Origin of the sequence: Burkholderia sp. Ac-20353, assembly GCF_017104785.1 — a bacterium.
Classification (GTDB): domain Bacteria; phylum Pseudomonadota; class Gammaproteobacteria; order Burkholderiales; family Burkholderiaceae; genus Burkholderia.
In genome coordinates this window covers 1-51,126 of the sequence record NZ_JAAGPL010000049.1, presented here as the reverse complement: position 1 = coordinate 51,126, position 51,126 = coordinate 1, and the positions used below count along the sequence as shown (strand labels likewise).

The window sequence follows — 51,126 nt, the reverse complement described above, 5'->3', positions numbered from 1 at the left end:
GCTTGTCGAACCAGCGTTCGCCGGCACGGTATTCGCCGTCGATGAAGTTGCGGACGAGCCGCACGTCCGGCTGCCCGCCGGCGGGGCCGCGGGCCGCGGCACTCGTTTCTGTGTCGTACATGATGGTGTCTGCCGATTGTGGATATTCAGTGATCCGGTTCTGTCGTGAAGCGGGCGCGCGTCGTCGCAGCACCCCGTCAATCAGGGGCCCGCGAGGCCGGCAAGGCCGACGGCGGCGAGGCCCGCGCGCGCGCAGCTTTCGTCCTGCGCTTCGCTGCCGCCCGACACGCCGATCCCGCCGATCAGCCGGCCGTCGTCGACGATCGGCAAGCCGCCGCCGAACGCGACGAAGCGCGCACGCAGCACGAGCCCCTGCCGCACGGCGGCCGAGTGTTCGGCGAGCGCGTCGTGCCAGCGGCCGGTCGGCAGGCCGAAGCTCGCCGCCGTGTATGCCTTGTCGATCGCGATGTCGATCGAATGCAGCGGCGCGCCGGGCATCCGCACGAATGCGGCGAGCAGGCCGGCCGCATCGACGACCGCGACGTTGACGTGGATGCCGACGCGTTCGGCGGCCTCGGCCGCCGCCTGCGCGGCGCGCGATGCCGCGGGCCAGTCGATCACGCGCGTGTCGACGCCCGGCGTGGTTGGGTTGCAGGCCATGACGCTGCGCTCCTGTGCGTTTCAGGTGTAGACGGTCGTGAACGCTTCGTTCAGCTCGCCGGAGTGGAAGAAGATCCCGCGGCCGAGCTCGTCCTCGGTCCACGTCGTGACCGGACGATCGGGCTGCGCGAGATAGCCGAGCCCCGCGAACGTCTCGTTGCGGTTGCCGCTCGGATCGAAGAAGTAGATGGTCGTGCCGCGCGTGATCCCGTGCCGGGTGGGCGCGACGTCGATCTTCACCTTGTTCTTCGCCATCACGTCGGCCGACTTCAGCACGTCGGCCCAGTCGTCGAGGAAGAACGCGATGTGATGCAGCCCGTTGCGCGGGCCGCCGACGAACGCGATGTCGTGCGGCGTCGTGCTGCGGAACATCCACGTCGCGGCCTGGATCGTGTTGCCGGGGCCGACCATCACCTGCTCGGCCAGATGGAAGTCGAGACACGCGGCCATGAAGCGCGTGTTGTCCTCGACGCGGTTCACGCCGGTCTCGGGATTCAGCTCGCACATCAGCAGGCAATGGTCGAGCCAGTGCACGGCCGAGCCCGGGATGTCGTCGGGCCACGGATCGGGATTCAGCGAGCCGACCGCGGTGCCGACCAGCTCCTTCTGCGCGTACAGCCGCAGCTCATGCCCGCTCGGCAGCAGGAAGCGCAGCTGGCGGCCGACCGCCGGCAGCGCGCCTTCCGGCAGCATCTCGGTCGCAATGCCGTACGCGTCGATGCGCTGCTGCAGCGCGTCGAGGTCCGCGTCGTGCTCGACCTTGTACGCGGCGTGCTTGAGCCCCGCCTGGTCGGACGGGCTGAGGATCAGCGAATACTTGTCCCATTCGTCCCAGCACTTCAGGTAGACGTTGCCGGCCGCATCGCGCATCGTCTCCTGCATCCCGAGCACGCGCACGTAATGCCGCAGCGCGGCGTCCATGTCCATCACCTTCAGATTGACATGCCCAATACGCATCACACCCATGGTGAGTCTCCTCCAGATCACTTGTTGAAAACCGGCGTTGCCGGATGGGCCGCGCCGCACAGGAACGGCTTCTTCAGGCGGCCGGCCACTTCGAGTTCGACATCGCTATCCGGCGCGATGCGGCACGCGAGCGCATAGCCGTCGTCCTCCTCTTCCACGCTCACGTGCGCGCGGCTGATCGGCCCGAGCTTGCGCACCGCGCCGCGCAGCACGCGCACCTTGCAGACGCCGCAGCCGCCGTTCAGGCAGCCGACCGGTATGCCACGCCGGCCGAGCTTCGACATCCCGGCGAGCAGCGATTCGCCGGCCGCGCACGGATAACGCTCGTCGGTCTGCACGATCGTCACGGTCGCCGTCACGCGTCGCGCGTCCATCTCACACCCGCCGAAACAGCGGGCTGCGCGCCTGCTGCGCATCCGCGGCCGAGATGAACTTCTCGTGGTAGATGTCGCGCTCGAACAGGCGCCCCTGCATCAGCGCGGTGATGCACGCGTCGATCATCGCGGGCGGCCCGCACAGGTACGCCTGGTGGCCCGAGAAATCGCCGTCGAAATGCGCTTTCGCGACGTCGTGAACGAACCCTTGCGCGACGCCGTCGCCCGCCTGCGCCGCGCCGTCGGACAGCGCCGGCACGTACGTGAAGTTCGGATGGCGTTCGGCAAGCGCGCGGAATTCGTCGTGGTAATAGAGCTCGCTCGCGTTGCGCTGGCCGTAGACGAGCGTGATCGGCTCGGTGACGCCGCTGTCGAGCAGGTCGACGATCATCGAGCGCGGGCTCGACAGGCCCGAGCCGCCGGCCATGAAGATCATCGGCAGCCGGGCCGAGCGGCGCACGAAGAAGCGGCCGTACGGGCCCGACAGGCGCACGCGGTCGCCCGTCGTGAGCTGCTCGTGCAGGTAGCCGGTGCCGAGCCCGCCCGGCACCTGGCGCACGTTGAGCTCGATCTCGCCGGTGGCCGCGACGTCGTCCGGCGCGTTCGCGATCGAGAATGCGCGGCTCTGCCCGAGCCCGGGGATCTCGAGCTGCACGTACTGGCCCGCCTGGAAGCGGATCGGCTGCGACAGCTTCAGCCGGATCGCCTTGATGGTCGGCGTCAGCGTTTCGATATGCGTAACATCGGCCGCGAAATCCCTGACCGGGATGATCTCCGCGTCCGGATCCTCATCGACGTCCGCCTCGATCACGGTGTCGGCCTGCAGCGTCGCACAGCACGCGAGCGCCTTGCCCTCCTCGCGCTCGAAGTCCATCAGCGCGAACGGGTTCGCGTCGCCGACGTCGGTCTCGCCGTCGAGCACCGCGACCTTGCAGGTGCCGCACAGGCCGTGGCAGCACGCGTGCGGGATGTAGATGCCCTGGCGCAGCGCCGCGTCGAGCATCGTCTGTCCTTCCTCGACCTCGATCGTGACGCCCAGCGGCTCAATGGTAAGTTGGTGGCTCATGATGATGTGCTCGTCGTTCCGGAATGCCGGCCGCCGAAAAGCGGCCGGCGTTCGTGCAGCAGACGGTCAGAAGCTCGCGCCGCCGAGACCGTCGAGGCCCGGCGTGCGGAAACTGATCAGGTCCTTGTGCCCGAGGCCGTTGCCGGCCAGGCTCTTCGACGCATCCGGCGTCCACGGCTCGCCGGACCGGAACCACTCGACGCGGTCCCAGTCGATCTTCGCGAAGTCCGGGTGGTAGCCGTATATGGGCGGCAGCACGTCCTTCGCGAGCGCGCCGAACGGCAGGTCCGGCGGCAGCGGCAGGCAGAACGGCGCCGGAAACATCAGGTGGTCTTCCCAGCACACGTAGAGCAGCGGCGCCGGAAACTTGTCGACCGCGTCCTTCACCGGGAAGTCGTAGGGTTTGAGTGCAATGACGGCCATGGTTGTCTCCTGTCTCCTGTCTCCTGTCGACCCGCGCTTCGCGCACGGGTCCCATGCATGGTTACGTATCAGTTGCTCGTGGCCTGGCCGCGCCATGCCGCGAAGTTCCTCTGGTCTTCCGAGCCTTCGAAATCGAGGTTGTCGCGGCCCATGCCGACTTCGTAGTAGTCGAGCACCGCGGCGAGCGGATCGAAGCCTTCGGCGCCCGGGTCCGCGTCCGGCCGGAAGCAGTTGCCCTGGTAGATCTGGTGCACGGGCAGCCACGCCTGCACGTACTTCTGCGGCTCGTGATCGAAGATCTCCTTGCAGTGGTCGCTGCAGAAGTGGAACTTGTTGCCGAGATAGGTCGATTCGCGCGCGCCGATCTTCGTCGGGTTGCCGGGCTCGGTGAACAGCATCGGGATCTGGCAGGTCTGGCACAGCATCGGCAGCGTCTTCATGTAGAAGCGGTTGCCGGCCTTTGCCTGCTCTCCCCAGTGCTCGAAGCGCGGCCGGTAGTAGCGGTCGAACGAATCCGGATACTTCGCGGCCAGCCACGCCATCTCGTCCGCGGTCGGCACCCAGGTGTGGAATGCCGACGCCGCGTTGAAGCCGTAGAACGTCGACCACGCCTGGTGGCTGATGTGGTCCTTGCCCTCGCACGCGTCCTGCCAGCCCTTCGGCTCGCGGATCCCGTAGCGCGCGAGATCCCGGAACAGCGCGCCGCCGTTCTGCTCCGCGTACATCTCCCACGACTCGCGCCAGCTCATCACGCGCTTCGGCTGCATGTAGTCCATCATCATCGCGACGAGCGTCAGCAGCCGGTAGCCGCGCCAGAACCACTTGTCGATCCAGCGCTGCACGATCGGCACGTTGCCGGGGTCCTGCTCGAGCAGGAACTTGATGCACTCGATGCCGAGCGTCATGTGGCGCGACTCGTCCGACTGCGCGGAGAAGCCGAACGTGACGGTCGACATGTCGCCGTTGTACGCGGCGCCCGACATGAACGGCACGAACAGCAGGTTCGTCAGCACGTATTCGAACGAGAAGCTCACCGCGGTCAGGAACTCGAACGGCCCCGACGAGTACGCATCCTCGAAGAACGACTTCGGCACCGACAGGTACCAGACGCGATCGAACCAGTGGTTCGAGTGATGGAAGCCGTTGAAGAACTTGTTGTACGTCGACATCGCGTGCGTTTCGGTCTGGTAGTGCCGCAGCTCGTCGATCGACTGCATCTGGCACGCAACGCGCGCGCCCTCGCCGGTGAAATGCCGGCCGACATGCGCGAAGCCGCGGTGCGCGAGATATTCGAGCGGCGTCACGCCCTGGACGAACAGCTTCAGTGCGTTGATGTAGCGCGCGTCGGTCACGCCGAGGAACGCGTTGTTCTGCGTGAACGCGTCGATCACCGCGTACAGCTTCTTTTCCTTCTCGCCCTGGTATTTCCAGTACGCGTCCATCGTCAGGCGGAACGGGTCGACCCACTTGTCCCAGTCGTGGATCCTGATCCCCTCGTAGCGGTCGTACGGGAAGACCTTGTCCATCGGCTGATAGGTCGTCTCCCAGCCGAGGCCGCGCGTCATTGCCGCGTAGCGGTCCTTCAGACCGAGCTTTTTCTTGAGCGTTGGCGTGTCCATTCGTGTCTCCGGTGTTCTCGGGTGCGCGATGCGCGGCGTTCAGTGCGACCAGCTCAGCGTGAACTGGTCGTCGTCCTCGTCGAGGTGGCCCGACAGCGTGATCAGGTTCACCTGCAGCTGCTGCAGGTCGAAGCGCGCGCCAGTCAGTTCCTCGATCGTTTCACGGCGGATCGTCAGCCGGTCCGGCGCGTCGATCTTCACCATCCCGGGCGACTCGACGACCACCGCGCGCGGGTTGTCCGCGACGATCGCGTCGACGATCGGTCTGGACTCCTCATTGGCCTGGAAGGCGATGAATACGTTAGACATGCGTGTTTCCTTCGGTGAGGGAGGTTCGTCCGGTGTCAGGTCAGCGCGCGATGCCGAGCTTCGCGACGCGTGCATCGAACTGCTCGCGCACTTCATCGAGCGCCGCGCGCCCGGCGTCCTGCAGCGCGCGTTCGGCCACCGGCGCGAGCGCGTCGTTCGCCCGCCCGGACCAGTCGCGGGTCCAGCGTGCGAGCAGCGCGCGGTTGTCGTCGGATTCGGCGGCCATCGTCTTCACGACCGCGTCGATCCAGCGGCTCGATTCCGCGTGCCACTCGGGCATGAACGCGGTCAGCATCGCGACCGCGGAGCCGCCCGCGAGCGCGATCCGTTCGTCGACGAAGCGGTCATACACGAGCGGATACAGCAGGCCGTCGAGCGCGAGGTTCTGCGCGACGAACAGCTCGACCGGATCGTCGACGACAAGCGTGTCCTCGACATAGCGGCGCAGCGGCTGCCACGCGTCGTCGGCAAGCCACGCGGCCTTGGCCGTGTCGAGCACGTCGGGCTCGGCCATCGCGAGCGCCAGACGCGTCAGGTATTGCGCGACCCCGAGGTTGTCCATCGCATGGAACATCGCGGGCGCGGTGAACGCGGTGCCGTAGCCGAGCGCGCAGATCTGCGCGTTGTTCATGTTCCCGCCCCACGCGGCATGGCGCAGCGGCACCAGCACGTCGAGCGCATGCCGGGCGACGTCGTCGGGCATCAGGCCGATCATCCGGCGCGACTCGACGAACTCGAAATTCGCTTCCATCGTGTCCTGCTGGCGCGCGCGGGTGGTCGCCCACGACGCGTAGTAGAACTGGCGCGGATCCTTCAGCGCATACCAGCTCGCCATCCGGATCGCGGTGCGCGACGCGTCGAAGATCTCGTGATCGGGGTCCCAGGTCGGCCGGTAATGGAAATTCGCCTGGGGCTGCGCGCCCATCATCCCTTCCTGGTACCGGGACGCCGTCCTGTCGCCGCCGATGTGCTGCGCGACATGCGCGTAGGTGTGCCGGAGCGGCTTGATGTCGACTGTCTTCAGCTCGATGGTCACTTCTTGCTCCTCAAGGTCATGGGTTCGGTTCGTCGTCCAGCCGCGTCACGCGCTGTTCGGCGCAGAACGCATCGAAGGCGGCACGGGGCAACGTCAGCTCGACGAACAGGTCCGGCGCGCCGCCGACCGACAACTCGAATTCGACGAATCCGCGGACGTGGGTGCCGGTAACCCGGACGCACTTGCGGCCCGGGTCGAGCGGGGGGTGATCGGTTGTGATGTGATCCATGATCGGTGTCGCCTCCATGCCCGGACTTCAATGCAGCAACCGTGCCACGCCCGCGGCGTTCCGCGAAAAATCTCGATAATTCAGGGAAAGCCCTGACACAAAATTCAAATTCGCCACGCACAATACCGGTTAACCAGAATCCGGACCGCCCTCGAACGCACGCGCCAAACCCTTGATCCGACGCGCGTTTTCATCATTTGATCAAGCTGATCGAGCGGATTTGATGAAATGATGAAACCCCCGGATGCGTTCGATCCGCGGTCATATAAATTTGGAAATCACGAGAAATCTCGACGGAGGAGACATGACGCGGCCCAGCCTGCCCCCGCTACCGACGGACGCCGACCTGCGGCGGCTGATTCATTTTTCGGCCAGCGACGGCCGCATCTGGCTCGCCGGACAGCGGATGGTGCTGCTTCACGCGGGCGCGCTCGCGACGCTGCGCCAGGAGCTGATGGAAAGCGTCGGGCCCGCGCAGACGCGCCGCTTCTTCACGCGCGTCGGCTTCGCGGCCGGCGAGCGCGACGCGGCGCTCGCGCGCGAGATCCGCGCGAAGGCGTCGTTCTTCGACATGTTCCATGTCGGCCCGCAACTGCACATGCTCGAAGGCGCGGTGCAGGTCACGCCGCTGCGCTTCGACGCCGATCCGGCGACCGGCGCGTTCTACTGCGAATACCGCTGGGAGCACTCGTGGGAGGCCGACGTGCACCGGCGCACGTTCGGCCCGCAGCCGGAACCCGTGTGCTGGATGCTGATCGGCTATGCGACCGGCTACACGAGCGCGTTCATGGGCCGCACCGTGCTGTTCAAGGAAACGACCTGCGTCGGCATGAACGATGCGCATTGCACGATCGTCGGCAAGCCGGCCGACGAATGGCCGGACGCGGAGGAAATCTCGTCGTGGTTCAAGGCCGACTCGCTGATCAACACGATCCGCGACCTGCAGACCGAAGTCGAATCGCTGCGCCTCGAGATCGCGCCGGACGCGGACCGCACGCAGCTCGTCGGCCGCTCCGACGCGTTCACGGCCGCCTATTCGCTGCTGGAGATGGCCGCGCCGACCAAGGTCGCCGTGCTGCTGACCGGCGAAACGGGCGTCGGCAAGGAGCGCTTCGCCCGCGCGCTGCACAACCTGAGCCCGCGCGCCGCGAAGCCGTTCGTCGCGATCAACTGCGCGGCGATTCCACACGCGCTGATCGAATCCGAGCTGTTCGGCGCGGAGAAAGGCGCATATTCGGGTTCGCAGGCCGCGCGTGCGGGACGTTTCGAGCGCGCGGACGGCGGCACGCTGTTTCTCGACGAGATCGGCGAGCTGCCGCTCGACGTGCAGGCGAAGCTGCTGCGCGTGCTGCAGGAAGGCGAAGTCGAGCGGCTCGGCGCGACCGGGAGCCGCAAGGTCGACGTGCGCGTCGTCGCCGCGACCAACCGCGATCTCGAACAGGCCGTGCGCGACGGCAGCTTTCGCGCCGATCTCTATTACCGGATCAACGTGTATCCGGTGCTGATCCCGCCGCTGCGCGAGCGGCAGGACGACATCGCGCTGCTCGCGGACACGATGCTCGAACGCTTCGCGTCGCTGCACGGCAAGCCGGTGCCGACGCTGACCGACTATGCGTACGACGCGCTGCGCGGCTATCGCTGGCCCGGCAACGTGCGCGAGCTCGAAAACCTGATCGAACGCGCGGTGATCCTCGCGCGGCCGAACCGCGCGGTCGACGCGAAGGACCTGTTTCCCGGCCTCGGCCTGCCCGGCGGCGCGACCGTCGATCGCGCCGGGCAGATCCGCGCGGCATCGGCGATGCAGATCGACTGCCGTTCGATCCTCGATCAGTTGCAAGGCTGCGGCGGCGGCCTCGACGGGCTCGAACGCGCGCTGCTGCAGGAGGCGGTCGACCGCTCGAACGGCAACCTGTCGGCCGCCGCACGGCTGCTCGGCCTGACGCGCGCGCAGCTCAGCTACCGCCTCACCCGCAAACAGGACCAGGAGGACGCGTGACATGAACACCATCCTGCCCGCCCCGCCGGGCGATATGAAGTCGAACGACATGCAGCCGGACGACACGCTGCCCCCATCCGCCGATACGCCTGCCGACGACACGGCCGAACCGCACGCGCGCACGCTCGGCGAGCATGCGTACCACCAGCTGCGGCAGCACATCATCGAAGGGCACTACCCGCCGGGCGCGAAACTGCGCGTCGAGCACCTGAAGGATGTGTACGGCGTCGGCGCGGGCACGCTGCGCGAGGCGCTCACGCGGCTCGTCAGCGATGCGCTGGTCGTCGCCGAAGGCCAGCGCGGCTTCCGCGTCACGCCGATGTCGGTTGCCGACCTCGAAGCGATCACGCGGCTGCGGCTGCATATCGAAGTCGACGCGCTGCGCGAATCGGTGCGTCACGGTGATGCCGCGTGGGAACAGCGCGTGCGGCAGAGCTTCGAGATGCTGTCCGCGTGGGAGCAGCCGGTGTCGATCGAGCACCGCGCCGCATGGGAGGCGTGCAATCGCCGGTTCCACGAGGCGCTGATTTCGGCGGCCGCGTCGCCGTGGACCTATCTGGTGCTGCGCATGCTGTCGCAGCAGAGCGAGCGCTACCGGCGCGTGTGCATCGGCCTCGGCGATTCGAAGCGCGACGTGCACGCGGAACACACATGCATCTTCGAAGCGGCGATGCGCCGCGCCGATGCGCGCGCGGCGCTCGCGCTCGAGGATCACATCAGCGCGACGCTCGCGGTGGTGCGGAGTGCGCCGCCGGGGACGTTGCCGTTTGCGTGACGTGGAAGGCGAGCGCCGTGACCCGCGCTCACCGCTTGTGAATCACCGAATCGAGCACGAAGCTGGTCGTCATGTTCTGCACGCCGTCCATCGCACTGATGGTTGCCCAGATCTCGCTGACGCGCTCGTGCGATGCGGCCTCGATCTGCACGAGCAGGTCGACCTCGCCGCTCAGCACCGCGCAGTCGCGCACCTCGGCGATCCGCTCGAGCGCCGCGAGCACGTCCGCGCCGCGCATCCGGTCCTTGCGGTAGACAAGCATCACCGCGCGCACGGGCACGGTATCGTCAGGTAGCGCGAGCCGCACCGTGTAGCCGGCAATGATCTTCAGCGCTTCGAGCCGGTCGATCCGGTGGCGGACCGCCTGCCGCGACAGGCCGATCCGGTCTGCCAGCACCGCGAGCGGGATTCGCGCATCGGCGCACAGCGCGTCGATGATTTTCTTGTCGAGGCCGTCGACCTTCATCGCGCGTCAGATCCGCTCGAGCGCCTGCGCGATATCCGCCTTCAGGTCGTCGACGTGCTCGATGCCGACCGAATAGCGGATGAAATTGAGCGGGATATCCGCCGCGCGCATTTGCTCCGCGGACATCGTGCCGGCCCACATCGACGCGGTATGGATCGCGAGCGAATCGACGCCGCCGAGGTTGCCCGCATTCAGCGGTACGCACAGCGCCTCGACGAAGCGCTGCGCGTCGTCGTAGCCGCCGCGCACACCGAACGCAACCACGCCGCCGAAGCCGCGCATCTGCCGGCACGCGAGCGCATGCTGCGGATGGCTGCGCAGGCCCGGATAGAACACGCGTTCGATCTTCGGGTGCGCTTCGAGGAATTCGGCGAGCGCAAGCGCGTTCGCATTGATCCGCTCGACGCGCAGCGGCAGCGTGCGCAGCCCGCGCAGCAGCAGCCACGCATCCATCGGCGACAGCACCGAGCCAAGCGTGATGTGCGTGTGCCAGATCTGCTCGGCGAGCGCGCGGCTCGTGCAGATCACGCCACCCGTGAGGTCGTGATGGCCGCCGAGGTACTTGGTCGCACTGTGCACGACGATGTCGACACCGAGCCGGTGCGGCTGCTGGTTGACCGGCGATGCGAACGTGTTGTCCGCGAGCGTCAGGATGCCGCGCGAGCGCGCGATCTCGGCGACGGCCGCGATGTCGGTCACGAGCAGCAGCGGATTCACCGGCGACTCGAGCACGATCAGCCGCGTATTCGGACGGATCGCGCGGCCGAACGCGGCCGCGTCGGTCTGGTCGACGAACGTCACGTCCACGCCGAACTTGCGCAACATGTCGTCAAGCATCTTCGTCGTGCTCATGTAATGGCGCGTCTGGCCGATCACGTGATCGCCGGCCTTCACGACGCTGAGGATCGCGGTCGCGATCGCGCCCATCCCGGAGGCCGTGACGAGCGCCGTCTGAGTGCCTTCGAGCTCGGCCATCAGCGCCTTCACGCGCTCGTGAACCGGATTGCCGTAGCGCGTGTAGTTGCGCGGATGCTGCGGCACGCTCGACATCTCCGCGAATTCCTCGCTGCCGGCGGCCTTGAACACGGCCGAATAGTGGATCGCGGGTGCGACCGTCTTCTCGTCGGTCACGTCGCGGTCGGCGGCGAGCGCCAGCGTTTCAAGCTTGTATCCCATGTCGTCCTCGGATCGTTCGATGTGTCGGGTCCATGTGTCTGGTCCATGTAGCGCCGTCACGCGCGCACGCTGTCCAGATGGCGGTTCAGCAGGCCTTCGACGCGTTTCAACGCGGTCGACAGCACTGCCGTGATGCCGACGTACACGATGCCGGCCAGCATCAGTGCGTCGGTCGTATAGGTTTCGATCGAGATGCGCCGCGCGACGCCGGTCAGGTCGAGCACGGTGATCGTGCTCGCGAGTGCGGTCGACTTGAGCTGCAGCACGATCTCGTTGCCGAGCGTCGGCGCGACGATGCCGATCGCGCGCGGCACGATCACGCACCAGGTCAGCATGAAACGGCTCATCCCGAATGCGATCGCCGCTTCCTTTTCGCCGGCGGGCACGCCGGCGATCCCGCCTCGGATGTCTTCCGCCATGTAGGCCGCGAGGTTGAGCGTCAGCGCACACAATGCGCACGAGAACGAGCCGCCGACCAGCAGCCAAAGCGGCGATGCGCGCACGACCGAGAACTGCGCGAGCCCGTAATACAGCACGAAGATCTGCACGAGCAGCGGTGTGCCGCGAAACACCGACATGAAGAAACGGCTCGGCGCAGACAGCCAGCGGCACTCCGACGTGCGCGCGACAGCGAGCGGCACCGCCAGCACGAACGCAAGCACGCACGACAGCACCAGTAGCTGCAGCGTGATCCATACGCCACGCGCGAGGTCCGGGCCGGACTGGGCAACCAGGGAAAGCAGGTCATTCATCGCAGGGCTCCTTCAGGTGCGTTGCGCGTAGCCGCGGCCCGCGATACGTTCGAGCCACGCAAACGCGGGATTGGAGACGGCAAGAAAGCCGAAATAGACGACGCCGACCGCCACGTAGAACACGAATGGCTGCTTGGTGAACTGCGCCGCGATGTTGGCCTTGCGCAGCATGTCCTCGAGTCCGACGATGGAAACGAGCGACGTATCCTTCAGCAGGTTCTGCCACATGTTGTTCAGGCTCGGCAGGCAGATCCGCCAGGCCTGCGGCAGGCGTACGAACCACAGCGTCTGCAGGCGCGTCATCCCGTACGCACGCGCGGCCTCGACCTGCCCGGCCGGCACCGCGACGAACGCGCCGCGGAACATCTCCGACGCATACGCGCCGAACACCACCGCGAGCGCGATCACGCCGGCCGAAAACGGGCTGACCGTGATCGCACCGTCGAATTGCGTGTTGAGCAGATGCGACAGCCCGAAGTAGCAGATCAGCAGGATCAGGAATTCCGGAATGCCGCGCAGGAAATCGGTCACCGCGTAGGCCGCGCCGCTCAGCCAGCGCACGCTCGACAGCTTCGCCGTTGCGCCGGCGATGCCGAGCAGCATGCCGGCGCACAGCGCGGCGAGCGCGAGTTCCAGCGTGACGAGCGCGCCCGCCGCGAGCTGCGCGCCGTAGTTCACCAACATGTCCATCGTGGTATCGCTCCTAATGAGGCGCGGACCGGCGCGCGCCGCCGTCCGGCGGCCGCGCGGTCGGGATGCGCGGATGCGCGTTTATTGCGGCGCGATGCTGAACGGGAAATAGCGCTTGTTGGCGGCCGAGAACGTGCCGTCGGCCTGCACCTGCGCGATGCCCTTGTCGAACTGCGCCTTGAGCGGCGCATCGCCCTTGCGCACGGCGATCGCCGTGCCATCGCCGAAGATCTCCGTGTCGGCGATCGGCTTGCCGACGAAGTCGAAGCCTTCCTTCCTGCCAGCCTTTGTCAGCCAGTCATAGGCCACCGTGTTGTCCGCGAACACCGCGTCGATACGGCCGGCCTCGAGATCGAGCCACGCCTCGTCAAGCGTCTGGTAGACCTTCACGTCGACGCCAGACTTGCTCGTCGGCAAGCGGCGGCGCAGATAGGATTCGTGCGTCGATGCGGTCTGCACGCCGATCGTCTTGCCGCGCAACGTGGCCGGGCTGTCCGTGATGCCCGAACCCTGCTTCGCGACGAGCTGAACCGGCGCCGTCGTGAAAATGCGCGTGAAGTCGACCGATTGCTCGCGCTCCGGCGTCTTCGACATCTGCGCGAGCACCGCATCGATCTGCTTCGCCTTCAGCGCAGGAATCAGCGCGTCGAAGTCCATCGTCACCCACTGGCACCTGACCTTCATCGCGTCGCACATCTTCTTGCCGATGTCGATCTCCATGCCCTGCAGCTTGCCGGACGCGTCCTTGTATTCGAACGGCGCGTAGTCGGCGAGCGTGCCGACCCGCACGACCTGCTCGGCGTGCGCGACAGATCCAAGCAATGCCGCGCCCACGCACAGCGACTGAAGCAGCTTCTTCATGATTTCCCCTCCGGTTGGCATTGGATCCGCATCAGATGATGCTGGACAGAAACTTCTGGAAACGCGGCGATTTCTGGCTTGCAAACACTTCGTCGGGACGGCCGTCTTCCTCGATCCGTCCCTGGTGGACGAACACGACGCGGTTCGCAACCTCGCGCGCAAAACCCATCTCGTGCGTGACGACGAGCATCGTGCGGCCCTCGTCCGCAAGCGAGCGCATCACCTTCAGTACTTCGCCGACGAGTTCAGGGTCGAGCGCCGACGTGGGTTCGTCGAACAGCATCACATCGGGATCGGTGGCGAGCGCACGCGCGATCGCGACCCGCTGCTGCTGGCCGCCCGACAGCTGGTTCGGGTAGTGCTCGCACTTGCCCGCGAGCCCGACGCGCTCGAGCATCGCGATCGCCTTGTCGCGCGCGTCGCGTTTCGGCACGCCGAGCACGCGTACCGGCACGAACATCACGTTCTGCAGTACCGTCATGTGCGCCCACAGGTTGAACTGCTGGAACACCATCGCGAGCTTGCGGCGCACGCGCATCACCTGCTGCGGATCGGCGGCGACAAGCGCGCCGTCTCGGCCTGCCGGCTTGAGCGCGAGCGTGTCGCCGTTCACGCAGATCCGCCCGCGGTCGGGCGTTTCCAGCAGATTGATGCACCTGAGGAACGTGCTCTTGCCCGACCCGCTGCTGCCGAGGATCGATACGACCTCGTGTTTTCTCGCGGTCAGCGAGATGCCTTTCAGCACCTCGACACCGCCGAACGACTTGTGAATATCCTCGACCACCAGCACGTCGTCCGCTGGCTTGCATGCAGGAATTGCTGCTGGCATCCCCGACTCCCTCTTCGATATGTTGCACACCGCTCCGGTCCGCGCTGCGCCGGCACCCCACGCGCCGGCGCAGCGCATCAGCTCGACAGCACCCGGTTACGCCTGAAGCAGACCACCTTCGGCTGCGTCATTTCCGTCATCGCAAACCGCACGCCTTCGCGGCCCAGCGACCCATACTTGAATCCGCCGAACGGCATGCCGTCGAAGCGGTAGTCGGACGAATCGTTGATCATCACGCCACCTGCCTGCAGGCGCTCCGCCGCGCCGAGCGCCACGTCGAGGCGGCTCGTGAACACGCCCGCATGCAGACTGCTTTCACACGCATTCGCGGCATCGAGCGCCTGCTGCAGGTCGGTGAATTTCACGATCGTCACGACCGGCGCGAACACTTCGTCGGTCCACACGCGGGCGTCGCACGGCACGTCGGCGAGCACCGTCGGCTCATACAGAGCGCCGCGCCGGCGATGGCCGGTCAGCACCGTCGCGCCGCCCGCAACCGCTTCATCGACCCAGCGCTCGATCCGGATCGCCTGCTCCTCGCCGATCATCGGCCCCATGTCCGTCGCATCGTCGAGCGGATCGCCAACGACCATCTTGCGAGTCAGCTCGACGAAGTAGCGGACGAACGGCTCGTACGCGGCCTCGGCCACGAAGATCCGCTGCGTGCCGATGCAGTTCTGTCCTGCGGCCCAGAACGCGCCCGATACGCAAGATTCGGCGGCGTCCTTCAGGTCGCAGTCGGCCATCACGATCACCGGCGCATTGCCGCCGAGGTCCATCGCGATCTTCTTGAGACCGGCGTCGCGCGTGATGGCCTCGCCGGTCGCCGGGCCGCCGGTGAAGGTCACCATCCGGATCCGCCGGTCGCGCACCAGTGCGGACGCGATCTCCGCGCCGCCGTGCACGATCTGCAGCGTGTCGCGCGTCGCGCCTGCCTCCCACAGGATCTCGACGAGTGCCTGCGCGGACAGCGGCGCGAGCTGCGACGGCTTCAGGATCACCGCATTACCGGTTGCGATCGCCGGTCCGAGCTTGTGCGCGACAAGGTTCAGCGGATCGTTGAAAGGCGTGATCGCGAGAATGACGCCGAGTGGCTCCAGCGTGAAATAGCCACTGCGATCCTCGGACCCCGGATACGCATCGAACGGAATCGTCTCGCCGACCAGGCGTTTTGCCTCTTCACCGGACAGGCGCAACGTGTTCACGCAGCGCGCGACCTCCTTGCGCGCCTGCCGCACCGGCTTGCCCGCTTCGAGCGAGATCGTGCGCGCGAGCATCTCCGCGCGCGCGTCGACGAGCGCCGAAGCGCGGGACAGGATGTCGGCCCGCCGGTTGCGCGGCAACGCCGCGGCCACACTCGCGCCCGCCAGCGCACGCTCGACGATCGCCGGCGTCGCGTCGAACGGCGACAGGTGGACAGCACCGACGACCGCACCGTCGTAGGGCGACCGGACCTCGGCCACACCGGCCGACGCGAGATCGCCGATCACGGCATCGCGCGCGGTCATGCTGTCACCTCCGGTGTGGCGGCGGCGATGCGATCGCCCAGCTCGATCAGGTCCGACAGGATCGCGAACGCGGTTTCCTCGCGGCCCGCGCCGGGCCCGCTGATCGTCACGTCGCCGAGCACGTCGGTGTCGAACGTGATCGCGTTCGTCACGCCGTTCGCGGCACGCAACGGATGGCCGGCCGGCAGCTTGCGCGGTTCGACGCTCGCGGTAACCGTGCCGTCCGGATGACGGACCGCCGATCCGATCAGCCGCCACGACATCCCTTCGGCCGCCGCGGCGCGCACATCGTCTTCGGTCAGTTCGACGATGCCGCGACAGGTCACGTCGCTGCGCTTCAGGCCCGCGTTCCACAGTGCGTTCGCGAGAATGACGACCTTGAGCTGCACGTCGGAACCGTTGACGTCGGCTGCGGGATTCGCCTCCGCATAGCCGCGCTGCTGCGCGTCGCTGATCGCCGCATCGAAGCCCGCACCGGCCTCGACCTCGCCGAGCACGAAGTTCGACGTACCGTTCAGGATGCCGGCGAAGCCGGTCACATCGCAGCCGCGCAGCGTCGTCGCGAGCTGGCGCAGCACCGGCGTGCCACTCATCACAGTGCCTTCGTAGCGCAGGCACGCCCCCGATCGCGCGGCAATCCGCGACAGCGCCTGCTGCGCAAGCGCGATCGGCCCCTTGTTGGTGGTAATGACGTGCTTGCCGCACTCGAGTGCAGTGCGGCAGTGCGACAGCGCTGGCTCGCCGGTATTCGGGTCGGTGAAGGTCGCCTCGACGACGACGTCGACGTGCTCCGCCGCGATCGCCTTCAACACTGCGTCGAGCGTGACGTCCGGCGACACCAGCGTGCCGGGATCGCGGCGCAGCGCGCCCGCATCGACACCGCGCCGCGCGGTGTCGTCGAGCACGTCCAGCGCGATGCCACGGGGATTCGTCGCGATCCCGAGCCGCAGGTCGGCGACCATCGTGACGGTCACGTCGAGCCCCGCGGCCGACAGCATCGCGCGCTTCTTCTTCAGCAGCTCGACGAGTCCTTGATTGACTCCGCCGAAGCCGACCAGTGCCAACTTGAGTTCCATCTCGATCATCTCCTGTTTGGTGAACGCAGGAAATATGTTAGTGGTGCGAATCGATATCCAAATTATGCGTTTCGGCCGAATTCGGCAGGTCCGGTTTGCGGTTCGTCACGCGGGACGGCCAGATCGGCCGTCCTCGCGCCGCGCGGTCGGGTCAGACGGCAGAAGGCTCGTCGTCGCCGTCCTTCTCGACCGGCACGAACAGCCCGACCTTGATCGGACTGAGCACGACGTTCGTATTGATGCGGCGGATCATCGGATTGCTCTGCATGATCCGCGCGGACAGCCGGTCGTAGGCCTCGACGTCCCGAGCGGTGACGATCGCAATCAGGTCGACGGAGCCGGTCACGTAGTAGATCTGCTGGATCTCGTCCTGCGACTTCGCCCACTCGCGAAACTTGGCGATCGTCTCGTAGTTTTCGCGTTCGATCTCCATCGCGGCGATAAAGGTCATCGGGCGGCCGACCGCCGCGCGATCGACCACCGCGATTTCCGCCGAGATGATCTTGTCGGTGCGCATCCGCTTCAGCCGCTTCTGCACGGCGGACGTCGACAGGCCGATGCGCTCGGCAATCGTGTCCGCGGTCGCGGTGCAGTCGCGCTGGACGATGTTCAGGATCTTGCGGTCGAAGGCGTCGAGTGCGTCGGTCATGGCGTGTGCGTGGAATTCACAGATAAAACGGACGGGCCGACTTGAGCCCGACGAGCTGCCGGACCCGGTCGAACGAATCGACAACCGCGTCGCGCCAGCCTGTTGCCGGCCCGTCGATGCAGACCGGCGCGAAATGGATCGTGTCCACGCCCGCGGGAATGCGGAACGGGCGCTCGATACCGTCGTCCGATTCGGTCACAAGCGCGGTGCCGTCGATCGCGGTCAGGCTCATCAGCAGATGCGCGAAAGCGGTCGGGCCGGGCTGGTCGAGCAGCGGGGGCACGATCGCGGACAACTGTTCGAGCAGCGGCAGTTCGTATGCGCCGGGCCACCACGTGTGGCGCTCGTCGCACCACGGGCCGACGGCCGGCATCCCGACCATCTCGAGGGTCCGGTCCGCATCGAGACGGGCATAGGCCCGGCACCGGCCGGCCGTATCGGGCGCCGAACGGGCCAGCCAGCCGCCGGCGTGCGCGGCACTGTCGGTCAGTGCGACATTCGCGGGCCTCAGGCGGCCGAGCATCGCGGCCGCCCGCGCCGACGAAATCGGCTCGGTGCCTCTCCGCACCGCTTGGCCGGGCACGATCCGGCACACCCACTTGGGTCCGTCCTGCAGTTCGGCGGGCACGTCGCCGAACCGGATCTGCGCGGTTCGCCTGCGGGCGCGTTCAACGATGACGACTGGCGTATCCGGCATACAAACGACTCTCTCGATACTGGCGGAGCCGCGCCGCCACGATGCCGGCGCGCCCCGAGGGTTCTGCTGACAGGTGTCGGGATGGAGAAATCATATCGCCCGGTCGCGGCGGGAAAAATCTCAGTCTCCGCGATCGACGACGAAAACCGGAGAAGATTTGCCGGTTTCCAACGATTTTCGTCGCAATCATGGAAAACCCCGCCGACAAGCCGCCGGGGCCCGGCCGACGGATCGAGCGCGATGTCGCTCGTCGTCGCGTGCTTCGGCGGGATCACGATCGTCGCGGTGTTCCTCGCGCTGCCGAAGGAATTCGTCGCGGCCGAACGCAGCCCATCACCGGACAACACCCTGCGCGCCCCCCTGGTACTTGAGACTTCCGCAGCGGTGCCTTAATCTCCCGGGCAACCCGCGCGCGGCGCGTGCACGACGCGGCCTTGCGAACCCGCGATACGCCACCGCGCCCGGCATCCGTCCATCGGCACCTCCCCTTGAGACCGTTCCATCGCACATGCTAGACCCAGTCGTGGCGATCGCCACCTCCGCATTGATGAGCCTGATCCTGGCGGCGTTGCTCGTGTCGCTGCTGCGCTCCGGCATACCGGGCGTGCCGGACTGGCTCGCCGCCAATCTGCTGATGGTGGTCGCGCTGCCGCTCGTGCTGCTGCGCGGACGAATTTCCGATGCGGTGTCGGTCGTCGTCGCCAACCAGTTGATGGCGCTCGCAACGATCCTGTTCTACGTCGGATGCGCACGCTTTCTCCGGCGCCCCGTCCGGTGGCCCGTGATGGCGGCGGCGCTGGTCGCGATCAGCGTCGCGCTCGTGTACTGGCGCTACGCGGTCGACAGCATCCCGATGCGCGTGCTGGCGACCACGTTGTTCTCGGCTGCGTACTGCGTCGCCGGCGCGCTGCTCGTGGTGCGGCACCGGCCGGCCGGGCGCTCCGCGTATCCGTATTGGGCGACCGCGACGCTGGCGCTCGCGTTCGGGGTCTGCCAGGTCGCGCGCGGCCTCTACTTCATGACGCTGACCGGCGCGTCGAGCGTGCTGATGTTCGCTTCCACCTGGAACGTGGTGCTGCTGACGATCGGCGCCGCCGTCATGCCGACGCTGTCCATGACCGCGATGATGATGGTGCACGACATGCTGCTCTCCGATGCGCGCGACGCCGCCGACCGCGACTTCCTGACCGGCGCGCTATCGCGCAAGGGATTCGAGGCCGCCGCGCAGCAGTTGTCCGACACCGCGTTGGGCCGCGGCGTACCGATTTCGCTACTGATCGTCGACCTCGATCACTTCAAGGCAATCAACGATACGTTCGGGCATGCGGGCGGCGACACGGTGCTGCGCGAATTCGTCCGTGCCGCGCGGCTGCAGTTGAGGCGCAGCGACGTGCTCGGGCGCATCGGCGGCGAAGAGTTCGCGGTGCTGCTGGCCGACGCGGCGCCGGCCGATGCGCTGCGGCTCGCGGAGCGGCTGCGCCACGCCGTGGCCGGCCAGCCGGTGGCGACGGGCGCCGGACCCTGTGCATACAGCATCAGCGGCGGCATCGCGGGCTGGCGTGCGGGCGACACGCTGGACCGCGTCAATGCGCGAGCGGACGCCGCGCTCTACGAAGCGAAGCGGGCGGGCCGAAACCGGATCTGCGTTCATCGGGAGCGATCCGCTGTCGAGCCATGCCACACGACGTCCGGTACACTCCAGCAAGTTCAATGAGGGCACTTGCAATGCAGCTTCTTGACCATGTTTCGATCGGCGTCCCGGATATTCAGGCGGCGCGCCCCTTTTACGACGCCGTGATGGCCGCTCTAGGCGCATGCAAGGTCTATGACCGGCCCAACGCACTCGGTTACGGCGAACGTTGCAATGCCAACGACACGGCATCGACCTTTCTGGCCGTTTATCAGGATCCCGCCGAAATCGGCACGAACAAGCGACACTGGTGCTTCAAGGCGCCTTCCCGCGCGCACGTGGATGCATTCTTCGAGGCCGGAATGTCGACGGGCGGGCGCTCTGACGGCGATCCCGGCTTGAGGCCTCACTACCACAGCGACTACTACGCAGCGTTTCTGGTCGACCCGGCCGGCAACCGGGTCGAGGCCGTGTGTCATGCTGCGGCGAACGCAAACAGCAACTAGAACATCTGCCGCAGGCCGACCGCCACACCGACGTTGTTGGTGCGGCCGATCTTGTCCACGTTGCCGGTTGCCCGGTTGGTCACACCCGGGTAATCGGCCGCAAATGCGCCGTTGCCCCGCGCGAAATCCATCGTGCCATACACTTCCGTGTGCCTCGACAGCGAATACTCGGCAAGCACCGTCGCCGAGTAGTTGATACCCGAGCCGAGCGTGCCGTCGACGCGTTCCGCATTGCGCGCGTGACCGTAGTAGCCGGCCACCGTGATCAGCAGCGGGGCCGTCGCCTGCCAGTTGGCACCCACATAGAACGTGTCGTCGATGCGGTTCGGACTGCTGCCGCCGAGGGTCGGCGCACCGGCCTGCTGCATGTTGAAATCCGTCGTGCCCGTCTTGTCCTGGCCGTGCAGCCAGCCGGCGAGCAGGCGCACGGACGGCGTGACCTGATACGCGCCGCTCACGTGCACGAAGTTGATCTTCGCGCCGTTGACCGCGCTGCCGTTCAACGACGACACCGAGGTCTGCGTGAAGCCCGTATTGATCGATGCGGGGCCGTGCGCATACGTCACTTCCACACCATACGTGCTGTCGAGGCCCATCGCGCCGGCGTGGTTGCCGAAGCCGTAGATCGCGTCGATGCTCAGGCCGTTGTACGCGAACTGGTACTTGACCGAGTTCGCCACGGTCAGGAAGTTGCCGATGCCGTTGTACATCCAGCTGTCCTGCCAGTAGTTGCCGACCGTCAACGGGTCGAAGATGTCGCCCATCGTGTCGTAGAGCGGCGCGTACTGGTTGCCGAACGTCAGCGAACCATACCGGTTGCTCGACAGGCCGACATACGCTTGCCGGCTGAACAGCGTATTCGCCACGTGCAGCTTGCCGTCGCCGAGCTCGAAGCCGTTTTCGAGGCGGAAGATGGCCGACAGGCCGCCGCCGAGGTCTTCGCTGCCGCGCAAGCCCCAGCGGCTGTGGGTTTCCGGACCGACCGTCATGCCGATCAGGTCCTTGCCGTCCGGGGCGGCGTTCGTCTGATAACGGATTGCGGTATCGACGAGCCCGTACAGCGTGACGGAACTCTGTGCGAATGCGGACGATGCCACGACGGCGAACAACGCGCCGACGCCACTGGAAACGACGACCTTCTTCATTTGAATTGCCTCCCCGAACGATTGATTTTTCACGCAGCTCGACGGCCTTGCGGCCGGACGATCGAGACTGCGGTCGGGAGCATAGTCGGTCATTTTTCCGGCACATATTGCCCGATCTGGAGAGGTCCATTCCAGAACTTGCAATAGTGGCGGCGCAGCGGCGCGTCACGGTTCTCGCTGCATCATCCGTTGCACCTGCGCCACCAGCCCCGCCAGCGCGTCGGCTGGTTCGGTCGTGCCGAACCGCCGTTCGGTCGCGCCCGCTTCGACGTCGATGTGGCCGGCGTTGTGTGCGTCGTAAAGATCGGTGATCAGGCGCGCGTGCCGTTCGCTGAGTCCGGCGCGCAACAGCGTCGGCGTCCACGCGTCGCGCGGCAGTTCGCGTGCAACGATCGGGCGGCTCGCCGCTTCGCCCAATGCGGCCGCGATATCGATGACGCTGACGCGCCGCAGCCCTTCGACATTGACAACACGCGGCCCGCCGTGTTGCTCGCCGTCGAGCAACAGTTCCGCCGCGACGACGCCGACGTCCGGCGCCGAGACCGCCGGAAACAGCTTGCCGACCGGATGATGGAGACTCGGCAGCACGCCGGTCGCGAGCGCGGCCGGCAGCATCCGCATCCAGTTCTGCAGGTGCTCGGCGGAGCGCAGCAGCGTCACGCGCGTGTCGATCGGCCTGAGCCGTTCCTCGAGGTCGTGAAACAGGCGCGTGATCCCCGTGTTCGATGCCAGCTCCGCGCCGTAATCCGACAGCGCGAGCAGCACGGGCGGCGGATTCGCGGCGAGCGCCGCGGCCGCGACGTCGATCATGTGCCGCATCGTCGTTGCGGGATCCGCATCGGCGGCTGGCACCGGGCACAGCATCTGCACGCCGTGCGCGCCGTCGATCGCCTGTGCGACGGATCCTGTGTCGGCCAGGTCGGCAAGCACGACTTCGCAACCCAGATGTTCGAGCCGTTCGCGATGGCGCGCGTCGCGCACCACCGCACGCACGGGATGGCCAGCGTTGCGCAACGCAGCCGCCGTGGCACGGCCAACGTTGCCTGATGCTCCGAAAATCACGTACACGATGCGCTCCTGTCGGGTCGATGTGCGGTGATTATCGAAACACGGGGCCGGCCCGGCGCGCACGTCCGGATGAGATGAGCACGCAAGGATGACGCGATCGGCGGTGGCGCGCTCGCGAGCCTCACATACCTGATCGCCGGCCTGGCCGACGGGCTCGCGGTGCTGATGATCGCGCCGGTGCCCGGTGGACTCGCGACACATGTGGCGTGCCGATCGGCCCGCGTCGCGAGTCGCCCCCCGAAAACGAGTCGTTCAGGCGACGGGAACGTGCCGGTCGTCGTCAGTGGCGGTCGAGTCGGCGACACGCGACGCCCGATGCGCCGACTGCGCGGCCGCTCGCGCGATCTCTCCCGGCGTCGCGCCGTGCAGACGGTTCATCCAGTTCGCCATGTGGCTCGGATGCGCGAACCCCGCTTCGAGCGCGACCTGGCTGATGCTGAGCCGGCCCTCGAGCAGCAGCGCCTTCGCGCGCTCGACACGGCGCCGCACGATGTACTGGTGCACGGGCATCCCGAGCGTCTCGCGAAACAGCACCTTGAAATGCGGCACGCTGATCGCCGCGAGCGTGGCGAGTTCCGCCAGCGTCAGACGCTGGTCTAGATGGCCCTCGATATAGTCGATCACGCGCGCGGCCATTTTCGGCGCGAGCGCTTGCCGCCGGCTGCGGAACGACGGCGCGGCGTCGACGAGCCGCACGATCAGCGCGGTGCACAGGCTTTCCGCGTAGAGCGGATCCGACGCGTCGTCCGCTTCGAGCTCGGCGGCCAGCGCCCACGCGATGTGCTGCAGGCGCGGATCGCGCACCTGCATGCGCCGGCGGATCTGCGCCTGCGACGGCTTCAGCTCGAGCTGGTCGAACGTCGCGCACGCGAACGCGTCGCTGAAGGTAATGCGCAGGATCCGGCAGTCGGATGCGTCGGTCCATCGGCCGGGCAGGCCGGCCGGGATCACGTCGGCGTCACCGTGCGCCTGGATGCGCGTGTAGCGATGGCCGTCGCACACGCAGTCCGCGCGGGTCGGCGCGCCGACATGCACGCCAACCCGGTGCTCGTCGGCCGCCGGGATCCGGTAGGTGCCCGCCTGGATGCCGAGCAGCGCCGCACCGAAGCCCTGCCAGCCGAGCCCGGCGCTGGAACGCAGGCTGACCGGCACGCCGTGCGCAAGGATCGCATCGTTCATCGCATCCTCTTTTCAAGTCGCGAATCGAATGCGCATTGTGCCGCCATTCCGGCGGGCGCGCTCGTCGCCGGACGCACCGCGGCCGGGCGCGCGAAAACGATCATCCGATTCTGTTCGCGGCGATCCTTGCGTGCGCGTCGGCACGCGCACCGCCCGTTACGATCGACGCATTGCGCATTCATCGGAGCGTGCCATGCTCGATTGCTGTTCGCGGCGCACGGCGTTCGCCGCGATTGCCATGCTGACGCTCGGCCTCATCGGCTGGCACCGGATCGAGCGGTTGCTCGCGTCGATTCCGGACAGCAACGACGACTTCGGGATGGTTTGACCGGCGCACAGCGAAGCAGGCGCGGCCGAGCGCCACGTAATCGTGAGCGGCCGATGATCGCGTCTTGCGCTGGCACGCGCGACAAGCAGCGGCGTACCCAGGCGTCCGTGGCGACTACTACGCACCGCCCAGCGATTTCCTGCGCGCCGCCAATTCACGGACAGGCGCCGCTCTCCTGCCCCGGCGCCCCGACGCGGCCTCCTTCGCCGCGTCCGGCGGATCGAAGCGCTCCATCTTCAAACACCGCCCCTCGGCCCATTCGGCCTCCAGCGTCGCGCGGATCGCCTGCAGTTCCGCGCGCTGCCCGTCCAGTTTCGCGCGCAGTTCGTCGATCTCGCGCAGCCGCTCGTCGAGGCGCGCGAGCAGCCCGTCCTTCGAGAACGCGTTCATTTCGTCGGCGACGGCGCGCATCTCGTCGAGCGAAAAACCGAGCCGCTGCGCGAGCGAGATCATCCGCAGCCGCTCGACCGCCGCGTCGTCGTAGATCCGGTAGCCGTTCTGGCCGCGGCCGGCCGGCGGCAACAGGCCGCTCTGTTCGTAAAAGCGGATCGCGGACGTGCTCATGCCGGTCCGGGCAGCCAGTTCTCCGATTTTCATGACGCTTGACCTTCAAGTTGACTTGAAACTTAGTATAGGCCAATCCCATATGCCGAACGGGTCTTCCGATGACGACTTCCTTGTTTGCTCCGCTGACACTGCCGAATGGCGGCACCCTGCCCAATCGCATCGCGAAGGCCGCGATGGAGGAAAACATGGCCGATCCCGGCCAATTGCCCGGCGACGCGCTGCGGCGCCTGTATGCCGCGTGGGGCGCCGGCGGCGCCGGCCTGCTGATCACCGGGAACGTGATGATCGACGGCCGCGCGCTGACGGGCCCGGGCGGCGTCGTGCTCGAACGGAACACGCCGCTCGAGCCGTTCCGCGCGTGGGCCGACGCCGCGCGCCGCCACGGTGCGCGCGCGTGGATGCAGATCAACCATCCGGGCCGGCAGGTGATGGCCGCGATGGGCCGCGACGGGTGGGCGCCGTCCGCCGTGCCGCTCGATCTCGGCAAGCACAGCAAGCTGTTCGCCGCGCCGCGCGAGATGACGGCGGACGAGATCCGCGAGGTGATCGAGCGCTTCGCCGATACGGCCGCCGCCGCGCAGGCGGCCGGGTTCGACGGCGTGCAGATCCATGCGGCGCACGGCTACCTGATCTCGCAGTTCCTGTCGCCATTGACCAACCGGCGGCAGGACGACTGGGGCGGTTCGCTGGAAAACCGCGCGCGGCTGCTGATGTCTGTCGTGCGCGCGGTTCGCGCGCGTGTCGGCGCCACGTTCAGCGTCGGGGTCAAGCTCAATTCCGCGGACTTCCAGCGCGGCGGGTTTTCCGAGGACGACGCGAAGCAGATCGTGTTGTGGCTCAACGATCAGGCCGTCGATCTTGTCGAGCTGTCAGGCGGCAGCTACGAGAGCCCGGCGATGCAGGGCCACACCGCGGACGGCCGCACGCTCGCGCGCGAAGCCTATTTCCTGACGTTCGCCCGCGACATCGCGGCAATCGCCAGGATGCCGGTCATGACGACGGGCGGCATCCGCCGCCAGCCGGTCGCCGAAACGGTGCTCGGGGAAGGCGTCGCGGTGGTCGGCATGGCGACCGCGCTCGCGTGCATTCCGGATCTGCCGAATCGCTGGCGCGACGGCCAGGCGGTCGACGCGCCCGGTGTCCACGTCGGGTGGCGCGACAAGGCGGCCGCCGGGCTGGCCACGATGGCGCTCGTGAAGCGCCGCCTGCGCGCGATCGCGGCGGGACGCCGTCCCGCGGGCCACTACTCGCCGGTCCTGACGCTCGTGCTCGACCAGATCCGGATGCGCCAGCTGACGCGGCGGTATCGCCAGTGGGATCCTGCGCGCGCGTGATGCGCGATCCACGACGATCGCGCTTCTCTCAAAGCATCACGATTCCACCGGATGCACGACGCGTTCGTCCGTCGCGTCGTGCGCAAGCGAACGGGCGAAGCGCTGCTGATACTCGCGCGGCGACAGCCCGGTCATGCGCTTGAACAACTGCCGGAAGGTGCCGAGATCGTCGTATCCGACCTGCTCGCAAACGGCTTCGACGCGATGGACGCCCGATTCCAGCAGACGCTTCGCGACCTCGACGCGCAGCCGCTGCAGATAGCCGAGCGGCGCATCGCCGACAGCCTGCCTGAAACGCCGGTTGAGCGTCCGCTCGCTGACCGCGAGGTGTGCAGCGAGGTCCGCGAGCCGGAATCGCTGCCGGAGTGTCGCCTCCATCCGGCGCTGCGCGCGTGCGACGAGCGGATCGGTGTGTCCGTGATCGTCCACGAGCGATGCATATGATGCCTGCGATGCGCGCCCCGCATCGATCAGCAGCGTCTTCGCGACGAGCGCCGCAAGCGGCGCATCGGTCAGCCGCTCGACCACTCGCACCGCCATGTCCAGATAGGACGTCACCGCGCCGCCGCACAGGATGCCGCTCTGCTCCGTGAGCACTTGATGCGCGCGCAATTCGACCAACGGATAACGCCGCCGGAAATCCGGCGCCCGCGACCAGTGCGTCGTCGCGATCCGGTCGTCGAGCAGCCCCGCCTCGGCGAGCAGGTAGCTGCCCGTGCAGTACGACGCGAGCAGCGCGCCGGCGTCGTGCTGGCGGCGCAGCGCGGCGGACAGCTCGGTCACCAGCTCGCGGCGGGCGAGAAACGCGTCCATGTCCGCGACGAACGGCGCGGTCACGAGAATCGCATCGGCGCGCTTGCGGACGTCGATGCGGCCGTCCACCGCGATCGTTTGTCCGGAGGCCGCACGCACGGGTTGCCCGTCGACGGATTCCACGCGCCACGTGAGCGTCGGCGCGCATGGCTGCCCCGGCGCCGCGCGACTGGCGCCGAGACGGTTCGCCGCGTTGAACACGTCGATCGGCCCGGCAACGCCGGACGCCAGAATCCCGTCGTAGACCCAGATACGGATAGTCGCCATGTTGTCCGTTTTCCCATCAGGAATGGCGATCCTGCCACTCGTCGATGCGGGTTGCAAGCCCGATCATCGTGCTGTCCCAACCACCGAACCAACCACCGAAGAAGGAGACTGACATGCCGATGATCGACGCCACGATTCCGGAACACGCGCTGTCCCCCGAAGCCGAAGCGCGGCTGCTGAAGGAAATGACCGACATCCTGCTGCGGGCCGAAGGCTTCGACCCGGCCAACGAGATCGCTCAGAGCGTCTCGGTGGTCTTTCTGCATCGCCCGGCCGGAACATGGGTGGGCGGCGAGCGCTCCACGAAGCCGCGCTACCGGATCGTGCCGACCGTGCCCGAGGGGCAGTACACCGACGCGGCGCGCGAGACGCTCGTCCGCGAGATCACCGCGGCCGTCGTGCGGGCCGAAGGCGGCACGCACGACGACGTCTCGCCGCGCGTCTGGGTGTTTCCGACGGAGATGCCGGACGGCCAATGGGGCAGCCGCGGTGTGGTTCGCCGGCTGCCCGACATCCAGGCATTCATCGCCGGCGAGCACGAGCGGCAGATAGGCGCGGAACGCGTCGCGCGGCGGCGGCGCGAGCATGCGCGCGTGCTGCTGGAAAGCGCGCTCGACGCGATCGCGCACGACCGCTGATTGGCGGTGCGGCGCGTGGGACCGAGCAGGAGCACAACCCGGCACGGTTCAGTACGCGTCATCAACGCGCGAGTCGCGGTAGTAAGCGAGCGCTCACGTTGCCGGATATCGGTGGTGTCCGGCAACCGCGATGCGCGTCATGCAGGCCACGTTGGCTCGCCACCAATGCAAGCGCCCACTCACGTGGACTGCACGGACGAGTATCAGGCGTTCCCGTCGCAAACCGCCAGCACCCGGCCGAAATGCGCTTCCAGCAGCTTCATCACGGTTTGGGTCTTCGCCGGAAGCGGGCGCACGGCCGGACACAGCGCATGCAGCTCGAAGCCGGGAACGGTATGTCCCGGCAACAACCTGACGAGTTGCCCGGTCGCCAGCGCGTCGCGGCACACGGGTTCCTGAAGCACGCCGATGCCCGCGCCGCCGACCAGCAGCTCATAGGCGGGCCGCCAGTGACTCGTGCTGACGACGATGCTGATCGGCGCGGGCCGCGCCGGTTTCGATCCGTTCGCGAACCGCAGCTGCCCGTCGCCGAAGAGTCCCGCGACGCGAACGAACGGATGGATCGCAAGCTCGGCCGGCTTGTCCGGCAAGCCGTGCGCGTCGATGTAGGCCGGCGCCGCGACCAGCACGCGGCGCACATGGCCGAGCCGGCGCGCGACGAAGTTGCCGTCGCCGAGCTGGCCGAGCCGCAGCGAGATGTCCACGCCCTCGGTCACCGGGTCGGTAATCGCATCGTTCAGCACGAGATCGACCTGCAGCTGCGGATGACGTTCGCGCGCGGCCGCCAGCACGCCGGGCAGCACGATCTCGCCGATCCCGTGCGGCGCGGCGATCCGGATGCGTCCGCGCACGGCCTGGGCGCCGAGCGTCACCGCGGCCTGCGCGTCGTCGGCCGCGTCGAGGACGGTCTTGCTCTTCTGATAGAACAGCGCGCCTTCGTCCGTGCACGACACCGCGCGCGTGCTGCGCAGCAGCAGCCTGACGCCGAGATGCCGCTCGAGCCGCTCGATGCGGTCGCTGACCGCAGGCTGGCCGAGGCCGAGATCCTTCGCGGCACGCGACAGGTTCCCGCGTTCGACGACCCGCACGAAGATGCGCATCGCGGCAAGCAGATCCATGGATTCCCCGGTGGTGACACGTGCTGAAGCGTAACAGGCGACGCAAACGCGCGCCAATCTCACACGCGCACGCCGACCCGCACATCCGGCGCCGCCCACACGCGGCCGTACCCGATCATCACGAGGAAGCTCAGCACGAAGCTCAGGCCGCCCGTCATCAGCAGGCCGAGCTCGCCGAGCACCGGCAGCAGGTTGGTGAGGAAGCCCGTCACGACCCAGGCGATCGCCATCACCGAACCGGCGACGCCGAGCGCCCATCCCTGCCGGTCCTCGGTAACCGCGTCCGAGTAGGCCGTGTACATCGTCGTATAGGCGACCATGTCGAAGCAGCCGACCAGCATCGCGAGCACCCACAGCGCGCCTTCATGCGGGAACAGCGCGGACAGCACCTGCCCGATGCCGGCGACGACGAGGCCCGACTTCGCGATGTCGACGACACCCCACACCTTCAGCATCAACCGGACGACGACCACGAGCCCGAACACGAAGCTGAGGCCGATCAGCCCGCTGAACAGGCCGAGCTGCGCACTCGTGTACTGGAAGCGCGTCTGCAGCACCAGCATGATCGTCTGCAGGTACAGGCCGTAGCCGACCTGCATCAGGAAGAACACGATCGACAGGCACGCGACGCGCGCATGCGTGCCGGCCTCGAAGATGATCCGCACGGGCAGCAGCAGATCGATCCGCGCGCCGCCGGCGGGCGCGACCGCGTCGCGGTAGCTGCGCAGCGTCCAGAGCCCGCAGGCGACCGACAGTGCGGCGACCAGCAGGAACGGCGTGCCGTAGTTGAAGAACGGTGCAATGGTCCGGTCCGACGTCACGCCGCCGAGCACGGGGCCGACGATCACGCCCGCGCTGAACGCGACGGACATGATGCTCATGTTGTACGCCTTGTTCTCCGGCGTGCTCAGGTCGGCGATCGCGGCCTGTGCGATCCCCTGGCAGCCGGCCATCAGGCCGCTCAGCCCGCGCCCGACCAGCAGCAGCACGATGCTCGGCAGCAGCGCGCCGAGCGCCATCAGCAGATAGCCGAGCGCGAGGCCGAACACGCACAGCAGCAGGATCTTCCGGCGGCCGTAGCCGTCGGACAGCTCTCCCATCAGCGACGAGCCGAAGAACATGAAGAACGGATAGATGCCGTACCCGAGACCGAGATAGAAGTTGCGCAGGTGCGCGGGCACGCCGGCGCCGATCACGCCCGAATGCGGATCGGAGAAGATCGCCGCCATGATCGGATAGACGAGCCCGAATCCCATCGCATCGATCGCGATCGCAAGCAGGCATGGGCCCAGCAATTTCAGGTTGAGCTTGGACATGTTTGGCCTCGGCATTGAGATGGGCATAACGGTAGCCGGAGGCCGCTGCCGCGAGTAGGCACGCGGCAGCAATCTGAGTCATCGGAAAAACTGATGAGTGGCGACAGTCCATCACGCGCCGCGCCACCGCCTCACTTGCGCCGCCGCTCGTGCGCCGCGGTCGTCGCGCCGTCGATCACGGGCGCGCCCTGCTTGATCAGGAAATCGCGGAACAGCGCGGTCACCTGCGAGATCCGCCGGTCCGCGAGCGTCACCACGTACCACTCCCGTTCGATCGGGTTGCCGGGAAACGGCAGCTGCTCCAGCAGCCCGGTGCGCAGTTCGAGCGCGCACGCATGCAGCGACAGGAACGCGATGCCGAGGCCCGCCTCGGCCATCTGCTTGATCGCCTCGTTGCTCGACAGTTCGGATCCCACATGAAACTTGTGTCCCGACGCCTTGAACAGGCCCTCGACGGTCGAGCGCGTGCCGGCGCCGCGCTCGCGCACCAGCAGGTGCGCCGATTCGAGATCCTTCAGCGCGATGCGCTTGCGCTGCATCAGCGGATGGCCGGGCGCCGCGACGAACACCATCGGATGCTTCGCGAACTCGACCGCATGCGTGCGCAACTCCTTCGGCGCGCTGCCCATCACCGCGAGATCGATTTCATGCGTCGCGAGCATCCGGATGATGTCGTCGCGGTTGCCGACCTTGAAGTACGTCTTCACATGCGGGCGCGTCGCCGTGAATTTGACGAGCAGCGGAGGAATCAGGTACTCGGCCGTCGTGATCGCACCGATCCGCAGCGTGCCGCCGAGATCGCCCGTCAGCGCCGCCACTTCGTCGCCCGCCTCGCTCCACAGATGCAGGATCTCGCGCGCATAGCGGGCGACGATCTCGCCGCCCGCGGTCAGCTGCACGCCACGCCCCACCCGCTGCAGCAGCGCCGCGCCGACGGCCTCCTCGAGCAGGCGGATCTGCAGCGACACGGCGGGCTGCGTCAGGTTCAGCTCCTCCGCCGCGCGCGACACGCTGCCGAGCCGCGCGATCATGTCCAGTGCCTTCAGTTGCCGGAAAGTCGCCGTCTTACCTATTAGTGAATACATATGAGTCGCCTATAAACATTAAATTGTCTTAGCGGATTCGAAACTATATCGTCGTATCTCGAAATCTGTCATCTGCAGCATCTAGCCTGGAGCACAAGCATGGACACGAACACGTTCACTCCCGACACGGATCGCGCGACGCGCGTGCCGTGCATCGTGATCGTCGGCGGCGGCGCCGGCGGCCTGCAACTGGCGACGCGTCTCGGCGACACCGTCGGACGGCGCGGCATGGCGGAAATCGTGCTGGTCGATCGTTCGCCGACGCATTTCTGGAAGCCGCTGCTGCACGAGGCCGCGTCCGGCCATCGCGATCCGGCCTCGCACACGATCGAGTATGCGGCGCAGGCGAAGCGGCACGGCTTCCGGTTCTTGCAGGGCGAGCTGCAACGTGTCGACCGGACGCGGCGCACCGCGACGATCGCAGCCGTGCTCGACGCGGACGGCACGGAAATCCTGCCGCAGCGCGACGTGCATTACGACGATCTGGTGCTCGCGGTCGGCAGCGTGACGAACTTCTTCAACGTGCCGGGCGCCGCGCGTCATGCGCTGCCGCTCGAGAACGTCGAGCAGGCCGAAGATTTTCGCCGCAAGTTCCTCGCCGCGTGCACGAGGGCCAACCATCTGGCGGAGCAGCAGCCGGAACAGCAGCTGGAGCAGCGCCCGCAGCCGATCTGCATCAACGTGATCGGCGCTGGCGCGACCGGCGTGGAGCTCGCGGCCGCGCTCAGGCATGCGATCAACCAGTTGACGACGTACCGGTTCAAGGCGCTGGTGCCCGACCGCGACGTGTGCATCCGGCTGATCGAAGGCGGCCCGCGCGTGCTGCCGGCGCTCGACGAGCGGCTCTCCGCGCGGATGCAGGCGCAGCTGCGGCAACTGCACGTCGACGTGCTGACCGGCACGCGCGTCGCGGAAGTCGCGCATGACGCGGTCGTGACCGCCACCGGCGAACGTCTCGCGAGCGACATCACGATCTGGGCCGCGGGCGTCGCGGGCCCCGCGTTCCTGCGACAGCTCGGCGACATCGCGCTCAATCGGGCAAACCAGGTGATCGTCACCGACACGCTGCAGACGCCGGACGATCCGCACGTGTTCTCGTTCGGCGACTGTGCGGCGTGCCCGTCCGCCGGCGCGCAAGGCTTCCTGCCGCCGCGTGCGCAGGTCGCGTACCAGCAGGCCGTGTATCTCGGCCACGCGTTCGCGCGGCGGCTGGCCGGCAAGCCGGTCGACGGCTTCACGTTCCGCGATGCGGGCACCGTCGTGTCGCTCGGTCAGGCGGGCGCGGTGTTCCAGGCGGAGCTCGGCGTGCGCTCGCGCTCGCTGATCGTCGACGGGCTCGCCGCGATCGGCTTGTACAAGTTCCTGTATCGCAAGCACCTGTTCAGCGTGTACGGCGCGAAGCGCACGCTGCTCCAGGCGCTGAGCCACTGGCTGCAAAGCCGCAACCAGCCTTCGATCAAGCTGCATTGACGGTCGGCGCGAAGTGACACGCGTATCGGGCACCGGTTGGTTGCCCGATACGCGATTTGCGCACGTCCGGAAGACGATCGGCGCGATCGTTTCAATCGGCGAAACGCCGATTTGGCGCGCCAAATTCCGGAAATGCACAAACGCACCACAGTCGCGCGTTTGCACCATCACCGTGCAAATTGATATATAAGCCGGATCCTATGAGTCGGCTAAAAAGATTAATTTGTCGTGTAATCCCGTCAAAAGCTAAGGTGTAGCATTCCCGTCAGCGAACGGATCGTCACGTCTTCCGCAGAGGTGCATCACCGTGGTCATCGAAGCCATCGTTACACGACTCGACGCAGCGTTTGAACAGATCGAAGCGACACCGGACTCGCGGGAATCGCAGCATCAGCGCGATGCGATCATCGAGTGGCTCGACAGCGCATCCGCCGAAGGCTACCGTCTCGGCCTCGTGACGACCCTGCCGGCCTCGCGCCTCAGCGCGATGTTCGAAGGCCAGTTCGGCCTTGCGAACCTCGACCGTTTCTCCGTCGTCGTGACCGATGCGCATCAGCCTTCCGTCGCCACGAGCCAGCATCCGTTCGATGTCGCGCTGCACGCGCTCGGCGTGCCGCGCGAATGCGCGGCCGTCGTCGCGAGCAGCGAGCCCGAGCGCCGCGAGGCCGAAGTCTACGGGATGTCGCGCAGCGTCCGGATCGCCGACGTCGCACGTTCGGCCGCGCCGCTCGGTCATTGCTGAAGCCACGCGCGGCCGGGCCGCCGTGCCGCCGTGCATCAAATCAAGCGGCGCGCGCCGCCGCCGTCGTCAGCACGATCTTGCCGATGTGCGTGCCGGAATCCATCAACGCATGCGCGCCGCGCGCATCGTCGAGTTCGAAGGTCCGGTCGATCAGCGGCTTCACCGCGCCGCTGCGAATGTGCGGCCACACCGACCGTTCGAGCTCGTCGATCAGCTGCGCCTTCTCCTCGCGCGTCCGAGAACGCAGCGTCGAGCCGATATGCGTGAGGCGCTTCGTCAGCATCGGGAACAGATCGAGCTCTTTCGCAGGCCCCTTGATCACGCCGATCTGCACGATGCGCCCGTTCATCGCGGCAGCCGCGTAATTCCGCGCGACGTAATCGCCGGCGACGATATCGACGACCACGTCGACACCGCGCCCGTCCGTTGCACGCATCGCTGCGTCGACGAAATCCTCGTGCCGGTAGTCGACCGCGACGTCGGCGCCGAGTGCAAGACTCGCGGCGCGCTGCGCGTCTGAACTGATCGTCGTGACGATCTTCGATGCGCCGAACGCCTTCGCGAGCATCGTCGCCGTGGTGCCGATACCCGACGCGCCGCCGTGGATCAGCACGCTGTCGCCCGCTGCAAATTTGCCGCGCTGGAACAGGTTCAGCCACACCGTCAGGAACGTTTCGGGCATTGCGGCCGCTTCGACCATCGACAGCCGTTCAGGAATCCCGATCGTGTTGGTCTCGTGCGCCACTGCGTATTCCGCGTAGCCGCCGCCCGCGATCAGCGCGCAGACGCGATCGCCAATCGCGAAGCGCGTCACGTCGCGGCCGAGCGCGACGACTTCGCCGGCCACTTCGAGGCCCGGAATATCGGAAGCGCCCGGCGGCGGATCGTACAGGCCCTTGCGCTGCAGCGCGTCGGGGCCGTTCACGCCGGCCGCGTGAACGCGGATCAGCACCTCGCCGGCGGCAGGCGCGGGCGTCGTTCGCGTCGCCGGCACGAGCACGTCGGGGCCGCCCGGCCGTGCGATCTCGATCGCGGTCATCGCCGCGGGAACAGTTTGCGTGGTATGTGACACGGCTTCATCCTTTTCGACATGCCGGATGCGCTGCGACGCCGGGCAACTCGCCGGCTCGCCGCATCGGGTATTGAAAAGTGTAGGGACGCGGCCCGCGCTTGACACGCAGCGAATTGCCGAACGTATGATGCAGAATTGCATCACGCCGGAGGCGCCATGAACTGGGACGACGCACGCATTTTCGTCGCGCTCCATCGGGAAAAGACCTTGCGCGCTGCCGCACGCGCGCTCGACATCGACCAGGCGACGGTCGGCCGCCGCCTCGCCGCGCTCGAGCATGCGCTCGGCGCGACGCTGTTCCTGCGCACGTCGAAGGGTTACGAGCTGACACCCGTCGGCCGGATCGCGATCCGCGCGGCAGACGCCATGGAGCAGTCCGCGCACGATCTCGTGCGCCACACGCAAGGCGTCGACAAGCGGCTCGCCGGCGAAGTGAAGATCACGACGACGGACGCGCTCGCGCTCGAATTCGTGATGCCGGCCATCGAGCGCGTGCACGCGAAGCATCCGGACGTGTCGGTAATGCTCGACACGTCGACGCAGATCCTCAATCTCGCGAAGCGCGAGGCCGACATCGCGATCCGCACCGTCAAGCCCGCCAATCCCGATCTGCTCGCGCGCCGCGTCGCACAATGGGAAGTCGGGCTGTACGCGTCGCCCGACTACCTGCGGCGTCGCGGCGAGCCGGTGCCCGGCGAGCATTTCGCCGGCCACGATCTCGCCGTCTACCAGCCGCACATCGCGGCGGCCCGCGCGCCCGCGTTCGTCGGCGAGCCGCTGACCGACGGCCGCATCGTCGCGCGCCTGAATGCGAACCTGACGCTGCGCGCGGCGCTGAAGGCCGGGCTCGGCATCGGCCAGCTGCCGGTGCCGATGGGCGAACGCGATGGGCTCGTGCGGATCTGGCCCGATCGGTCGGGCGACGTTTCGTATGACGTCTGGCTCGTCACGCACCAGGACCTGCGCCACACCGCGCGGATCCGCGTGACGATCGATGCGATCGTGTCGGCGTTCGGGGGCTGACCGGCGCAACGCGCGAGGCGCCGGGCGCCGGGCGCCGGGCGCCACGATCGGAACCCGTTGAAACGGCGATTGTCTATACATCTATCGCCCTGTTTGAAGGGGATTCCAAATGGCTGCGATGGAACCCGGGGCATCGCCCCTCTCGGACGAGGAGGCGCGGCGCCAGTTGCGGCGCGCCGTCATCGCCAGCACGGTCGGCACGACGATCGAATGGTATGACTTCTTCCTCTACAGCACCGTGACCGGTCTGGTCTTCGCGAAGCTGTACTTCCCCCAATCCCACCCGCTCGTCGGCACGCTGCAGGCATTCCTGATCTATGCGGTCGGCTTCGTCGCGCGGCCGGTCGGCGCGGCGATCTTCGGCCACTACGGCGACCGCATCGGACGCAAGGCCACGCTGATCGTGACGCTGTTGCTGATGGGGCTCGCGACGTTCGCCGTCGCGTTCGTGCCGACCTATGCGGTGATCGGCATCTGGGGCGCGGTCGCGCTCACGGTGCTGCGCTTCATCCAGGGCGTCGGTGTCGGCGGCGAATGGGGCGGCTCGGTACTGATGTCGATGGAGTGGGCGCGTACCAATGCGCATCGCGGCTTCGTCGCGTCGTGGCCGCAGTTCGGCGTGCCGGCTGGGCTGTTCCTCGCGAACCTGGCCGTGCTGGCCGTCAGCTGGCTCGCCGGCAACAGCTTCCTCACGTGGGGCTGGCGCGTGCCGTTCGTCCTCAGCATCGTGCTGGTCGCGATCGGCTTGTACATCCGGCTGAACATTCTCGAAACACCGCTGTTCGCGAAGCTGCTCGCCGAGCACCGGATCGAGCGGACGCCAATGCTCGAGGTGCTGCGCCGCCAGCCGAAGGACATCCTGCTGTCGGCTTTCGCGCGCATGGCCGAACAGGCGCCGTTCTACCTCTACACCGCGTTCGTGTTCACCTATGGCGTCACGGCACTCGGCGCGTCGCGCAACCTGCTGCTCGCGGCGGTGCTTGCCGCGTCGGTCGTGGAGTTCTTCACGATCCCGCTGTTCGGCCACGTATCCGACCTGATCGGTCGACGCCGGATGTACATCACCGGCGCGATTGCCGCCGGCCTGTTCGGCTTCGTCTACTTCGCGATGGTCGATACGAAGATTCCGGCGTGGATCTTCATCGCGATCGTGCTGTCGCTGGTGCCGCATTCGATGATGTACGGGCCGCAGGCCGCGCTGATCGCGGAATCCTTCACGGGGCGCCTGCGTTACAGCGGCGCGTCGCTCGGCTACCAGCTCGCGTCGGTGATCGCCGGCGGCCCGGCGCCGCTGATCGCGACGGCGCTGTTCGCCTACTACCACTCAGGCTACGCGATCGCGATCTATGTGGCCGTATGCGCGGTGTTCAGCGTGGTCTCCGCGGCGATGCTCGGCGATTACACGAACAAGGACATCTCGCGGGAATACGACGACATGCGGGGGATCGGCGACAGCGGGCATGCGCCGCCGGTGACGTGACGGTCGCGCGGCAGTCGCGCGTCGGCACGCGCGGCCACCAACAAAAAGAGCCTGGAAACCGGCGTTCCCAGGCACGGAGGCCATCAACGATGATGATGGTGGTGGATATGGAGGAGATAGCATCCTCCCTGCACGCTGCCGCGACCCTGTCCGCGGCAGCGTGCGACGGGTTTCGTCAGATCGCCCAGCCGCCCAGGTAGAACACGACGAGCACGGCCGCGATGATCACGGTGCCGACGTTGAGCTTGCGGAATTCACCGCTGGCGATGCGGCCGATCACGAGCGTCGAGAAGCCGAGCATGATGCCCGTCACGATGTTCGCGGTCAGCACGATGAACACCGCGCACACGAGCCCCGACATCGCATCGACCATGTCGTCCATGTGCAGCTTGCTCACGCTGCTCAGCATCAGCAGGCCGACGTACATCAGCGCGGGCGCGGTCGCATACGACGGCACGAGCGCCGCGAGCGGCGAGAAGAACATCACGATCAGGAACAGCAGGCCGACCACCGCGGCGGCGAGGCCCGTCTTCGCGCCGGCGGCCACGCCGACGCTCGACTCGATGTAGGCCGCCGCCGGCGCGCCGCCGAGGAAGCCGGAGAAAATCGAGCTGACCGAATCGGCGGTCAGTGCGCGACCGCCGTTGATGATGCGGCCGTTCTCGTCGAGCTGGCCCGCCTGCCCCGCGACCGCGCGGATCGTGCCGGTCGCGTCGAACACGGCCGTCATCACGAGCGCCAGCACGCTCGGCAGCACGGCCATCGACAACGCACCCTTGATGTCCATCGCGCCGATCAGCGATGCATGACCCGGCGCGCTCAGCGACGGCAGCGCGAAGATGCCGTGGTACTTCACGTCCGGATCGAATGCGAGGCCGAACGCCGAGATCGCGATCACGACGAGCAGGATCCCGCCCGGCACGCGGCGCTTTTCCAGCCCGAAGATCGCCGCGAGGCCGATCACCGACATGATCACCGGCAGCGCGGTAACGTGGCCGAGCGTCACCGGCAGGCCGGCGCCCGGGTTCTTGATCACGAGGCCGACGTCGTTCGACGCGATCAGCAGCAGGAACAGGCCGATGCCGATCCCCGTGCCGTGCGCGACGCCCGCGGGCAGGTTGCGCAGGATCCACGAGCGCACGCCGGTGACGGAAATGCCGGTGAACACGAGCCCCATCAGGAACACGGCGCCGAGCGCGACCGTCGGCGACAGCCCCTTGCCGAGCACGAGGCCGAATGCGGTGAATGCGGTCAGCGAAATCGCGCAGCCGATCGCGATCGGCAGCTTCGCCCACAGGCCCATCAGCAGCGAGCCGAAGGCCGTCGTCAGGCAGACGGCGACGAACACGGCGCTCGTGTCGAAACCGGCCTTGCCGAACATGCCGGGCACGACGAACACCGAATAGACCATCGCCAGGAAGGTGGTGATACCCGCGACGACTTCCCTGCGCTGCGTGCTGCCGCGCAGGGAAATCCCGAAATATCGATCGATGGCGCCCTTCGCGCCGAAGTCCGCTTCCGCGCCGACGCCGGCGACCGGCTGCACCGGGGTATCACTCATGAGCTTGCTCCTTTATCAGCATGCTGAAACGGCCGCGCGCGGCCGTCATCAGGTTTGTCTCGTCTCTTGACAGGCTTGTCGGCAACGTCGTGGGGACGGGCGAGCCGCGATGCGTCTCGTCGATTCGCGAAGCGCGGGCCGTGTTGTTTTGCGCAATCTCGTGCGCTCTGTATCGGCCCGGCCATTCGAAACTTGCCGAAGCGAAGGGTAGGCGAACAGAACATCGCATCCCATTGGGCCATCGGCATGCAGCGCATGTCATAGCGCTTATATCGGCGTGGAACCGGGCTTTTTCGCCGCCGACCGCGTGTATACGCCTAGTCCGGTTCCGTTAAGACGAGTATTTGAATACGGTGGGCGCGCGCGCGGACTCGGCCGGCGAGCGCCGACCAGGATGCGCCAGACGGGGCCCGATGCCCCGCCGGCCGCAAGCCCGCATCAGTAGCTGTCGGGGACGTACATGTCTTCCGGCACCGGATGACGGATGTAGTCTTCGTGATGGACGCGGTTCGGCAGCACGACCGCGGAATGCTCGACGTCGTGATACGGCACTTGCCCGAGCAGGTGCCTGATGCAGTTCAGGCGCGCGTTCTTCTTGTCGTCCGCGCGCACGACCCACCAGCGCGATTCCGGAATATGCGAGCGCTCGAGCATCAATTCCTTCGCCTGCGTGTACGCTTCCCAGCGCCGGCGGCTCTCGAGGTCCATCGGGCTCAGCTTCCACTGTTTCAGCGGATCGTCGATGCGGCTCTGGAAGCGCAGCTCCTGCTCGTCGTCCGACACCGAGAACCAGTACTTGACGATCTGGATGCCGCTTCTCACCAGCATCTTCTCGAACTCGGGCACCGACCGGAAGAACTCGTCGTATTCGTCGTCGGTGCAGAACCCCATCACGCGCTCGACGCCGGCGCGGTTATACCAGCTGCGATCGAACAGCACGATTTCGCCGGCGGCCGGAAGATGTGCGACATAGCGCTGGAAATACCATTGCGTGCGCTCGCGCGTCGTCGGCGCGGGAAGCGCCGCGACCCGGCACACGCGCGGGTTCAGCCGCTGCGTGATGCGCTTGATGACCCCGCCCTTTCCCGCCGCGTCCCGGCCCTCGAAAATCACGACCAGCCGGTGGCCGGAATGAACGACCCAGTCCTGGAGCTTCACCAGTTCCCCCTGCAAGCGCAGCAGCTCGCGGAAGTAATGCTGGCGTTCCGCGCGCCGGTCGCTATCCGTCCCGGTGTCGGACTCGAAGCGCCGGTCGTCGAGCTCCAGTTCGAATTCCTCGTCCAGGCTGTCGATCAGTTCCGCTTGCAGGCGCGCATAGCGATCCCGATCGGCGTCGGCGGCGGCGTCGTTGGTCGGAAGAGCGTCTTTCATGGGAGTCCCTGTATTGCCTGTGGAGAAGGATGTGCCGGAAAGCGGCACACGCGAGGGCAGCGGCGCGACGGCCGGGTCCGGCAGTGCGAACACGCGGGCCCGAGCGCCATTGCGTTCCGCAATGGCGGGCGTCGCCGGTGCGAACGCCCGCAGCATCGGTCGAACCGGCAGCATGCATGCGGCCATGAAACGACGAAACAGCGCGTCGCGCAAGCGCGACCGCTGGCTTCCGGACCGTTGGCGCCTGCGCATCAGGGCACCGCGAACCAAGCGTCTGACCACGTAAGATCCCCAGGTTTTCGGCAAATGAAGAGATCAGGATTCTACGTCGGCGAGACTGAAAATCTCGGTTTTGTCGTTGTATGAGAAGACTTCGCCGTAGCGGCCCCAGTCGATCACCGCGTCGAGCGTCTCCTCGGCGGCGCCGTCGGTCAGGAAATCCTCGAGCTCCTGCTCGAAGCGCACGCGCGGCGCGCGATGGCCCGGCCGCTCGTCGAGCACCTTCTTGATCTGCGCGGCGAGCGGCACATGTTTCAGCAGATGGTCCGAGAACATCAGCTTGCGTTCCTGCGTGCCGAACTCCGCGAACACGCGCCCCGGCGGCGTCAGGATCACGTCCCCTTCGCGCACGTCCGCGAAGCCGAGGTACTGCAGCACTTCGGCGATCGGGAACAGCTCATCGACCTCGAGGTGCAGCGTGCGCGCGATTTCCGGCATGTCCGCGCGGCCGTGGTACGGCGCCATCGCGAGCGTTTCGATCAGGCCGGCCATCAGGTTGGTCGACACCCGCGCCAGCCGGCTGCCGAGCTCGAGCCCCTTCTTCGTCGCCTCGCCGAACTGGCGCGTCGTCATCTTCGCGTAGATGTCGTCGACGAGCTTGCGGAACGCCGGGTCGAGACGATTGCGCGGGTGCTTGAACGGCACCTTGATCTCGGCGATCACGCGGCCCGGGTTCGACGACAGCACGAGAATCCGGTCGCACATGAACACCGCTTCCTCGATGTTGTGCGTGACGATCAGCACCGACTTGATCGGCATGCGGCCCTGCGTCCACAAGTCGAGCAGGTCGGTACGCAGCGTCTCGGCGGTCAGCACGTCGAGCGCCGAAAACGGCTCGTCCATCAGCAGGATCGTCGGATCGACGACCAGCGCGCGCGCGAAACCGACGCGCTGACGCATGCCGCCCGACAGCTCGCGCGGATACGCGTTCTCGAAGCCGTCGAGACCGATCAGGTCGATCGCCGCAAGCGCGCGCTCGCGTCGCCCGCGCGCGTCGACGCCGAGCGCCTCGAGGCCCGCTTCCACGTTCTGCAGCACGGTGAGCCACGGGAACAGCGCGAAGGTCTGGAACACCATCGCGACGCCTTCGGCCGGGCCGCGCAGCGGCTTGCCGAGGTAGCTCACCTCGCCGCCGGTCGGCTCGATCAGGCCGGCGATGATCCGCAACAGCGTCGACTTGCCCGAGCCCGAGCGGCCGAGCAGCCCGACGATCTCGCCTTCGCGCAGCGACAGGTTCGCGTCGTCGAGCACCAGCAGTTCGCCCTGCGCCTTGTTGAAGCCGCGGCTGACATTGTCGACGCGCAGGATTTCGTCACCGAGCGTCGGCGCCGGCTGGGTCTGAACAGGGGCGTTTACAGCATTCGGATTTTGCATCGCGTTTCGCTCTCAATCAGTTTCAGTCAACATGCTCAGTCACACGCTCAGTCAAGTCGCAGCTTCGACTCGGCATAGACATACAGCGGGCGCCACAGCAGGCGGTTGAACAGTGTTACGAACAGTGACATCACGGCGATGCCGAGGATGATCTTCGGGAAGTCGCCCGCGGCCGTCGTCTGCGCGATGTACGCGCCGAGGCCGTGCGCGTTGACCTTGGTATCGCCCCACTGCACGGCTTCGGACACGATGCTCGCGTTCCATGCGCCGCCCGACGCGGTGATCGCGCCCGTCACGTAATACGGGAAGATGCCCGGCAGCATGGCCTGGCGCCACCATTGCCGGCCGCGGATGCGGAAGTTGGCCGTGACTTCCTTGTAGTCGTTCGGATACGCGGTCGCGCCGGCGATCACGTTGAACAGGATGTACCACTGCGTGCCGAGCACGATCAGCGGCGACAGCCAGATGTCGGCGTTCAGGTGGAATTTCACGATCACGATCACGAACACCGGGAACAGCAGGTTCGCCGGGAACGCGGCCAGGAACTGCGCGAGCGGCTGCACCTTTTCGGCGAGCGCCGGGCGCAACCCGATCAGCACGCCGATCGGCACCCAGATCACCGACGCGATCGCGATCAGCAGCGTGACGCGCAGCAGCGTGATGAGGCCGAGCACGAACACGTGCCCCACTTCGTCGAGCGTGACGCCGGTGCGCACGTAAGCGACCACGCGCCACACGACGTACACGGTCAGCAGCACCACCACGATGCCCCAGACGATATCGCCGATGCGCGACGCCTGCCCCGGTTGCTCCTGCCGGGACCCTGCCCGCCCGAATGCCGGCATGCGCATCGGCGCGCGTGCGGCCCGCGACAGCATCCAGCCCATCGGCACGAGCGTGCGGTGGACCAGCTGCGTGCGGCGCATGAGGTCGAGCAGCCACGATTCGGGCGCGTCGCCGGAGCTCGTGGTTTCCATCCGGAACTTGTCGGCCCACGCGACGAGCGGGCGGAACAGCAGCTGGTCATATGCGAGGATCACGACCGTCATCGCGAGGATCACCCAGCCGATCGCGCCGATGTTCTTGTCGCTGATCGCCTGCGCGAGATACGCGCCGACGCCCGGCAGCGTGATCGTATTGTTGCCGACCGTGATCGCCTCGGACGCGACCACGAAGAACCAGCCGCCCGACATCGACATCATCATGTTCCAGATCAGGCCCGGCATCGAGAACGGCACCTCGAGCTTCCAGAAGCGCTGCCACCCGGTCAGGTGGAAGCCGCGCGACACCTCGACGAGATCGTGCGGCACGGTGCGCAGCGACTGGTAGAAGCTGAACGTCATGTTCCACGCCTGGCTCGTCCAGATCGCGAAGATCGCGGCGAGCTCGGCGCCGAGCACGCGGCCCGGGAACAGCGCGAGGAAGAACGTGACCGTAAACGAGATGTAACCGAGCACCGGCACCGACTGCAGGATGTCGAGGATCGGGATCAGCACCTTCTCGGCCCGGCGGCTCTTCGCGGCGAGCGTGCCGTACACGAGCGTGAACAGGAGCGACGCGATCATCGCGGCGAGCATCCGCAGCGTCGTGCGCAGCGCGTATTCGGGCAGGTTAGACGGGTCGAGCGAGATCGCCTGGGTCTTCAGCGTCGAAATCGGCGCAAGCGTCTGATGAAAGCCGATCGCCGCCATCGCGATCAGGCAGACGATCAGCGGGAACGCGATGAAGTCCCAACGGTTGGGCAGCACACGCCACACCGACGCATTTGCGCGGCGACTCGGGTCAAAGCTGAGATCCATCTGGGTGTTTCTCCGTCGAGAGAGCGTTGGGACAGACTGGCCGACGGTCCGCGATCGTCCGTCGGCGGCCGGAACGGCCGACCGCGCTGCGGCGACCGATTGCGTGCGCCGGCACGTTTCCGGCATTCATGCGCTGCCGAATTTCCTGCAGCGTCCGCAGCGCCCGCATCGGGGACGCGGAACGCGCCACGCGGCGCCGGCGGCAGGGATTCCGTCCGGCGCCCGGCGGTCACGGCGCCCGGGGCGGTGAGCGCCAGGCGCGCGACCGGGCTTGCTTCACCGGGCTTATATCAACCGGGTCAGAAGACCCGATGCAGCACCCAGTACAGGCACCCCGACAGCGCGATCGATGCCGGCAGGGTCAGCACCCACGCGAACACCAGGTTGCGCACCGTGCCCCAGCGCAGGCCCGACCCGTTGGCCGTCATCGTGCCGGCCACGCCGGACGTCAGCACGTGGGTCGTCGACACCGGCAGCCCGTACGCATCAGCCATGCCGATCGTCAGCATCGCGACCGCCTCGGCCGACGCGCCCTGGCCATAGGTCAGATGCGACTTGCCGATCTTCTCGCCGACCGTCACGACGATGCGCTTCCAGCCCACCATCGTGCCGAGACCCAGCGCGATCGCGACGGCGACCTTCACCCAGGTCGGGATGAACTTGGTCGAATGATCGAGCTGCTTCCTCAACGCGTCGATCACGCCCGCGTCTTCCGCGGAGAATGCCGGCGACTTGGCCTTCTCCATCAGCCGGATCGCCTCGGACGCCACGTACATGTTGTTGCGCACGTTGCCGGCCTGGCTTTGCGGCACCGCGGAAATCGAGCCCGATGCGCCGACCTGCCCGGCGATCCCGTCGATCAGGTCGCGCAGCGCGGGCAGCGTTGCCGGCGTGATGTGACGGGTGCGCACATAGGCCTCGACTTCACTGCGTGCGTCCGCGGGATGGACAGTCGTGTCCGCATACTTGCCGAGCGTCGCCGACGCATGGCGCGCGACGGCGACGAACGTGCCGGTCTGCTCCGGCGTGACGGCCTTGTTGAGCGCGTACGCGGTCGGCATCACGCCGATCAGGATCAGCATGATCAGGCCCATGCCCTTTTGCCCGTCGTTCGAGCCGTGCGCGAACGACACGCCGGTGCAGGTCAGGATCAGCAGCGCGCGAATCCAGAACGGCGGCGGCGTGTTCCCCTTCGGTTCCTCGTAGAGCGCCGGCACGCGCACGACCGCCTTGAGGACGATCAGCAGCAGCGCGGACAGCAGGAAGCCGATGATCGGCGAGAACAGCAGCGCCTTGCCGACGCCCAGCGCCTGGTTCCAGTCGACGCCGCTCGTGCCGGACGGGCCGCTGATGAACTGGTTCATCAGCCCGACCCCGATGATCGAGCCGACGAGCGTATGCGAACTCGACGACGGCAGGCCGAAATACCAGGTCGCGAGGTTCCACACGACCGCTGCGATCAGAAGTGCGAACACCATCGAGAAGCCGGCGCTGCTGCCGACCTGCAGGATCAGTTCGACCGGCAGGAGCTGCAGGATGCCGAACGCCACCGCGCCGCTCGACGTCAGCACGCCGAGGAAATTCCACGCGCCGGACCAGACGACCGCCGCGTGCGGCGCAAGCGAGCGCGTATAGATCACGGTCGCGACCGCATTCGCGGTGTCGTGGAAGCCGTTGACGAACTCGAACCCGAGCGCGATCAGCAATGCGATGCCAAGCAGGATGTAAGGAAACGTCGAACGCTCGGCAACCGTCTGGAGATCCGACGCGAGCTGGGTGATGACGAAGATCGCTCCGGCGAGGAGCAACACCAGGAAGACAGCGAAACCCAGGTTGCGCTCCCGGCTGCGGGGCACGCTGAATTGCGCGGCGATTGGATCGGACATGGTCACGTGTATGAAAAAGCGGGCACGGAGCGAAGACTATACGATGCGGATGTGACTAGCACGTTAATTCGCATCAAAAAAGACCGATTAATTCGTCATTCTTAATATCAATAATTTCAATTTGTAAGGTTGTTGCGCCAATGCATTTCATAATGCTTGACAGTGTTGCATTTCATGCATTACATATACCGTTTTCTGCATACGTCAGCTGGTGGCAATCTGGCCTGAGGCGTGTAAATCGGTGTATTTTCAGGCGCCCGGATGACGGGCCGGCGTCAGCGATAATTGCGCGGTGCCGTAATGCGAAGTAATAAAGAGGCTCGCCTGGCATTCGATTATGCATTTCACGGCATTCATCGAATCGATTGAATATGGCGCGTGCGACTCAGCGCACGTCCGACCGGGCCTTGAGAATGGCCTGCGCGCGGTTCCTGACGTCCAGCTTCAGGTAGAGATTCTTCAGGTGGAATTTCACCGTGTTCTCGGACAGGAACAGCTTTTCCGAAATCTCGCGATTCGACGCACCGCTGCAAAGCAGTTGCAGGATTTCGTGCTCGCGTTGCGACAGCGCGCCGAGCCACGCCGCTTTCTGCACGCCTGGCCGGGGAATCGCGTGGACGCGATCCGTTTCCGCGTCGGACATCGGGTCCAGCATCGCCACCAGCTCCGCGCCTTCGTCGAGCAGCGCGCGGCGACAGCCGCCGGCACGGGCCGCGTCCGCCACCCGCTGCAGCGTGCGCAGCGCGAGTCTCGTCTGCCCCTGCCGATGCTGGACCAGCGCTTGCAGCACCTGCAGCTTGACCGTCAGCAGCGGTCGGGCGGGCACGATGGCCAGCGCCGTTTTCAGCAGCTCGGCCGCCCGCTCGAGCCGATGCTGCAGCAACGCGAGCCGGATGCGGCCCAGCAGCGCGCCGCTCAGCATCTCCGTGACCGGAATCCAGGCCGGATCCGGCGGCGGGCCATCGATCGACACGTGCGGCAATAACGCGTCGACTCGCGCGGGCTCGCCGCTGCGCGCCGCCAGATACAGGCGCTCCCACGCGATCATCTCGCGCACGCCCGACCATTGGCTCTGAAAACTCACGCGCTCGAGCGTATCGAGCGTGTCGCGTGCCTGGATCATGCGTCCGCGCGCGACGTGCACGCGCGCGATCGACACCATCGACAGCGCAATGAACTCGGGCACCGCCGCGAGCGTGATGTCCTGCTCGAACTGCGCGGCGAGCCGTTCGGCGGTGTCGAGTTCGTCGGCCTCGTAGCACGCCCAGATGCGCGTCGCGGCGAGCGCCGCGGCCGCCATCCCGCGGTTTACGTACGGCCGCGCGCCGGCGCTCGCGCGTGGCGCATGCGTCGCGCGCTGCGGCTGCGCGCCGACGACCTCCAGCACGCACTGCAGCGCGAGCGTGTAGCCGTGGCTGAACGCTGCCTGCGCGTGATCGTTGTGGCTGTTCGCGAGCACGAGCAGACGGCGGCTCTCCTCCTCGTCCCACGCGGCCATCGCAGCGAACGACAGCAGGTTCGCGGCCGCGCCGAGCTCGAACGCCTCGAACACGTCGCGCGCGGGGCGATGCAACGCCGGCACGTTCGCGAGCGGCGCCGCACCGCGCAAGTCGTTGTTGAACAGCTCGGCCATCGCGAGTACGACGTCGGCGCTGCATCCCGCCTGCTCGCCATCGGCCGTGCGTGTCGCTTCGAGCTGCGCGAGCAGCGGATGCTTCGGGACGCCGCGCCGCAGGAACACGAGCGCCCACGCGATCTTGACCGCGAGGCTCCGATGGCCGATCACTTCATGCACCGGCAACCGGTCGTACCAGTAAGCGAGCGTGACCAGCTCCGCATCCGCGACCAGTCGCGACGCCCATGCGTCGAGCGTGTCGATCGCCAGCGCATGCTCGCGCGCTTCGACCGCATGAAACATCGCCTCCTCCGGCACGCCGTGTCGCACGTACCAATGCGCGGCGCGCAGGTGCACGTCGAGCACGCTTTCAGCGCCTTCGCCGCTGAACCGCTCGGACAGGAATCGCGCGAACAGGCTGTGATAGCGATACCAGCCGGGGCTGCCGTCGAGCGCCTCGACAAACAACCCGTCCTGCTCGAGCTGCCGCAACAGCGCATCCGCGTGCGGCAGCCCCGTCACTTCCTCGCAGAGCGCGCCGTTCAGACGCCGCAACTGCGACGTCTTCAGCAGGAACGCCTGCACGTCGGGGCGCTGCAGCGACAGCGTGTTTTCCGACAGATAGCGCACGAGTTCGAGCGGCGCGCAATCGCGCATCTCGTCGAGCGTGCGCCGAATGTCGGTGCGTGCGAGCGCGAGCCTGAACAGCTGCAGGCCGGCGGGCCACCCTTCGGTGCGCGCCTGGACGAACGCTGCCGTTTCCGCATCGATCGCAACGTCGTCGGCACCGGTCAGGAATGCGGCCGATTCGGCCGACGAGAAGCGCAAGTCCTCCATCCGCAGCACGAGCGCTTCCTCCGACACGAGCAGCGCGCTCACGCCGACGTCCGGGATGCTGCGCGAGCCAACGAACACGCGGCAGCGCCCGGGCAACGCGCGCAGCAGATCGCGGAAGAAACGCAGGATCGCGGGTTCGTGTATCCACTGCACATCGTCGATGCAGAAGCCGATCAGGCCGGGAATCCGCGCGATCTGGTCGAGCACCCAGTCGACCATGTTGTCGGTCGCCACGTGCGACTGCGCGCTCACGCCCGCGTCCGCGACCATCTGCGCGACGAGCGCGATGAAGTACGCCTCGAAGCGGCGCGGGTCGTTGTCGTTCTCGTCGAGCGTCAGCCATGCCATTGTCCAGCGCTTCGCGCGGCCGGCATCCATGATCTGCTGCAGCAGCGTGGATTTGCCGCTGCCGAGCGGCGCCTGCAGGATCACGACGCGCGGCACGCCGAGGCGCGTCACGCGCTCGAGCAGCGCATGGCGGACGATCGTGCCGCGGCGGGCGGCGGGCGGAAAGAACTTGTGTTCGCGCAGATCCACGCGGTCACGACGCACGCTGCGTCGCATCACGTTCGGGGAGCGAGTCACGTTCGCCTGTATGGTGGAGAGAGTGGGTCATCCTGCCTCAATTGCCTGGCGGCTACAAGCGTCAGCCGATACGTCCACATCAGGCAGCGGCGGCGTCCATCCGCCGACGCGCGAGAACGCGGAGAACGCCGCGAACGGGTTGCAGCAGAACGGACGCAGGCACGCCGCGTCATGCCTGGCATCGTCGCCATCGCCGACATCGCCCCCGCGCGCCTCGGGCGTGGCCGCCCCGGCGCCGGGCATCGCGCTCGCCGTCGTCATCGCGGCACCGTACCCGCGAACGCGACGTACGCATCGAGCGCCGCCGGATTGGCCATCGCGTCGCGACTCGCTGCCTGTTCGACCGGCCGCCCCATCAGGATCTTGCGCACCGGCACCTCCATCTTCTTGCCGGTCAGCGTATACGGGATCTGCGCCATTTCGACCATCACGTCCGGCACATGGCGCGGGCTGCACTGGGTACGCAGCCGCTCGGCGATGTGCGCACGCAGCGCGTCGTCGAGCACCGCGCCATCGCGCAGACGCAGGAACAGCGGCATGAAGAAGCGCCCGCCCGGCAGCTCGCAGCAGACGACCAGGCTGTCGGCCACCGCGTCGATCTCCTCGACGACCCGGTAGATCTCCGCCGAACCGATCCGCACGCCGTAGCGGTTCAGCGTCGAATCCGCGCGGCCGTAGATGTAGCATCCGCCGTGCGGCGTCACGCGCATGAAGTCGCCGTGCCGCCACACGCCGGGGAAATACTCGAAGTACGACTCGCGATAGCGCGCGCCGCCTTCGTCGTTCCAGAAGAACACCGGCATCGACGGCGCCGGCTGCGTGACGACGAGTTCGCCGACTTCGTCGACGACAGGCTCGCCCGCATCGTTCCATACGTCGACCGCCATGCCGAGCATGCGCGCCTGGATCTCGCCCGCATGGACGGGCAACAGCGGCACCGCGCCGACCAGCCCGCTGCACAGCTCGGTGCCGCCCGATTGCGACGTGACCCACAGATCGGCCTTCACGCTGCGATAGAACCATGCGAACGTCTCCGGCGTGCTCGGCGCGCCGCTCAGCAGCACGCTCCGCAGGCGCGACAGATCGAACCGCCGGCCGGGTTCGATGCCGGCCTTCTCCATCATCTGCACGAAGGTCGGGCTGCCGCCGAAGCACGTCGCGCCCGCATCCGCCGCGAGCTGCCACAGACACTCGGGGCCGCCGTTCATCGGGCTGCCGTCGTAGAGCACCGCCGATGCGCCGGTCATCAGCGCGGCGACCAGCAGGTTCCACATCATCCAGCCGGTCGTGCTGTAGAAGAACATCACGTCGCCGGCGCGCAGGTCCATGTGCAGATGCATCAGCTTCAGATGCTCGACCAGCACGCCGACGTGACTGTGCACGATCGCCTTCGGCAAGCCGGTCGTGCCCGACGAGAACACGATCCACAGCGGATGATCGGCGCCGACGCGCGTGTAGCGGAATGCGTCGGCCGGCACGTCGGGGCCCGACAGCATCGTGTCCCACGCATGCACCGCGCACGACAGCGATGCGATCTCGGCCGGCATTGCGCTCGCGACGTTCGGTAGCCATACGAGCGTCTGCAGGGACGGCAGCGCCTGCGCGATGTCCGCCACCTCGCGCGTGCGCTCGAACATCTTGCCGCCGAACGAATAGCCGTCCGCGGCGATCAGCACCTTCGGCGCGATCTGCCGGAAACGATCGACCACCGTGCGCACGCCGAAGTCGATCGCCGCCGACGACCACACCGCGCCGATGCTGGTCGCCGCGAGCATCGCGACCGCGCACTCGGGCACGTTCGGCATATAGGCGACGACGCGATCGCCGGGCTCCACACCAAGCTCGCGCAAGCGCGTCGCGAAGCGCCGCACCTGGCTCGCGAGGTCGGCGAGCGACAGCGTCTGCAGCGGCCGAGTCTCGCTCGCGTGATGGAACGCCGGATGCGTCGCGCTCGCGTGTGCGGCGTGCTGCAGCACGTGCTCCGCGTAGTTCACGCGCGCGTCCGGAAACCAGCGCGTATCGGGCATCGGCGCGCCGTCGGTGACGCGACGCGCCGACCCGTCGTACTGCACGCCGTACCATTGCCAGATCGACGCCCAGAACGCATCGCGCTCGCTAACGGACCAGCGCCACAGTGCGTCGTAGTCCGCGAACTTCAGGTCGCGATCGGCCGCCAGCCAGTCGATGTAACGCGCGATATGGGTGCCGCGCACGAATGTCTCGTCCGGCGTCCACATCAGTTCGCCTTCGGTCACCATGTCAGCCTCCGCAGGGCCGCCCCAGGAAGGCAGACCACCCCCTCGGGCGGCAGCGAACGAAGCGAGTGCGAGGATCGTTTCATTGTCATCGCCTTTCACGTAAGAGTGCGAGCCGTTCGAGGACGGTCTCCGGACGCGCTGCCGCAGGAATGTCCGCAACGTCGAACGTACCCGGCTTCGGCGCTGGCAGAGCATCACCTTGCCAGAAAGCGTCCGGTACGACGAGCCCGGTCGGACCCTGACCGCACGCCGACGGCGCGATCGCGAAATCGGGGCCGTGCGTATCGCCGAATTCAATCGCTGACGGCACCTGCAGCCCCCAGTCCCATCCGTAGTGCCGTGCGACGTTCGCGACCGGCTGATACAGCTCGAGCCACAGCGCGGCCTCGTCTGCGTCCCACGTGCGCGATTCGCGCATCAGCACCGCATCGATGCCGGCCGTCGCGAACGACCGCAGGAAATCCGCGATGCAGGCCGCCGCCGCGTCGGCTGCGTCTTCGTCGACGACGGTATCCGGCGCGCCGCCCGCCAGCACGAGCGCCTGTGCTGCCCAGTCGCGCGGCGACGGCAGCGCGAGCGTGAACACCGCATCGGGCAGCGCCGCGCGCAGCGCGACCGCGAGC

At 67.2% G+C, this 51,126-nt stretch carries 48 protein-coding genes and 1 pseudogene; 12 read left to right on the top strand and 37 right to left on the bottom strand.

From position 1 onward, the window contains the following. Nucleotides 1–201 precede the first annotated feature (201 nt). From G3N94_RS16595 to G3N94_RS16555, 9 genes are all read right to left on the bottom strand, one after another. Entirely contained in the window at nt 202–660 is a 459-nt protein-coding gene (locus G3N94_RS16595; protein ID WP_205793607.1) for a heme-binding protein, read from the bottom strand. Nucleotides 661–681: 21 nt separating this feature from the next. Further along, nucleotides 682–1,626, bottom strand: coding sequence for a catechol 2,3-dioxygenase (locus G3N94_RS16590; protein ID WP_205793606.1), 945 nt, complete (start codon nt 1,624–1,626; stop codon nt 682–684). Nucleotides 1,627–1,643: 17 nt separating this feature from the next. Beyond that, entirely contained in the window at nt 1,644–2,000 is a 357-nt protein-coding gene (locus tag G3N94_RS16585; protein WP_205793605.1) for a 2Fe-2S iron-sulfur cluster binding domain-containing protein, read from the bottom strand. Nucleotide 2,001: 1 nt separating this feature from the next. Continuing rightward, nucleotides 2,002–3,066 carry a 2Fe-2S iron-sulfur cluster binding domain-containing protein gene (locus G3N94_RS16580; protein ID WP_205793604.1) on the bottom strand — a complete coding sequence of 355 codons (1,065 nt, stop codon included), beginning with the start codon at nt 3,064–3,066 and terminating at the stop codon, nt 2,002–2,004. Between the two features lie 66 nt (nt 3,067–3,132). After that, nucleotides 3,133–3,489 (bottom strand): phenol hydroxylase subunit P4, encoded by a 357-nt coding sequence (locus tag G3N94_RS16575; protein ID WP_205793603.1) that lies wholly within the window; start codon nt 3,487–3,489, stop codon nt 3,133–3,135. A 68-nt stretch (nt 3,490–3,557) separates the two neighbouring features. Further along, nucleotides 3,558–5,108, bottom strand: coding sequence for an aromatic/alkene/methane monooxygenase hydroxylase/oxygenase subunit alpha (locus tag G3N94_RS16570; protein WP_205793602.1), 1,551 nt, complete (start codon nt 5,106–5,108; stop codon nt 3,558–3,560). Nucleotides 5,109–5,147: 39 nt separating this feature from the next. Further along, entirely contained in the window at nt 5,148–5,417 is a 270-nt protein-coding gene (locus G3N94_RS16565) for an MmoB/DmpM family protein (RefSeq protein ID WP_205793601.1), read from the bottom strand. A gap of 40 nt (nt 5,418–5,457) precedes the next feature. Further along, nucleotides 5,458–6,453 carry a phenol hydroxylase gene (locus G3N94_RS16560; RefSeq protein ID WP_205793600.1) on the bottom strand — a complete coding sequence of 332 codons (996 nt, stop codon included), beginning with the start codon at nt 6,451–6,453 and terminating at the stop codon, nt 5,458–5,460. Nucleotides 6,454–6,469: 16 nt separating this feature from the next. Beyond that, entirely contained in the window at nt 6,470–6,682 is a 213-nt protein-coding gene (locus G3N94_RS16555) for a phenol hydroxylase subunit (RefSeq protein WP_241021886.1), read from the bottom strand. Between the two features lie 304 nt (nt 6,683–6,986). On the opposite strand from G3N94_RS16555, the gene G3N94_RS16550 reads away from it, so the two are divergent. Together G3N94_RS16550 and G3N94_RS16545 are read left to right on the top strand one after the other, a co-directional pair. After that, nucleotides 6,987–8,678, top strand: coding sequence for a sigma-54-dependent Fis family transcriptional regulator (locus G3N94_RS16550; RefSeq protein WP_205793598.1), 1,692 nt, complete (start codon nt 6,987–6,989; stop codon nt 8,676–8,678). Between the two features lies 1 nt (nt 8,679). Then, nucleotides 8,680–9,453: a GntR family transcriptional regulator gene (locus G3N94_RS16545; protein ID WP_205793597.1), complete on the top strand. Its 774-nt coding sequence runs from the start codon at nt 8,680–8,682 to the stop codon at nt 9,451–9,453. 28 nt (nt 9,454–9,481) lie between these two features. Here G3N94_RS16545 and G3N94_RS16540 read toward each other — a convergent pair whose 3' ends face one another. The 10 genes from G3N94_RS16540 to G3N94_RS16495 all read right to left on the bottom strand — a co-directional run bounded on the left by G3N94_RS16540 (nt 9,482) and on the right by G3N94_RS16495 (nt 18,157). Continuing rightward, nucleotides 9,482–9,919 carry an Lrp/AsnC family transcriptional regulator gene (locus G3N94_RS16540; protein WP_205793596.1) on the bottom strand — a complete coding sequence of 146 codons (438 nt, stop codon included), beginning with the start codon at nt 9,917–9,919 and terminating at the stop codon, nt 9,482–9,484. Between the two features lie 6 nt (nt 9,920–9,925). Further along, on the bottom strand, nt 9,926–11,095 hold the full coding sequence (locus G3N94_RS16535; RefSeq protein WP_205793595.1) for an aminotransferase class I/II-fold pyridoxal phosphate-dependent enzyme: 1,170 nt from the start codon (nt 11,093–11,095) through the stop codon (nt 9,926–9,928). A 56-nt stretch (nt 11,096–11,151) separates the two neighbouring features. Continuing rightward, nucleotides 11,152–11,847: an ABC transporter permease subunit gene (locus G3N94_RS16530; protein WP_205793594.1), complete on the bottom strand. Its 696-nt coding sequence runs from the start codon at nt 11,845–11,847 to the stop codon at nt 11,152–11,154. 12 nt (nt 11,848–11,859) lie between these two features. Continuing rightward, nucleotides 11,860–12,537, bottom strand: coding sequence for an ABC transporter permease subunit (locus G3N94_RS16525; RefSeq protein ID WP_205793593.1), 678 nt, complete (start codon nt 12,535–12,537; stop codon nt 11,860–11,862). 81 nt (nt 12,538–12,618) lie between these two features. Next, entirely contained in the window at nt 12,619–13,398 is a 780-nt protein-coding gene (locus G3N94_RS16520) for a transporter substrate-binding domain-containing protein (RefSeq protein WP_205793592.1), read from the bottom strand. 31 nt (nt 13,399–13,429) lie between these two features. Beyond that, nucleotides 13,430–14,227: an ATP-binding cassette domain-containing protein gene (locus G3N94_RS16515; protein WP_205793591.1), complete on the bottom strand. Its 798-nt coding sequence runs from the start codon at nt 14,225–14,227 to the stop codon at nt 13,430–13,432. Nucleotides 14,228–14,304: 77 nt separating this feature from the next. Continuing rightward, nucleotides 14,305–15,735: an aldehyde dehydrogenase family protein gene (locus tag G3N94_RS16510; protein ID WP_205793590.1), complete on the bottom strand. Its 1,431-nt coding sequence runs from the start codon at nt 15,733–15,735 to the stop codon at nt 14,305–14,307. After that, nucleotides 15,732–16,811, bottom strand: a complete 1,080-nt coding sequence (locus G3N94_RS16505) for a homoserine dehydrogenase (protein ID WP_205793589.1) — start codon at nt 16,809–16,811, stop codon at nt 15,732–15,734. The genes G3N94_RS16510 and G3N94_RS16505 overlap by 4 nt, the downstream gene beginning before the upstream one ends. 151 nt (nt 16,812–16,962) lie before the next feature. Then, nucleotides 16,963–17,460 (bottom strand): Lrp/AsnC family transcriptional regulator, encoded by a 498-nt coding sequence (locus G3N94_RS16500; RefSeq protein WP_205793588.1) that lies wholly within the window; start codon nt 17,458–17,460, stop codon nt 16,963–16,965. A gap of 16 nt (nt 17,461–17,476) precedes the next feature. Beyond that, a complete protein-coding gene (locus G3N94_RS16495; RefSeq protein WP_205793587.1) occupies nt 17,477–18,157 on the bottom strand; it encodes a hypothetical protein in 681 nt (226 codons plus the stop codon). Between the two features lie 240 nt (nt 18,158–18,397). Here G3N94_RS16495 and G3N94_RS16490 point away from each other — a divergent pair, with 240 nt between their 5' ends. The 3 genes from G3N94_RS16490 (at nt 18,398) to G3N94_RS16480 (ending at nt 20,293) form a co-directional block, all read left to right on the top strand. Then, a complete protein-coding gene (locus tag G3N94_RS16490; RefSeq protein ID WP_205793586.1) occupies nt 18,398–18,550 on the top strand; it encodes a hypothetical protein in 153 nt (50 codons plus the stop codon). Nucleotides 18,551–18,665: 115 nt separating this feature from the next. Then, on the top strand, nt 18,666–19,871 hold the full coding sequence (locus tag G3N94_RS16485) for a GGDEF domain-containing protein (RefSeq protein ID WP_205793585.1): 1,206 nt from the start codon (nt 18,666–18,668) through the stop codon (nt 19,869–19,871). A gap of 11 nt (nt 19,872–19,882) precedes the next feature. Beyond that, nucleotides 19,883–20,293, top strand: coding sequence for a VOC family protein (locus tag G3N94_RS16480; protein ID WP_205793584.1), 411 nt, complete (start codon nt 19,883–19,885; stop codon nt 20,291–20,293). On the opposite strand, the gene G3N94_RS16475 is transcribed toward G3N94_RS16480, so the two are convergent. The 3 genes from G3N94_RS16475 to G3N94_RS16465 form a co-directional block, all read right to left on the bottom strand. Beyond that, complete coding sequence (locus tag G3N94_RS16475; RefSeq protein WP_205793583.1) at nt 20,290–21,438, bottom strand: porin; 1,149 nt, start codon at nt 21,436–21,438, stop codon at nt 20,290–20,292. The two genes, G3N94_RS16480 and G3N94_RS16475, sit on opposite strands and share 4 nt — an antisense overlap. A 165-nt stretch (nt 21,439–21,603) precedes the next feature. Beyond that, nucleotides 21,604–22,506: an NAD(P)H-binding protein gene (locus tag G3N94_RS16470; RefSeq protein WP_205793582.1), complete on the bottom strand. Its 903-nt coding sequence runs from the start codon at nt 22,504–22,506 to the stop codon at nt 21,604–21,606. 252 nt (nt 22,507–22,758) lie between these two features. Further along, nucleotides 22,759–23,685, bottom strand: a complete 927-nt coding sequence (locus G3N94_RS16465; protein ID WP_205793581.1) for an AraC family transcriptional regulator — start codon at nt 23,683–23,685, stop codon at nt 22,759–22,761. A gap of 193 nt (nt 23,686–23,878) precedes the next feature. On the opposite strand from G3N94_RS16465, the gene G3N94_RS42985 reads away from it, so the two are divergent. Continuing rightward, the gene (locus G3N94_RS42985; protein WP_277398547.1) at nt 23,879–24,013 is read left to right on the top strand and encodes a hypothetical protein; all 135 of its coding nucleotides are present in this window, start codon (nt 23,879–23,881) and stop codon (nt 24,011–24,013) included. A gap of 117 nt (nt 24,014–24,130) precedes the next feature. On the opposite strand, the gene G3N94_RS16460 is transcribed toward G3N94_RS42985, so the two are convergent. After that, nucleotides 24,131–24,610 carry a MerR family transcriptional regulator gene (locus tag G3N94_RS16460; RefSeq protein WP_205793580.1) on the bottom strand — a complete coding sequence of 160 codons (480 nt, stop codon included), beginning with the start codon at nt 24,608–24,610 and terminating at the stop codon, nt 24,131–24,133. A 68-nt stretch (nt 24,611–24,678) separates the two neighbouring features. Here G3N94_RS16460 and G3N94_RS16455 point away from each other — a divergent pair, with 68 nt between their 5' ends. Then, nucleotides 24,679–25,914, top strand: a complete 1,236-nt coding sequence (locus G3N94_RS16455) for an NADH:flavin oxidoreductase/NADH oxidase family protein (protein ID WP_205793579.1) — start codon at nt 24,679–24,681, stop codon at nt 25,912–25,914. A gap of 36 nt (nt 25,915–25,950) precedes the next feature. On the opposite strand, the gene G3N94_RS16450 is transcribed toward G3N94_RS16455, so the two are convergent. Further along, nucleotides 25,951–26,994, bottom strand: coding sequence for a helix-turn-helix domain-containing protein (locus G3N94_RS16450; RefSeq protein ID WP_205793578.1), 1,044 nt, complete (start codon nt 26,992–26,994; stop codon nt 25,951–25,953). A gap of 113 nt (nt 26,995–27,107) precedes the next feature. On the opposite strand from G3N94_RS16450, the gene G3N94_RS16445 reads away from it, so the two are divergent. Further along, nucleotides 27,108–27,632 (top strand): Tautomerase enzyme, encoded by a 525-nt coding sequence (locus G3N94_RS16445; RefSeq protein WP_205793577.1) that lies wholly within the window; start codon nt 27,108–27,110, stop codon nt 27,630–27,632. Between the two features lie 203 nt (nt 27,633–27,835). Here the strand turns inward: G3N94_RS16445 and G3N94_RS16440 are convergent, their stop codons facing one another. From G3N94_RS16440 to G3N94_RS16430, 3 genes are all read right to left on the bottom strand, one after another. After that, the gene (locus tag G3N94_RS16440; RefSeq protein WP_205793576.1) at nt 27,836–28,750 is read right to left on the bottom strand and encodes a LysR family transcriptional regulator; all 915 of its coding nucleotides are present in this window, start codon (nt 28,748–28,750) and stop codon (nt 27,836–27,838) included. Nucleotides 28,751–28,809: 59 nt separating this feature from the next. Continuing rightward, entirely contained in the window at nt 28,810–30,066 is a 1,257-nt protein-coding gene (locus tag G3N94_RS16435; RefSeq protein ID WP_205793575.1) for an MFS transporter, read from the bottom strand. A 131-nt stretch (nt 30,067–30,197) separates the two neighbouring features. Next, nucleotides 30,198–31,151, bottom strand: coding sequence for a LysR family transcriptional regulator (locus G3N94_RS16430; RefSeq protein WP_205793574.1), 954 nt, complete (start codon nt 31,149–31,151; stop codon nt 30,198–30,200). A gap of 99 nt (nt 31,152–31,250) precedes the next feature. On the opposite strand from G3N94_RS16430, the gene G3N94_RS16425 reads away from it, so the two are divergent. Further along, the gene (locus G3N94_RS16425) at nt 31,251–32,621 is read left to right on the top strand and encodes an NAD(P)/FAD-dependent oxidoreductase (protein ID WP_205793573.1); all 1,371 of its coding nucleotides are present in this window, start codon (nt 31,251–31,253) and stop codon (nt 32,619–32,621) included. A 307-nt stretch (nt 32,622–32,928) separates the two neighbouring features. Continuing rightward, nucleotides 32,929–33,363: a phosphatase gene (locus G3N94_RS16420; RefSeq protein WP_205793572.1), complete on the top strand. Its 435-nt coding sequence runs from the start codon at nt 32,929–32,931 to the stop codon at nt 33,361–33,363. A 40-nt stretch (nt 33,364–33,403) separates the two neighbouring features. Here G3N94_RS16420 and G3N94_RS16415 read toward each other — a convergent pair whose 3' ends face one another. Beyond that, nucleotides 33,404–34,435, bottom strand: coding sequence for an NAD(P)H-quinone oxidoreductase (locus G3N94_RS16415; RefSeq protein ID WP_346778702.1), 1,032 nt, complete (start codon nt 34,433–34,435; stop codon nt 33,404–33,406). A gap of 156 nt (nt 34,436–34,591) precedes the next feature. On the opposite strand from G3N94_RS16415, the gene G3N94_RS16410 reads away from it, so the two are divergent. Then, nucleotides 34,592–35,458 carry a LysR family transcriptional regulator gene (locus G3N94_RS16410; RefSeq protein WP_205793571.1) on the top strand — a complete coding sequence of 289 codons (867 nt, stop codon included), beginning with the start codon at nt 34,592–34,594 and terminating at the stop codon, nt 35,456–35,458. Between the two features lie 109 nt (nt 35,459–35,567). Continuing rightward, the gene (locus G3N94_RS16405) at nt 35,568–36,938 is read left to right on the top strand and encodes an MFS transporter (RefSeq protein WP_205793570.1); all 1,371 of its coding nucleotides are present in this window, start codon (nt 35,568–35,570) and stop codon (nt 36,936–36,938) included. 175 nt (nt 36,939–37,113) lie between these two features. Here G3N94_RS16405 and G3N94_RS16400 read toward each other — a convergent pair whose 3' ends face one another. The 9 genes and pseudogenes from G3N94_RS16400 to G3N94_RS16360 all read right to left on the bottom strand — a co-directional run. Continuing rightward, nucleotides 37,114–38,499 carry an NCS2 family permease gene (locus G3N94_RS16400; protein ID WP_241021885.1) on the bottom strand — a complete coding sequence of 462 codons (1,386 nt, stop codon included), beginning with the start codon at nt 38,497–38,499 and terminating at the stop codon, nt 37,114–37,116. A gap of 438 nt (nt 38,500–38,937) precedes the next feature. Then, nucleotides 38,938–39,870: a polyphosphate kinase 2 gene (ppk2, locus tag G3N94_RS16395; protein WP_205793569.1), complete on the bottom strand. Its 933-nt coding sequence runs from the start codon at nt 39,868–39,870 to the stop codon at nt 38,938–38,940. A gap of 315 nt (nt 39,871–40,185) precedes the next feature. Then, the gene (locus G3N94_RS16390) at nt 40,186–41,523 is read right to left on the bottom strand and encodes a nitrate/sulfonate/bicarbonate ABC transporter ATP-binding protein (RefSeq protein ID WP_205793568.1); all 1,338 of its coding nucleotides are present in this window, start codon (nt 41,521–41,523) and stop codon (nt 40,186–40,188) included. 47 nt (nt 41,524–41,570) lie between these two features. Continuing rightward, nucleotides 41,571–43,322, bottom strand: a complete 1,752-nt coding sequence (locus G3N94_RS16385) for an ABC transporter permease subunit (RefSeq protein WP_205793567.1) — start codon at nt 43,320–43,322, stop codon at nt 41,571–41,573. A 299-nt stretch (nt 43,323–43,621) separates the two neighbouring features. Then, nucleotides 43,622–45,208 (bottom strand): inorganic phosphate transporter, encoded by a 1,587-nt coding sequence (locus tag G3N94_RS16380; RefSeq protein WP_205793566.1) that lies wholly within the window; start codon nt 45,206–45,208, stop codon nt 43,622–43,624. A 385-nt stretch (nt 45,209–45,593) separates the two neighbouring features. Beyond that, nucleotides 45,594–48,245, bottom strand: coding sequence for a LuxR C-terminal-related transcriptional regulator (locus tag G3N94_RS16375; protein WP_205793565.1), 2,652 nt, complete (start codon nt 48,243–48,245; stop codon nt 45,594–45,596). 27 nt (nt 48,246–48,272) lie between these two features. After that, a complete protein-coding gene (locus G3N94_RS16370) occupies nt 48,273–48,506 on the bottom strand; it encodes a hypothetical protein (protein ID WP_241021884.1) in 234 nt (77 codons plus the stop codon). Then, nucleotides 48,503–50,503, bottom strand: coding sequence for an acetoacetate--CoA ligase (locus G3N94_RS16365; RefSeq protein ID WP_205793564.1), 2,001 nt, complete (start codon nt 50,501–50,503; stop codon nt 48,503–48,505). Before G3N94_RS16365 ends, G3N94_RS16370 begins: the two co-directional genes overlap by 4 nt. 85 nt (nt 50,504–50,588) lie before the next feature. Continuing rightward, nucleotides 50,589–51,126 (bottom strand): annotated as a pseudogene (locus G3N94_RS16360) (hypothetical protein); the annotation flags it as partial.

Coding starts and splice junctions, on each gene's coding strand:
- G3N94_RS16595 (WP_205793607.1), bottom strand. CDS start 660: ATGGCCTGCAACCCAACCACGCCGGGCGTCGACACGCGCGTGATCGAC.
- G3N94_RS16590 (WP_205793606.1), bottom strand. CDS start 1,626: ATGGGTGTGATGCGTATTGGGCATGTCAATCTGAAGGTGATGGACATG.
- G3N94_RS16585 (WP_205793605.1), bottom strand. CDS start 2,000: ATGGACGCGCGACGCGTGACGGCGACCGTGACGATCGTGCAGACCGAC.
- G3N94_RS16580 (WP_205793604.1), bottom strand. CDS start 3,066: ATGAGCCACCAACTTACCATTGAGCCGCTGGGCGTCACGATCGAGGTC.
- G3N94_RS16575 (WP_205793603.1), bottom strand. CDS start 3,489: ATGGCCGTCATTGCACTCAAACCCTACGACTTCCCGGTGAAGGACGCG.
- G3N94_RS16570 (WP_205793602.1), bottom strand. CDS start 5,108: ATGGACACGCCAACGCTCAAGAAAAAGCTCGGTCTGAAGGACCGCTAC.
- G3N94_RS16565 (WP_205793601.1), bottom strand. CDS start 5,417: ATGTCTAACGTATTCATCGCCTTCCAGGCCAATGAGGAGTCCAGACCG.
- G3N94_RS16555 (WP_241021886.1), bottom strand. CDS start 6,682: ATGGATCACATCACAACCGATCACCCCCCGCTCGACCCGGGCCGCAAG.
- G3N94_RS16550 (WP_205793598.1), top strand. CDS start 6,987: ATGACGCGGCCCAGCCTGCCCCCGCTACCGACGGACGCCGACCTGCGG.
- G3N94_RS16545 (WP_205793597.1), top strand. CDS start 8,680: ATGAACACCATCCTGCCCGCCCCGCCGGGCGATATGAAGTCGAACGAC.
- G3N94_RS16540 (WP_205793596.1), bottom strand. CDS start 9,919: ATGAAGGTCGACGGCCTCGACAAGAAAATCATCGACGCGCTGTGCGCC.
- G3N94_RS16535 (WP_205793595.1), bottom strand. CDS start 11,095: ATGGGATACAAGCTTGAAACGCTGGCGCTCGCCGCCGACCGCGACGTG.
- G3N94_RS16530 (WP_205793594.1), bottom strand. CDS start 11,847: ATGAATGACCTGCTTTCCCTGGTTGCCCAGTCCGGCCCGGACCTCGCG.
- G3N94_RS16525 (WP_205793593.1), bottom strand. CDS start 12,537: ATGGACATGTTGGTGAACTACGGCGCGCAGCTCGCGGCGGGCGCGCTC.
- G3N94_RS16520 (WP_205793592.1), bottom strand. CDS start 13,398: ATGAAGAAGCTGCTTCAGTCGCTGTGCGTGGGCGCGGCATTGCTTGGA.
- G3N94_RS16515 (WP_205793591.1), bottom strand. CDS start 14,227: ATGCCAGCAGCAATTCCTGCATGCAAGCCAGCGGACGACGTGCTGGTG.
- G3N94_RS16510 (WP_205793590.1), bottom strand. CDS start 15,735: ATGACCGCGCGCGATGCCGTGATCGGCGATCTCGCGTCGGCCGGTGTG.
- G3N94_RS16505 (WP_205793589.1), bottom strand. CDS start 16,811: ATGGAACTCAAGTTGGCACTGGTCGGCTTCGGCGGAGTCAATCAAGGA.
- G3N94_RS16500 (WP_205793588.1), bottom strand. CDS start 17,460: ATGACCGACGCACTCGACGCCTTCGACCGCAAGATCCTGAACATCGTC.
- G3N94_RS16495 (WP_205793587.1), bottom strand. CDS start 18,157: ATGCCGGATACGCCAGTCGTCATCGTTGAACGCGCCCGCAGGCGAACC.
- G3N94_RS16490 (WP_205793586.1), top strand. CDS start 18,398: ATGTCGCTCGTCGTCGCGTGCTTCGGCGGGATCACGATCGTCGCGGTG.
- G3N94_RS16485 (WP_205793585.1), top strand. CDS start 18,666: ATGCTAGACCCAGTCGTGGCGATCGCCACCTCCGCATTGATGAGCCTG.
- G3N94_RS16480 (WP_205793584.1), top strand. CDS start 19,883: ATGCAGCTTCTTGACCATGTTTCGATCGGCGTCCCGGATATTCAGGCG.
- G3N94_RS16475 (WP_205793583.1), bottom strand. CDS start 21,438: ATGAAGAAGGTCGTCGTTTCCAGTGGCGTCGGCGCGTTGTTCGCCGTC.
- G3N94_RS16465 (WP_205793581.1), bottom strand. CDS start 23,685: ATGAACGATGCGATCCTTGCGCACGGCGTGCCGGTCAGCCTGCGTTCC.
- G3N94_RS42985 (WP_277398547.1), top strand. CDS start 23,879: ATGCTCGATTGCTGTTCGCGGCGCACGGCGTTCGCCGCGATTGCCATG.
- G3N94_RS16460 (WP_205793580.1), bottom strand. CDS start 24,610: ATGAAAATCGGAGAACTGGCTGCCCGGACCGGCATGAGCACGTCCGCG.
- G3N94_RS16455 (WP_205793579.1), top strand. CDS start 24,679: ATGACGACTTCCTTGTTTGCTCCGCTGACACTGCCGAATGGCGGCACC.
- G3N94_RS16450 (WP_205793578.1), bottom strand. CDS start 26,994: ATGGCGACTATCCGTATCTGGGTCTACGACGGGATTCTGGCGTCCGGC.
- G3N94_RS16445 (WP_205793577.1), top strand. CDS start 27,108: ATGCCGATGATCGACGCCACGATTCCGGAACACGCGCTGTCCCCCGAA.
- G3N94_RS16440 (WP_205793576.1), bottom strand. CDS start 28,750: ATGGATCTGCTTGCCGCGATGCGCATCTTCGTGCGGGTCGTCGAACGC.
- G3N94_RS16435 (WP_205793575.1), bottom strand. CDS start 30,066: ATGTCCAAGCTCAACCTGAAATTGCTGGGCCCATGCCTGCTTGCGATC.
- G3N94_RS16430 (WP_205793574.1), bottom strand. CDS start 31,151: ATGTATTCACTAATAGGTAAGACGGCGACTTTCCGGCAACTGAAGGCA.
- G3N94_RS16425 (WP_205793573.1), top strand. CDS start 31,251: ATGGACACGAACACGTTCACTCCCGACACGGATCGCGCGACGCGCGTG.
- G3N94_RS16410 (WP_205793571.1), top strand. CDS start 34,592: ATGAACTGGGACGACGCACGCATTTTCGTCGCGCTCCATCGGGAAAAG.
- G3N94_RS16405 (WP_205793570.1), top strand. CDS start 35,568: ATGGCTGCGATGGAACCCGGGGCATCGCCCCTCTCGGACGAGGAGGCG.
- G3N94_RS16400 (WP_241021885.1), bottom strand. CDS start 38,499: ATGAGTGATACCCCGGTGCAGCCGGTCGCCGGCGTCGGCGCGGAAGCG.
- ppk2 (WP_205793569.1), bottom strand. CDS start 39,870: ATGAAAGACGCTCTTCCGACCAACGACGCCGCCGCCGACGCCGATCGG.
- G3N94_RS16390 (WP_205793568.1), bottom strand. CDS start 41,523: ATGCAAAATCCGAATGCTGTAAACGCCCCTGTTCAGACCCAGCCGGCG.
- G3N94_RS16385 (WP_205793567.1), bottom strand. CDS start 43,322: ATGGATCTCAGCTTTGACCCGAGTCGCCGCGCAAATGCGTCGGTGTGG.
- G3N94_RS16380 (WP_205793566.1), bottom strand. CDS start 45,208: ATGTCCGATCCAATCGCCGCGCAATTCAGCGTGCCCCGCAGCCGGGAG.
- G3N94_RS16370 (WP_241021884.1), bottom strand. CDS start 48,506: ATGACGACGGCGAGCGCGATGCCCGGCGCCGGGGCGGCCACGCCCGAG.
- G3N94_RS16365 (WP_205793564.1), bottom strand. CDS start 50,503: ATGGTGACCGAAGGCGAACTGATGTGGACGCCGGACGAGACATTCGTG.